General features: G+C 49.6%; 55 protein-coding genes (2 of these 55 only partly in view). 12 read left to right on the plus strand and 43 right to left on the minus strand.

Annotation, left to right across the window (positions count from 1 at the left end; translation table 11 throughout):
• The 3 genes in view from AC0YNX_RS07800 to nirB are tightly spaced (at most 15 nt apart) and all read right to left on the minus strand, a layout consistent with a single transcriptional unit that may run on beyond the window.
• On the minus strand, nt 1-107 hold the 5' end (the start) of the coding sequence (locus tag AC0YNX_RS07800) for a uroporphyrinogen-III synthase (protein WP_475815056.1). Its footprint begins 727 nt before the window's first position; only the first 107 of its 834 coding nucleotides appear in the window; it begins with the start codon at nt 105-107; its stop codon lies beyond the left edge, outside the window.
• A gap of 15 nt (nt 108-122) precedes the next feature.
• Complete coding sequence (gene nirD, locus AC0YNX_RS07805) at nt 123-455, minus strand: nitrite reductase small subunit NirD (RefSeq protein WP_475815057.1); 333 nt, start codon at nt 453-455, stop codon at nt 123-125.
• Nucleotides 452-2,944: a nitrite reductase large subunit NirB gene (gene nirB / locus AC0YNX_RS07810; RefSeq protein ID WP_475815058.1), complete on the minus strand. Its 2,493-nt coding sequence runs from the start codon at nt 2,942-2,944 to the stop codon at nt 452-454. The genes nirD and nirB overlap by 4 nt, the downstream gene beginning before the upstream one ends.
• Nucleotides 2,945-3,258: 314 nt before the next feature.
• Between nirB and AC0YNX_RS07815 the strand changes: the two genes are divergently transcribed.
• The 3 genes from AC0YNX_RS07815 (at nt 3,259) to AC0YNX_RS07825 (ending at nt 7,489) form a co-directional block, all read left to right on the plus strand.
• Entirely contained in the window at nt 3,259-3,828 is a 570-nt protein-coding gene (locus AC0YNX_RS07815) for an ANTAR domain-containing response regulator (protein ID WP_475815059.1), read from the plus strand.
• Nucleotides 3,829-4,041: 213 nt separating this feature from the next.
• Nucleotides 4,042-5,277, plus strand: a complete 1,236-nt coding sequence (locus tag AC0YNX_RS07820; protein WP_475815206.1) for a nitrate/nitrite transporter — start codon at nt 4,042-4,044, stop codon at nt 5,275-5,277.
• A gap of 43 nt (nt 5,278-5,320) precedes the next feature.
• Nucleotides 5,321-7,489 (plus strand): molybdopterin oxidoreductase family protein, encoded by a 2,169-nt coding sequence (locus AC0YNX_RS07825; RefSeq protein WP_475815060.1) that lies wholly within the window; start codon nt 5,321-5,323, stop codon nt 7,487-7,489.
• Nucleotides 7,490-7,590: 101 nt separating this feature from the next.
• Here AC0YNX_RS07825 and AC0YNX_RS07830 read toward each other — a convergent pair whose 3' ends face one another.
• From AC0YNX_RS07830 to AC0YNX_RS07845, 4 genes are all read right to left on the minus strand, one after another.
• Complete coding sequence (locus AC0YNX_RS07830; protein ID WP_475815061.1) at nt 7,591-9,684, minus strand: transglycosylase domain-containing protein; 2,094 nt, start codon at nt 9,682-9,684, stop codon at nt 7,591-7,593.
• A 140-nt stretch (nt 9,685-9,824) separates the two neighbouring features.
• A complete protein-coding gene (locus AC0YNX_RS07835) occupies nt 9,825-10,202 on the minus strand; it encodes a VOC family protein (protein WP_475815207.1) in 378 nt (125 codons plus the stop codon).
• A 96-nt stretch (nt 10,203-10,298) separates the two neighbouring features.
• Nucleotides 10,299-11,096 carry a class I SAM-dependent methyltransferase gene (locus tag AC0YNX_RS07840; RefSeq protein WP_475815062.1) on the minus strand — a complete coding sequence of 266 codons (798 nt, stop codon included), beginning with the start codon at nt 11,094-11,096 and terminating at the stop codon, nt 10,299-10,301.
• 24 nt (nt 11,097-11,120) lie between these two features.
• A complete protein-coding gene (locus AC0YNX_RS07845) occupies nt 11,121-11,441 on the minus strand; it encodes a hypothetical protein (protein ID WP_475815063.1) in 321 nt (106 codons plus the stop codon).
• Nucleotides 11,442-11,531: 90 nt separating this feature from the next.
• On the opposite strand from AC0YNX_RS07845, the gene AC0YNX_RS07850 reads away from it, so the two are divergent.
• A complete protein-coding gene (locus AC0YNX_RS07850; protein ID WP_475815064.1) occupies nt 11,532-11,831 on the plus strand; it encodes a hypothetical protein in 300 nt (99 codons plus the stop codon).
• A 35-nt stretch (nt 11,832-11,866) separates the two neighbouring features.
• Here the strand turns inward: AC0YNX_RS07850 and AC0YNX_RS07855 are convergent, their stop codons facing one another.
• From AC0YNX_RS07855 to AC0YNX_RS07905, 11 genes are all read right to left on the minus strand, one after another.
• Nucleotides 11,867-12,124: a hypothetical protein gene (locus AC0YNX_RS07855; protein ID WP_475815065.1), complete on the minus strand. Its 258-nt coding sequence runs from the start codon at nt 12,122-12,124 to the stop codon at nt 11,867-11,869.
• On the minus strand, nt 12,111-12,533 hold the full coding sequence (locus AC0YNX_RS07860) for a hypothetical protein (RefSeq protein WP_475815211.1): 423 nt from the start codon (nt 12,531-12,533) through the stop codon (nt 12,111-12,113). Before AC0YNX_RS07860 ends, AC0YNX_RS07855 begins: the two co-directional genes overlap by 14 nt.
• Nucleotides 12,451-12,924 (minus strand): nucleotidyltransferase domain-containing protein, encoded by a 474-nt coding sequence (locus AC0YNX_RS07865; protein ID WP_475815066.1) that lies wholly within the window; start codon nt 12,922-12,924, stop codon nt 12,451-12,453. Before AC0YNX_RS07865 ends, AC0YNX_RS07860 begins: the two co-directional genes overlap by 83 nt.
• 5 nt (nt 12,925-12,929) lie before the next feature.
• Entirely contained in the window at nt 12,930-14,675 is a 1,746-nt protein-coding gene (locus AC0YNX_RS07870; protein WP_475815067.1) for a metallophosphoesterase family protein, read from the minus strand.
• A 14-nt stretch (nt 14,676-14,689) separates the two neighbouring features.
• Nucleotides 14,690-15,493 (minus strand): histidinol-phosphatase HisJ family protein, encoded by an 804-nt coding sequence (locus AC0YNX_RS07875; RefSeq protein WP_475815068.1) that lies wholly within the window; start codon nt 15,491-15,493, stop codon nt 14,690-14,692.
• 34 nt (nt 15,494-15,527) lie between these two features.
• Nucleotides 15,528-16,286, minus strand: a complete 759-nt coding sequence (locus AC0YNX_RS07880; RefSeq protein WP_475815069.1) for a DeoR/GlpR family DNA-binding transcription regulator — start codon at nt 16,284-16,286, stop codon at nt 15,528-15,530.
• Between the two features lie 97 nt (nt 16,287-16,383).
• Complete coding sequence (locus AC0YNX_RS07885; protein WP_475815070.1) at nt 16,384-17,334, minus strand: CehA/McbA family metallohydrolase; 951 nt, start codon at nt 17,332-17,334, stop codon at nt 16,384-16,386.
• A gap of 24 nt (nt 17,335-17,358) precedes the next feature.
• Nucleotides 17,359-18,705, minus strand: coding sequence for an ABC transporter substrate-binding protein (locus tag AC0YNX_RS07890; RefSeq protein WP_475815071.1), 1,347 nt, complete (start codon nt 18,703-18,705; stop codon nt 17,359-17,361).
• 35 nt (nt 18,706-18,740) lie between these two features.
• Nucleotides 18,741-19,559 carry a carbohydrate ABC transporter permease gene (locus tag AC0YNX_RS07895; RefSeq protein ID WP_475815072.1) on the minus strand — a complete coding sequence of 273 codons (819 nt, stop codon included), beginning with the start codon at nt 19,557-19,559 and terminating at the stop codon, nt 18,741-18,743.
• A 15-nt stretch (nt 19,560-19,574) separates the two neighbouring features.
• A complete protein-coding gene (locus tag AC0YNX_RS07900; RefSeq protein WP_475815073.1) occupies nt 19,575-20,447 on the minus strand; it encodes a carbohydrate ABC transporter permease in 873 nt (290 codons plus the stop codon).
• Entirely contained in the window at nt 20,440-21,525 is a 1,086-nt protein-coding gene (locus AC0YNX_RS07905) for an ABC transporter ATP-binding protein (RefSeq protein ID WP_475815074.1), read from the minus strand. The genes AC0YNX_RS07900 and AC0YNX_RS07905 overlap by 8 nt, the downstream gene beginning before the upstream one ends.
• Nucleotides 21,526-21,823: 298 nt before the next feature.
• On the opposite strand from AC0YNX_RS07905, the gene AC0YNX_RS07910 reads away from it, so the two are divergent.
• The 3 genes from AC0YNX_RS07910 to AC0YNX_RS07920 are packed head-to-tail and all read left to right on the plus strand — an operon-like array spanning nt 21,824 to nt 25,246.
• Complete coding sequence (locus AC0YNX_RS07910; RefSeq protein ID WP_475815075.1) at nt 21,824-23,137, plus strand: spore germination protein; 1,314 nt, start codon at nt 21,824-21,826, stop codon at nt 23,135-23,137.
• Nucleotides 23,134-24,216 carry a GerAB/ArcD/ProY family transporter gene (locus AC0YNX_RS07915; protein ID WP_475815076.1) on the plus strand — a complete coding sequence of 361 codons (1,083 nt, stop codon included), beginning with the start codon at nt 23,134-23,136 and terminating at the stop codon, nt 24,214-24,216. The genes AC0YNX_RS07910 and AC0YNX_RS07915 overlap by 4 nt, the downstream gene beginning before the upstream one ends.
• Nucleotides 24,203-25,246, plus strand: a complete 1,044-nt coding sequence (locus AC0YNX_RS07920) for a Ger(x)C family spore germination protein (RefSeq protein WP_475815077.1) — start codon at nt 24,203-24,205, stop codon at nt 25,244-25,246. Before AC0YNX_RS07915 ends, AC0YNX_RS07920 begins: the two co-directional genes overlap by 14 nt.
• 72 nt (nt 25,247-25,318) lie before the next feature.
• Here AC0YNX_RS07920 and AC0YNX_RS07925 read toward each other — a convergent pair whose 3' ends face one another.
• From AC0YNX_RS07925 to AC0YNX_RS07935, 3 genes are all read right to left on the minus strand, one after another.
• The gene (locus AC0YNX_RS07925) at nt 25,319-25,903 is read right to left on the minus strand and encodes a YjgB family protein (protein WP_475815078.1); all 585 of its coding nucleotides are present in this window, start codon (nt 25,901-25,903) and stop codon (nt 25,319-25,321) included.
• A gap of 76 nt (nt 25,904-25,979) precedes the next feature.
• Entirely contained in the window at nt 25,980-27,149 is a 1,170-nt protein-coding gene (locus AC0YNX_RS07930; RefSeq protein ID WP_475815079.1) for an MFS transporter, read from the minus strand.
• A 157-nt stretch (nt 27,150-27,306) separates the two neighbouring features.
• Nucleotides 27,307-27,771, minus strand: a complete 465-nt coding sequence (locus AC0YNX_RS07935) for a MarR family winged helix-turn-helix transcriptional regulator (protein WP_475815080.1) — start codon at nt 27,769-27,771, stop codon at nt 27,307-27,309.
• 181 nt (nt 27,772-27,952) lie between these two features.
• Here AC0YNX_RS07935 and AC0YNX_RS07940 point away from each other — a divergent pair, with 181 nt between their 5' ends.
• Complete coding sequence (locus tag AC0YNX_RS07940) at nt 27,953-29,662, plus strand: NAD-dependent malic enzyme (protein ID WP_475815081.1); 1,710 nt, start codon at nt 27,953-27,955, stop codon at nt 29,660-29,662.
• A 118-nt stretch (nt 29,663-29,780) separates the two neighbouring features.
• Nucleotides 29,781-30,386: a nitroreductase family protein gene (locus AC0YNX_RS07945; RefSeq protein WP_475815082.1), complete on the plus strand. Its 606-nt coding sequence runs from the start codon at nt 29,781-29,783 to the stop codon at nt 30,384-30,386.
• A gap of 84 nt (nt 30,387-30,470) precedes the next feature.
• On the opposite strand, the gene AC0YNX_RS07950 is transcribed toward AC0YNX_RS07945, so the two are convergent.
• On the minus strand, nt 30,471-31,457 hold the full coding sequence (locus AC0YNX_RS07950) for a phosphotransferase enzyme family protein (protein WP_475815083.1): 987 nt from the start codon (nt 31,455-31,457) through the stop codon (nt 30,471-30,473).
• A 64-nt stretch (nt 31,458-31,521) separates the two neighbouring features.
• Nucleotides 31,522-32,379 (minus strand): GNAT family N-acetyltransferase, encoded by an 858-nt coding sequence (locus AC0YNX_RS07955; RefSeq protein ID WP_475815084.1) that lies wholly within the window; start codon nt 32,377-32,379, stop codon nt 31,522-31,524.
• Between the two features lie 278 nt (nt 32,380-32,657).
• On the opposite strand from AC0YNX_RS07955, the gene AC0YNX_RS07960 reads away from it, so the two are divergent.
• Both AC0YNX_RS07960 and AC0YNX_RS07965 read left to right on the plus strand, forming a co-directional pair.
• Nucleotides 32,658-32,810 carry a hypothetical protein gene (locus tag AC0YNX_RS07960; protein WP_475815085.1) on the plus strand — a complete coding sequence of 51 codons (153 nt, stop codon included), beginning with the start codon at nt 32,658-32,660 and terminating at the stop codon, nt 32,808-32,810.
• Between the two features lie 23 nt (nt 32,811-32,833).
• Entirely contained in the window at nt 32,834-33,007 is a 174-nt protein-coding gene (locus AC0YNX_RS07965) for a hypothetical protein (RefSeq protein WP_475815086.1), read from the plus strand.
• A 54-nt stretch (nt 33,008-33,061) separates the two neighbouring features.
• Here the strand turns inward: AC0YNX_RS07965 and AC0YNX_RS07970 are convergent, their stop codons facing one another.
• The 8 genes from AC0YNX_RS07970 to AC0YNX_RS08005 all read right to left on the minus strand — a co-directional run bounded on the left by AC0YNX_RS07970 (nt 33,062) and on the right by AC0YNX_RS08005 (nt 39,661).
• Nucleotides 33,062-33,772 carry a polysaccharide deacetylase family protein gene (locus AC0YNX_RS07970; RefSeq protein WP_475815087.1) on the minus strand — a complete coding sequence of 237 codons (711 nt, stop codon included), beginning with the start codon at nt 33,770-33,772 and terminating at the stop codon, nt 33,062-33,064.
• A 131-nt stretch (nt 33,773-33,903) separates the two neighbouring features.
• The gene (locus AC0YNX_RS07975) at nt 33,904-34,986 is read right to left on the minus strand and encodes a polysaccharide pyruvyl transferase family protein (RefSeq protein ID WP_475815088.1); all 1,083 of its coding nucleotides are present in this window, start codon (nt 34,984-34,986) and stop codon (nt 33,904-33,906) included.
• A gap of 9 nt (nt 34,987-34,995) precedes the next feature.
• Nucleotides 34,996-36,144: a glycosyltransferase gene (locus AC0YNX_RS07980; RefSeq protein ID WP_475815089.1), complete on the minus strand. Its 1,149-nt coding sequence runs from the start codon at nt 36,142-36,144 to the stop codon at nt 34,996-34,998.
• Nucleotides 36,134-36,862 carry a glycosyltransferase family 2 protein gene (locus tag AC0YNX_RS07985; RefSeq protein ID WP_475815090.1) on the minus strand — a complete coding sequence of 243 codons (729 nt, stop codon included), beginning with the start codon at nt 36,860-36,862 and terminating at the stop codon, nt 36,134-36,136. The genes AC0YNX_RS07980 and AC0YNX_RS07985 overlap by 11 nt, the downstream gene beginning before the upstream one ends.
• Nucleotides 36,863-36,892: 30 nt before the next feature.
• The gene (locus AC0YNX_RS07990) at nt 36,893-37,084 is read right to left on the minus strand and encodes a hypothetical protein (RefSeq protein ID WP_475815091.1); all 192 of its coding nucleotides are present in this window, start codon (nt 37,082-37,084) and stop codon (nt 36,893-36,895) included.
• The gene (locus AC0YNX_RS07995) at nt 37,081-37,485 is read right to left on the minus strand and encodes a hypothetical protein (RefSeq protein WP_475815092.1); all 405 of its coding nucleotides are present in this window, start codon (nt 37,483-37,485) and stop codon (nt 37,081-37,083) included. The genes AC0YNX_RS07990 and AC0YNX_RS07995 overlap by 4 nt, the downstream gene beginning before the upstream one ends.
• Before the next feature lie 224 nt (nt 37,486-37,709).
• Nucleotides 37,710-38,477 (minus strand): YheC/YheD family protein, encoded by a 768-nt coding sequence (locus AC0YNX_RS08000; protein WP_475815093.1) that lies wholly within the window; start codon nt 38,475-38,477, stop codon nt 37,710-37,712.
• Nucleotides 38,478-38,605: 128 nt separating this feature from the next.
• Nucleotides 38,606-39,661, minus strand: coding sequence for a stalk domain-containing protein (locus tag AC0YNX_RS08005; RefSeq protein ID WP_475815094.1), 1,056 nt, complete (start codon nt 39,659-39,661; stop codon nt 38,606-38,608).
• Between the two features lie 152 nt (nt 39,662-39,813).
• Between AC0YNX_RS08005 and AC0YNX_RS08010 the strand changes: the two genes are divergently transcribed.
• Nucleotides 39,814-41,415 (plus strand): putative glycoside hydrolase, encoded by a 1,602-nt coding sequence (locus tag AC0YNX_RS08010; RefSeq protein WP_475815095.1) that lies wholly within the window; start codon nt 39,814-39,816, stop codon nt 41,413-41,415.
• Nucleotides 41,416-41,961: 546 nt separating this feature from the next.
• On the opposite strand, the gene AC0YNX_RS08015 is transcribed toward AC0YNX_RS08010, so the two are convergent.
• The 12 genes from AC0YNX_RS08015 to hppD all read right to left on the minus strand — a co-directional run.
• Nucleotides 41,962-42,684 (minus strand): YebC/PmpR family DNA-binding transcriptional regulator, encoded by a 723-nt coding sequence (locus tag AC0YNX_RS08015; RefSeq protein WP_475815096.1) that lies wholly within the window; start codon nt 42,682-42,684, stop codon nt 41,962-41,964.
• 77 nt (nt 42,685-42,761) lie between these two features.
• Nucleotides 42,762-43,598 carry an aminoglycoside phosphotransferase family protein gene (locus AC0YNX_RS08020; RefSeq protein WP_475815097.1) on the minus strand — a complete coding sequence of 279 codons (837 nt, stop codon included), beginning with the start codon at nt 43,596-43,598 and terminating at the stop codon, nt 42,762-42,764.
• Between the two features lie 23 nt (nt 43,599-43,621).
• Entirely contained in the window at nt 43,622-45,886 is a 2,265-nt protein-coding gene (locus AC0YNX_RS08025) for a copper amine oxidase N-terminal domain-containing protein (protein ID WP_475815098.1), read from the minus strand.
• Nucleotides 45,887-45,983: 97 nt separating this feature from the next.
• Nucleotides 45,984-47,132: a Ger(x)C family spore germination protein gene (locus tag AC0YNX_RS08030; protein ID WP_475815099.1), complete on the minus strand. Its 1,149-nt coding sequence runs from the start codon at nt 47,130-47,132 to the stop codon at nt 45,984-45,986.
• Nucleotide 47,133: 1 nt separating this feature from the next.
• Complete coding sequence (locus AC0YNX_RS08035) at nt 47,134-48,576, minus strand: spore germination protein (RefSeq protein ID WP_475815100.1); 1,443 nt, start codon at nt 48,574-48,576, stop codon at nt 47,134-47,136.
• On the minus strand, nt 48,566-49,666 hold the full coding sequence (locus AC0YNX_RS08040; RefSeq protein ID WP_475815101.1) for a GerAB/ArcD/ProY family transporter: 1,101 nt from the start codon (nt 49,664-49,666) through the stop codon (nt 48,566-48,568). Before AC0YNX_RS08040 ends, AC0YNX_RS08035 begins: the two co-directional genes overlap by 11 nt.
• 149 nt (nt 49,667-49,815) lie before the next feature.
• Nucleotides 49,816-51,555, minus strand: a complete 1,740-nt coding sequence (locus tag AC0YNX_RS08045) for an aromatic amino acid hydroxylase (protein ID WP_475815102.1) — start codon at nt 51,553-51,555, stop codon at nt 49,816-49,818.
• Nucleotides 51,556-51,590: 35 nt separating this feature from the next.
• Nucleotides 51,591-52,748, minus strand: coding sequence for a homogentisate 1,2-dioxygenase (locus tag AC0YNX_RS08050; protein WP_475815103.1), 1,158 nt, complete (start codon nt 52,746-52,748; stop codon nt 51,591-51,593).
• Nucleotides 52,749-52,770: 22 nt separating this feature from the next.
• Nucleotides 52,771-54,036 (minus strand): fumarylacetoacetase, encoded by a 1,266-nt coding sequence (gene fahA / locus AC0YNX_RS08055; RefSeq protein ID WP_475815104.1) that lies wholly within the window; start codon nt 54,034-54,036, stop codon nt 52,771-52,773.
• 1 nt (nt 54,037) lies between these two features.
• On the minus strand, nt 54,038-54,994 hold the full coding sequence (locus tag AC0YNX_RS08060) for a hypothetical protein (RefSeq protein WP_475815105.1): 957 nt from the start codon (nt 54,992-54,994) through the stop codon (nt 54,038-54,040).
• A gap of 46 nt (nt 54,995-55,040) precedes the next feature.
• Nucleotides 55,041-57,020, minus strand: a complete 1,980-nt coding sequence (locus AC0YNX_RS08065) for an AMP-binding protein (protein ID WP_475815106.1) — start codon at nt 57,018-57,020, stop codon at nt 55,041-55,043.
• Nucleotides 57,021-57,051: 31 nt separating this feature from the next.
• Nucleotides 57,052-57,671: the 3' portion of a 4-hydroxyphenylpyruvate dioxygenase gene (gene hppD, locus AC0YNX_RS08070; RefSeq protein WP_475815107.1), read on the minus strand. Its footprint extends 493 nt past the window's final position; 620 of the gene's 1,113 nt are visible here — the last part of the coding sequence; the start codon falls outside the window, past its right edge; the stop codon is at nt 57,052-57,054.

The following is a 57,671-nucleotide window of genomic DNA, read 5'->3' on the forward strand; positions in this document are numbered from 1 at the left end:
GCCGGACGGATGACAGCTGTGCCCCCGAATTTGCCAATCATGCGACTTAACTCTTCGGCTTTGCGCGGGCCGGTCACCGCTATGATTTTGCCATCTAATCGCGCCATGTCCGCATTCCTCCTCTAGGATACTTTGGGCTCGCTAATGTCGATCCGAAGGACAACATTATCTCTCTCGTCAATATAGACAGGGAATGTCTGCACACATCCATCATCCGGCGCCTGTACAAGCCCGTCATTCAAGCTGATCTTCCAGTCATGAAGCGGGCAGTAGACATGGCTCCCGCACACGATGCCTTCCGACAATTTGCCACCCTTGTGCGGGCAACGGTTCTCGATCGCCGTGATCGTTCCATCGGATTGCTTGAACATCGCAAGCTCAAGATCGCCTAAACGCACAACTCTGCCTCTGCGCTCCGGAAATTCGGACAAATGTCCGATAATGACATCATTCATCCTTCGGTCCCTCCCATCATGTTCGATCCGCTGGGTTCAATGCTTGCGGCAGCTTCAGTAGATACAGGCGCCGTAAGGGCTTCGAATGCGCTGAGGAGATCATCGTTCTCCACGATTTGCTTCCACGGATCCTGCGTACGGCCCAGCGTCACATCAATTCGCTCATTAAGCGCATCGCGGTCCGCTTGATTCGCTAACGCTGCCTTAATTGTATCGAGTCCGACCCGAACCGACCATTCACTTGTCCGTTCGCCAAAGTTCGCCGTCTCGCGATAATACTGCAAGTAAGCGCCGGTCCACTCCAGCACCTCTTCCTCCGTCTTCACTTTCGTAAGCAGATCAGCCGCACGCACGCGCATCCCGCCGTTGCCGGCCACATATAATTCCCAGCCGCCATCAATCGCAACAACGCCGAGGTCCTTGATCGTTGCCTCCGCACAGTTGCGCGGACAGCCGGAGACAGCCAGCTTCACCTTGTGTGGCGTATTCAAACGCTCAAACTTCTTCTCCAGGTCGATGCCCATCTTGATCGCATCCTGCGTGCCGAACCGGCAAAATGTATTGCCGACGCATGTCTTCACCGTACGCAGCGCTTTCCCGTATGCATAGCCTGATGGCATAGCGAGATCCTTCCATACGTTCGGAAGATCTTCCTTCTTCACGCCAAGCAAGTCAATACGCTGACCGCCTGTGATCTTGACGAGAGGCACGTTATATTTCTCCGCAACGGATGCAATTTTCTTCAAGTCCCCTGGGGTCGTCACACCGCCGTAGATCCGCGGAACGACCGAGAACGTTCCGTCTTTCTGAATATTCGCGTGGTTACGCTCATTGACGAACCGGGATTCCAACTCATCCTCATGGTCTTCCGGGTAGATCATGCCAATGTAATAGTTAAGTGCAGGGCGGCACTTCGAGCAGCCTTCGGGATTATTCCATTCAAGCACATGCATCACTTCTTTGGTCGTTGTCAGCCTCATCCGGCGAATAGCCTCGACAACAGCATCGCGCGTGAGTGCCGTACACCCGCAGATTCCTTCCTTCACCGCAGCGACTTGATCCGATCCAATCGTCGCTGTTAGAATCGCTTCAACGAGTGGCTTACATGTTCCGCAGCTGCCTGATGCCTTCGTGCAAGCTTTAATCTCGCCGACGCTGACACAGCCTTTCTCCATAATAGCTTTAACGATGGTTTCCTTCGCCACGCCATTACAGCCGCAGACGATCTCGTCACCGCTCATCGCTGCTGCAAGGTCAGCCTCGCTCAAGCTGCGCCCACCGCCGCTGGATGACCCGCCCCCGCCGAACAGGATCTCTTTCTCTCGGCCCGAATAATCTTCGCCGCTCCGAATCGCAGCATACACTTTGGAGCTCTCAATCGTATCTCCGAACAGTACCGCGCCTACGACTCGGCCGTTCTCAAAGACGATTTTCTTGTATACGCCCTCCAGATCATCCTGTACGCGAAGCGCCTTCGTTCCCGGCTCATCCGCATAACGCCCTGCGGAGAAGACATGGACACCTGATACCTTCAGCTTCGCGGAAACGACCGATCCTTTATATCCATCAACGGCGATGCCAGCAAGCCTCTTGGCAAGAATCGCTCCTTGTTCGTAAAGCGGCGCAACGAGTCCATATAAGGTTTCTCTGTGCTCCGCGCACTCGCCGACCGCATGGATATTCGGAAGATTCGTCTGCATGTAATCGTCGACGACGATGCCACGATTCACTTGAATGCCGCTCTCTACCGCGAGCTGCACGTTCGGCCTGATGCCGACAGCCATCACGACGAGATCGGCGGCTTCTTCCGTACCATCCTTGAAGCGGAGTCCACTAACCCGCTCTTCGCCGAGAACCGCATCTGATTGCTTCTGCAGCAAGAATCGCATCCCTTGCCGCTCCAGCTCCTCCTGCAGCATGCGCGAGGCAGTCGCATCGAGCTGGCGCTCCATTATGTGAGCATGCTTATGAACGACACTCACTTCCATGTTCTGATGAATCAATCCGCTTGCGGCTTCGAGGCCCAGCAGCCCGCCGCCGATGACGATTGCTTTGCGATAATGCTTCGCCGTTTCCATCATCGTCTCACAATCCTTGATGTCTCGGAATGCGATGACGCCTTCCTTATCCGCGCCAGGCAGCGGAAGCATATACGGCAGCGATCCGGTCGACAGCACCAACTCGTCATAAGGAATGGTTGCGCCTTTATCGGTTACGACAGCTTTTGCAGCCGGATCAATAGAGGTCACCGTCTCCCCCGTGTGAAGGTTGATGTGATTCTCCTTATACCAATCCCAATCGTTCAAGATAATATCCTGCATCTTCGCGTCGCCTGCAAGTACGGACGAGAGCATAATCCGGTTATAGTTCGGATACGGCTCTGCGCCGATAATGGTAACGTCGAATCGCCTTGGATTCAGCTTCAAGAGCTGCTCCACGAACGAAACGCCGGCCATGCCGTTGCCGATCATTACTAATCGTTGTCTCATCGCTTCTCTCTCCTCGTATAAAAACATAAAAGCCTACCCCGTTTGTCGTCATGACAAAGCAGGATAGGCTCCATTGCCTGAAAGAAGAGGCACGCCATTGTGCCAACCAAGTTTCGTTTACTTGGGTTAAGTATATGTGAGAGAACGTCTTGTGTCAATAAACTTAACATGATAATTAGAAAACGGTCATTTACATGACAATCATACGGTAATCGTTCATTTGGTTATCGACGGAACCAGCTATTGGTGTTATATTAGATTACATATTTTCCAAGAACCATCTGAACGACTGGCGATTGCGCCATCATTGCGAGGTGATTGTTATTCCAAGAACCATTCTTCTTATTGAATCAGGATCACGCGCCATCCAATCTCCCCCTCTTCTTCAGCAAAGCTGCCATAAGCTGTACCGCGCAGCAACATCCAGCGAAGCCCAGCATCATATTCATATTGCGGATGCCGTCGTCCTTCACGTGCCGCATGCCAACCTGATCGATTGGCAGACGACGATCATTAGCATGCGGCGGCTGCCCACCTATTGGCTATGCTCCGAAGAAATTGCCCTCAAGCAAGGCGACTGGGGCTACGCGCCGGACGGACTCTTGTTCCCAACGATGACTGTTAGCGAGATGAAGCTTGCCCTGCAATGGGGCCTCCGTAACTTTCAGCAGCGCAAGCACTGGGCGGAAGAACGCGAGCAGCTCCTCATGCGCCTCGAAGAACGGAAGTGGATTGACCAAGCGAAAGCTGTTCTGTGCGAGGTAAAAGGCATATCTGAGGCGGAAGCGTATGACTTCTTGCGCAAGCAGGCGATGAATGAACGGAAACGAATCGGCGATATTGCCGCTTCGATCGTCAAGGTGTATCAATTGATCCATGGCTAGCAAAATATTATGTTAGCTATATTGACATGAACATTTCACGGCGCATATAATGCAACTAAGATCACAATGACGTGAATCGAAAGACGAAATAATTGGCATGCACACCGATGTGCAGCCACTGGCGATGAGGCCGTATTGCAGTTCTAATGACTGCAGTGCGGCCTTTTTATGTTCAATTAACCCGGGGACGGGAGAGGAGACCTGAGAACAATGATGAATAGAGAGAGCTTTTTGAAGAGTGGGCATACCCCAACGCTAGCGAGCGCCTTCTTATACTTTGACACGAGCTTTATGATATGGGTTCTGCTTGGACCGCTAGCCGTAATTATTATGAACGATTACCAGATGGATGCAGCGCAGAAAGCGAATTTAGTCGCGCTTCCCATACTCGGCGGCTCCATTCTACGGCTTGTGCTCGGTTATATGACAGACGTCATCGGACCTAAGCGCACTGGACAGATCGGTATGCTACTTACTGTCGTTCCGCTTGTATGGGGCTGGAAATTCGCCGACTCGCTTAACGAGCTGTACATCGTAGCTCTCCTGCTCGGCATTGCCGGCGCTTCATTCGCTGCAGCTTTACCGCTCGCCAGCCGCTGGTACCCTCCGCAATATCAAGGGCTCGCAATGGGTATTGCCGGAGCCGGCAACAGCGGCACCGTCTTCACAACGCTGTTCGCGAATCGGATTGCTGAGCATTACGGATCTTGGCATATTGTCTTCGGGCTTGCGCTGCTGCCTATTGCATTGGTGTTCATCATCTTCACCCTGTTTGCCAAAGACAGTCCGAATCAGCCATCTCCGCGCAAGCTAACCGATTATGGTTCAGTGCTTAAACAGCGCGATACTTGGATGTTCTGTCTCTTGTATGGAGTCACCTTCGGCGGATTCGTCGGCATGTCCAACTACCTGACCATCTTCTTTAACACGCAATACGGTTTGAGTCCGGTGCATGCGGCTGATTTCACAACGGTCTGCGTCATCGCAGGGAGCTTCTTCCGACCGGTCGGCGGCTGGCTGGCAGATAAATTCGGCGGCGTGCGCATGCTAATGGCACTCTACGGCGTATGCGCGCTCATGATGGCTTCCATCTCCTTCCTCCCACCGCTCTATCTCATCGTTCCGCTGCTGTTTATCGGCATGATGGCGCTCGGTATGGGCAATGGCTCCGTCTTCCAACTTGTGCCTCAACGCTTCACGAGCGAGCTCGGTATCGTAACCGGCATTGTCGGTGCAGCTGGAGGATTAGGCGGATATTTCCTGCCGAATCTGTTAGGCAGCCTGAAGCTATCAACCGGTTCTTACACGATAGGATTTCTCATTCTGAGTGGCGTCGCACTAACGTGCATCGTTCTTATCTTAGCTGCGCAAGGCTCTTGGAAGCGTACCTGGTTCACAACTGGCCGTGGCCCCGTTGTTGATTCAAACCATTCAACAATCGCTTCTTAGCAATAGTTTAAAGCCCAGCCGAGCTTTAAAAGGAGGAATTACGATGGCGTTATTGCCACTCACCGCCTCTGCATCTTCTGGTGCAGAGCGGCTCCACTCGCACTGTTGTTACTGCAGCATGCAATGCGGCATCGATCTCATCCGCGCCGATAACGATTTCGGCTGGGAAGTAAAGCCGAGTCAGCACTTCCCTGTCGCTACCGGCCGGTTATGCCAGAAAGGACTGAATGTGCTCGGTCATGCGGTCCACTCCGAGCGGCTTCTCGCGCCGATGCGCAGGAGTGTTGCAGGTGGCTCCGCATCTTCTTGGTCGGCGGCCAGCTGGGATGATGCGCTTGGCGATATTGCAAGCCGCATTCAAGCAATTCAATCGAAATACGGGAATGACGCGGTAGCCGTGTTCGGCGGCGGGTCGCTGACGAATGAAGTCTGCTACTTGCTCGGCAAATTCACCCGCGTTGCGCTGCGCTCCAAGTATATTGACTACAATGGACGGTATTGCATGTCTTCGGCAGCCGCAGCTCAAAATCGTGCTTTTGGCGCTGATCGCGGCTTGAATGTCACGCTGGAGGATATCCCGAAGGCGAAGTATATCATTCTGGCGGGCACCAACATTGCCGAATGCCAACCGACGATGATCCCCTACTTGCTCGAAGCGAAGAAGCAAGGCGCGATCATCGTTACGATAGACCCCCGCCGAACGATGACTTCGAAGATCGCAGATATTCATATCAATCTGCAGCCCGGATTCGACTCCGTCTTCGCGAGCGGATTGATGCACGTCATTCTGGAAGAAGGCTTATACGATGCAAGGTTTGTGGAACAGCATACGAATGGATTAGCAGAAGTACGTGAAGCGGTACGTCCCTTCTCTTCTGAGAACGTGTCACACTATACCGGCATTCCGAAGGAAGTCATTCGTACGGTAGCAAGAGGGTTTGCTCAAGCCGAGACAGGGATGATCTTCACGGCGCGCGGTATTGAGCAGCAAGTGAACGGCGTCGAACATACGCTCAGTTATATTAATCTGTGCCTGGTCACTGGCAAGATCGGCAAGCCTGGCTGCGGCTTCGGTCCGATCACCGGTCAAGCGAACGGACAAGGCGGCCGCGAGCATGGACAGAAGGCCGACCAGCTGCCCGGTTACCGTTTGATTGAAGATCCATCGGCCCGAAGCCATGTCGCATCCGTCTGGGGCATCGATCCCGAAGAGTTGCCCGGCAAAGGCGTCTCGGCGTATGAGCTATATGGCAAGATCCATGATGGCGAGATCAAGGCGATGATCGTGCTTGGCTCGAATCCACTTGTTTCAAGCCCCAACAGCGCGCGAGTCGTTGAAGCCCTTCAGAAGCTCGAGCTGCTCGTCATTATAGATATGTTCGCAACCGAGACAGCCGATCATGCCCACTGGCTTCTGCCGTCCTCATCCTTCCTAGAAGCGGAAGGCACATTAACCAACTTGGAAGGCCGTGTCTTCCATCGTCCCAAAGCGTTCGAAACACCGGGAGAAGCGCTCGAAGACTATGAAATCATTTGCAAACTAGCGGAAAAGCTAGGCCGAGGAGCGTACTTTGCGTTCGAATCGCCGGAGTCGATATTTGACGAGCTGCGCCTCGCTTCTGCTGGCGGTATTGCCGATTATAGCGGCATGTCTTACACGAGATTGAAGGAGCATAAAGGGTTATTCTGGCCTTGTCCATCGCCAGATCATCCCGGTACGCCTCGCATGTTCGAGAACGGCACCTTCTTACATGCAGATGGACGCGCCAAGCTGCATGCCATTACGCCGATGAAGCCAGCAGAGACGACTGACCGCGAATATCCGTTCATCCTGACAACGGGCAGGCTTGGCAATCACTATCTAAGCGGCGCCCAAACTCGGCGAACAGCGGCGCTGCTGAAGAAAGCGCCTGTTCCTGTAGCCGAGATCCACCCTCATGCCGCAGAGCAAATTCTGCTGCGACCCGGAGACCGCATTCGGCTGACGACGCGAAGAGGCTCACTCACCTTCGATGTGAAGGTGACGCCAGACATTCATCCTACAAGCGTGTTCGTCCCCTTCCACTGGGGCGGCGAGCATTCAATCAATCTGCTGACGAACGATGCGCTTCACCCGATCAGTCGAATGCCAGAGTTTAAAGTTTGCGCGGTGCGACTAGAGCGTGTTAGTCAAGACTCTGTAGCGAGAGCGAGCTCCTCTTCCACGTCATAACAGAAGAAACTGTTCCCGCACAACCGTGCGAGAACAGTTTCTTCATTCAACATTTAGCTAAGGAACGTCATCCGCCTATTCTAACGTTTATCACCTTCGCCTTAATCATCTTCGTGTTTGCCTGGTTTCTTGCCGGGCTTATGCTCCTTAGGTCCTTGCTTATCAGGCCCCTTGTGATCATCCTTCGGTTTCTTCGGCCCCTTAGGACCGGCTGGATGATCCCGCCCTGCCTCCGGTTTCCCCTTTGGTTCGTCTCTGCTTTCCTTGTCTCCTTGATTGCCGTGTTTCTTTCCCGGCAGCTGTGGAGCTTTAGGGAAATTCATCACAGGCTCGTCCTTCATCGCTTCACTCATCAGCGAGTGAAACACCGCAGCTGCAGCCTTGGACGTCGTCGTTAAGTAGTGCGACGCATCAGTATGATCATAGCCAAGCCATACAGCACCAACTAGCTGCGGCGTGTACCCGACGAACCAATTGTCCTTGATCCCTTCGCCGCCGGTACCCGGCATCTCCGTTGTACCCGTCTTGCCGGCAATCGGCCGACCTTCGATAGCCGCGACTTCGCCCGTGCCTTCTTCCACAACACCTTGCAGCATTGACGTCATCGTCCTTGCTACGGCTGGGTCCGTTACCTGAATCGCCTCTTCCGATGGCGCTTCTGCTAGCAACTCGCCGTCTGCCGATTCGATGCGAACGATCGCATGTGCCGTGAAACGCTTGCCATCATTGGCAAAAGCGCCGAACGCATCCGCCATCTCAAGCGGCGAAACGCCTTCTTGCAATCCGCCAAGCGCAAGTCCAAGTGTCCGATCAGCATCAGACAACTTAATCCCGAACCGCTCAGCAGCTTCCATTCCGGCATCAATGCCCATTTCGTTCAGCAGCTCAACCGCCGGAATGTTATAGGAATTGACGATCGCTTCGTAGATCGACACCTCGCCGTGGTATCCGCCACCGGCGTTCTTCGGTGCGTACCCGCCAAAGTCAACGGGCTCGTCCATAAGCGTATCGCTCGGCTGATAACCTCGCTCGAACGCCGGCGTATATACGGAGATCGGCTTCATCGTCGAACCCGGCTGGCGTTTTAATTGAACAGCCCGATTAAATCCGCGGAACGGCTGGTCTCCACGACCGCCAATAAGCGCCTTGATTCCGCCATTTCGTGGATCCAGCAGAACGGCGCCGCTCTGAATAAGCTGATCCGAAGCGCTCTTCGGGAACACGGACGCTTGCGCATATACATGCTCCGCTGCCTGCTGCATCTTCGTATTCAATGTCGTATAGATACGCAGTCCGCCATGGAGCACTTCATTTTCACTCAGTCCATATTGCTCCGAAGCTTCGCGGATAATCTGATCCACGAAATACGGATATTTCATCCCGTCTCCTCGGGTTGCCTTGGTACTGCTTAATTTGATCGACATCTTGCTTGCCGCCTCATATGTACTCGGGCTGATCTTGCCCTGATCTCGCATAAGCTGCAGCACAACATTGCGCCGCTCTTTCGCCTCTTCCATATGCTTGTATGGCGACAATGCCGACGGCGCTCTAATAATGCCCGCGAGGAGCGCAGCTTCCGACAACGTGAGCTTCTGGGCACTCTTCCCGAAATACGTGCTTGCTGCCCGCTTAATCCCCCAAGCCCCTTCGCCAAAATAGATCTGGTTGAGATACATCTCGATAATTTGCTGCTTCGTATAGGTCTGCTCAATCTTCTTCGCCAGCAGCGCTTCATTCCATTTGCGCGACCATGTCCGCTCTTGCGTCAGGAATACATTCTTCGCCAGCTGCTGCGTAATCGTGCTCGCGCCTTCGACCGTTTTGCCGCTTGTTACATTCGTGAACAGCGCGCGTCCAATCCCCCATACATCTGTACCATGATGCTCAAAAAATCGTTTATCCTCCACAGCTACCACGGCATCAATGAGCTGCTTCGGCAAGGCATCATAGCTCACCGGTTCAATCGTTGTGTTCAATTTGATCCGGCTTGCTTCCTTCTCATTATCGTCCATAATGACCGTTGCCGTGGGCAGCGGTTTTGCGAGCAGCGATATATCTTGCCTATCTACCAAAGCACGAAGCGTGAACAAACCAGCGATAATTACCAGCACCACGGCCACTGCGAGCGAAACGAATATTTTCGTCCATCCGATTCGCCGTTTCTTTGCGCCCCTTTTAGAACGATTACTGTCCATCAATAACCACCTGCTCTTCCAAACCTACTTAAACACTCAGATAGTAGTTCGCAGAGCATGCGGTTTTTCGGTAGGTAGGCTCCCAAACGCAAAAAAAATCCGCGGAAGCCGCGGATGCTTGAAGCGCTGTTATTCGATGATTACTTCTCAATGACAGCGAAGTAATTGGATTCATCATCTGAGAAGTTGAATACTCTGCCGAAAGGCATCGTCACCAGTTCGCCGACAGTAACGTTCTTATTCTTCAAATCGTTGTAGAACGCATCCAGCTTGTCCGAATAGAACATGAGCGACGGCGTGCCCAGATTCAGTTCAGGCGACATTTTCGCTACAAAATCTTTGTTATGCAGAACAATGCTTGTTTCAGCTTGCTGCGACGGCGCCACTTCAATGTATCTGAAGCCTTCACCGTTATCTACCTCCGAAATGATGGTAAAACCAAGCTTCTCCGTCCAGAACTCTTTTGCCGCATCTTGATTATTGACGTACACCATAATTTGGCCGACTTTGTTAACCAATGACATGAATGATTCTCTCCTTATTATTCGATTTGAGGCTTTGAATCCTGCGCTATATTCTTCCACATCGTCACCACGCTATCCTGCCGTTACCCGTCATCCAATTCTGCGAGCAACATGGAGAACAGCGCCCCAGTGGCGGCGGACCGACTTCTCAGGACGAGCATTAATGCGAGTTCGAATTTCATTGTAAAGTTTGTCGCGCTTCCAGTCTTCCATAAGGATGTGTCCTGAGAATGTATTGAGGAGCCCGATGTACGCTTCTGCGCTGTAGATCATTTCCCAATCAAAATGTTTAATATGAACAACCTCGAACAGACCGCTTCTCTCCATCTCATCTTGTTCCACAACAAGTTCGCCCGGCCTCGGCCAGTCGTTCTTATCTACCTCTTTACCCTCGCCTAGTTCATAGTAAACCTCTTGAATAGCACGGAAGAATGGGTCGCCATCCACTGGAAAGACATGATTAGCACTCCAAAAGGCCAGATGTCCGCCGGGACGCAGAGCCTGCCAAGCTTTCGTATACCGAACATCGGGGTCAATCCATTTCCATGCTGTTGCAGCAAATACCAGGTCATATTGATTCCCCGCTTCAGGTTGCCATTCTTCAAAGTTTCCATTGATAATCTTAGCATTCATTCCAGCAAGATTATGCCGGGCTTCTGCTGCAAGCTCAGCACCAAGTTCTATGCATGTGATGTTATATCCTCGCTTAGCTAATGGGATTGTAGCCTTACCTGTAGCACAGCCCACCTCCAACAAACGAGCACCCTGCGTCAGATTAGCCGCATGAATTAAGTCCTCAAACAATTGTTCAGGGTACTCCGGACGAGCCTGCTGATAAATATTCGCGGCTTGTTCAAATGTCTCACGTAATATTTTATTCTCATCCATCAATTCTATAATGCCTCCTCGTACTCATCTCTTTCTAGTCATCATAATCCCCGACAACAGATATCCAAGCGAAGCAACGATAAATAATTTGAAAATGCTAGGTGTCATTGCGAGGTAGAGGCTTATCGGAAGTGACCAAACAAAAGCAATAATCATTATGAGGCGACTTTTGATCAAAGTGCCAATAGCTGCAATAATCGCAGGAACTAATAGAAATAAACCCGTTCTGAATAGGACATCATTGCCTTGTGGAGCAGAGTTATACGGGTTAATGAAGCTCAGAATGATCCATAGCGCGATCGTCCCTAATGATGAAAGGATACCAAGATACCGCCAATATTTCATCTAACCCCTCCTCGCTGGGCTGCTCGCTTAACGGAGCTATTTATAGTAGAATGATATCTCAGTTATAACACATGATGATGAGGTGCATGAATGTCCATCAATTTCACGAAAGCAATCGTTAATAAGTTGCAGCGGGATATCGCTGACATAGAAAGCATGATCGCAAATGAGAAAAACAAGCTAAAGAAGGCTCAAGCTAAGATTAAACAGTTAGAGCGAGATATGAAATTAAGCCAATCACACAACGATTTAAGCAGCAAAATGTCGCGTACCAACAAATTAAACGAAGAGATAAAGCTGCTCACTCGCAGCCAGAATGATCTTGCCAAGCAATTAGCGTCGAAGAAAGCTTCGCTTAGCCAGCATCAAGTCAAAAACGACAGCCATTAAGCCGGCTGCCGTTTCTTGTTGTTATCGTAATTGAGCTACTGTTCCTCTTGGACACGAATATGATTGATCTTATATTCCCATAGATCAAGAACAGAACCTTCTCCCCATGTCCAACCGCTGGCAAGTGAAGTAATAGCCATGGATTCCAGTTCTTCAATGGTCTCCACTGTTGTTAGTTCGATACTGAATACGGTTCCCTTCTCATGTTTAAAGCTTGGGAATCGATAATAGTCGAGAATTCCTGTCCATTCCATCTCTTTATCCGTAAAATAATCGAAATTATCCTGAGTCATTTCGTACCTTTCGGGCTTCCCGTTCGAAGTTGTCGCTCGCCCACTTGCCTTCCGTCTTAAAGAGATCCAGAACAATGTCTCGGCCAGCCGGAGGCTGTTCAATCCACTCCAACATCGTTCGAACAATAGATTCCTTATCACGAAAATAATGAATGATAACCTCTGCTTGCTCCAGCATTCGTGTGGTCCAAATCTGAGATCGCTGCATCAGCATGGAATAGTATGTTCGTATTAGTTTGCGAGCAAAACTTTGTGTAATGGATTTAAAATCCTCGTTAGATGCTTGTTCCAGCCGAGCCATAGTCCGTGAGTAGACTTCAGGAATGTCACCATTGAAGCTGATCGCAATCTCCGAAGTGAGCTTGTAAGGACCGTACCGCTCGCGAATATCGTCTCCATGAACACACACAGAGCTCTCGTAGAAATGCCTGCTCGTAATAATTCACCGGATCAACCGCATACTCGCAGCTTCCAACCGCAATACCCACTTCACGAACAAGGGAGCTATATTTTTGAGACAACATGATGCTTAGGTTCTTTATTTCTGCTCCTTCATCCAAACTCACCGGTGAATGAAACATAGCCACAATATCCAGGTCAGATTTAAGCGGGACAGCCTCACCTCTGGCTACACTTCCATACACATAGACACTATGCAGTTGACTCGGAAATCGCAACACTAGATTCTCGACTGTATCTCGGATGCAAGGAAAGTAAGCATCTGCAATCTTATCTAACCCAACATCACTGACTATGAATCCATTGCAGTCCAAACCATAACCTGCTTGCAAATGGCTCATGTCAATCACCAGCTTTCGATACGATCAGCGTCATTCTCCGCTCCAAGCTCATCTTCAGGCCATTCCGGCATCGGCACGATCCGATAATTAAGCACGTGCTGGCAGATCGCAGCATTTGCTTCTTTGGAGATTACTATATGACTTTGCTTACTCAGATAATCTCGTGCATCTATCCGATTGCAGAAATTCATATAATCCGAGAATTCCCCAACAAATGGCTTCAATGTATCTTGTTCCTTCATAGGAACCCCTCTGATCATGCCTCTCTTCGCGTCTGCATACATGCAATTAAGCGAGTCTATCCCCGTATTCGTAATGAGGATACCGTTAGATCTACGAGATACCGTCACATCACGAATCCCGTCCATAAGGAAAGTGCCATGAATCCCCCATTGCACATAAGCATGAGGTCGGTCATGAGCCGTCCGGGCTTCTACTAGCGCTTGCGAAGAGCTTACAATATTCTCATGGAAGTAGGTCATGATCTCCGTCAATTGCTTCGTCTGCGGATGATAGCGGACCCAGATCAACTGGTGATCTGCCTCCCCTTGCTCTGTCTCACGATCCCAGAACAAATGATAAGCGATAAGAGGTTTCTCTGGATGAAAGACTGCTACACAATCCCGCAGTGAATACGGCTCGTTGTCCGCAACGTGAAGCTCGGGGGCAAGCAGTCTTGCCAGCTCGATCTTATCTAGTGAAACCGGCTCAAGCTCTACCCCTTCCTTCTCCGAACGGAACGGGTACCTGCTTCTAAGATCGGATAACCACCACTCGCAACCATCGTTGGATTGTGCGGCAACTGCCTGCTGCTCGGGTTGGTTCTTCTCCGGAGCATGAATCGGCTGTTCCCGCTCCACGGCATTTCCTTCGAGCCGAAGCCATGTCTCAAAGTCTCGTACTCCTTCACGGAGAAGAATAACTCTGGCCCCTCGTTTAAATCCAGCCATACCATAGGCATTGAACCCGGTTACCCTGCCGTAGCAGAGGCGGATGCCATGCCAGTCCCCGCAAAAGTCATTAATATGATCGTGACCGACGAATGTGCCCATCATATCCTGCTGCTCTAGCATTGCTGCGCCGAACCCGGAGTTGATTATCGGAGGATCTAAATCTTCATGCTTGACTCCATAGCAAATCTCTTCGTCCCAAACCTGCTTGTATTCGGGAATTTGAATATGAAAGAAAGCTAGAGAGGGTACCGGCGCACCGTTCTCGGCGGCGAGTTTCCTGGAGTTCTGGATATACCAATGAATCTGGCTAGGTCGAATCCAATCATAGCCGCCTACCGAAGCAGGCGCATTGCTGCCCGAATCGAGGAAGTACAAGGCGAAGCTTGCCCGATCTTCAGAGTCGCTTATGGGAAGGACAAAATTGCCGACGCCGAAGATTTCCTCCGGTCCCGGTTCGGAGAGGCAATAGGCACTGCTCAATTGAAGCTCCATCAGCTCCTCGCGAGTGACGCCTTTCTCCGCATCGTGATTGCCATACACTGCTGCCCACGGAATTCCAGCCGCTTCGACGCAAGCTACCGCTTCAAGAAAAGAACGCTTAGGATCATCGCTGTAGTTACCATATATAATATCGCCTGTAAAAACGACGAGATCAGGGGTTTCTTCCATCAAAACTTCCTGCATCAACGATTGAGTGCGCATATCCAGTAATCCGCCGCTCGACCAATGAAGATCGGTGAACTGAACGATTTTGAACGTGCCGTCACTTCTGAAGGTCAGAGACTTCTTCTGAGGCATTATCGAATCCCTCCCTATATCGTGACGAGCTGTGGCATTCGGTTGCGAAATTGAACGACTTCATGGATATTGTAGGACTTCAGCAATTCAAGCGCTTGACCGAAGCCTTGTTCGTAGTTGCCGATTCGATGAGCGTCGGAGCCCAGAGAGAACCATTTGCCGCCCAAGTCCAAGTACATCTCAATCAAATAAACATGCGGATGTATCCACCCTTGCCGGTAAAGTCCGGTTGTATTGAGCTCTAGCACTTTCTCCTTGCGTATCATCGTGGTTAATAGATCATAGAGAATGGTGCTGCAACGGGCGTAATCCTCGGCGCTGACAATGGTTTTGGTATATCTAGCAACGTAATCGAGATGGGCTACCACATCGTAGTTATCCATCTTATCGACGGCATCGCGAACATGCGTGAAATAATCGGTTAGTATCACATCCATCGGCTGTGCGTGGAAGGCTTCTTCTGCAAAATCGAGCACGCCGTTATTATGAGCAGAGAGCAGCACCAAATCAAACATATAACCATCCAGATACCGGTTGATTGCATCATGATAGTCGCTTCGGTATCCAACCTCGATTCCTTTGCGGATTTCGATATCGTACATCTGGCGTAATTCGGAAACTTCGCGTTCATAGCCGTCCATATCGATCAGTACGTCTTTCTTGAAATACTTGCAGTCATAGTCAAAATGATCCGTCGTCACGACCGCCTGCTTGCCGAGTTTCACAGCGTGAGCGACAATATCGTTCAAGCGTTCTTCCGAATCCGGTGAATAATTAGAATGTACATGCTGATCAATAATGGTTTTGGGAACTTGCATGATAGTAAACCTTCCTTCGCATTAATAGCTCCACTTATGCTTTAACCCAGTCAATTGATGAAGCGGCTAGTTTGGCTTTCCATTCAACTGGCGGATCGTCATTACAGATCACGCAATCAATGTCACTATAATCCGCATATTTGTACATGGATTTCACGCCGATCTTGGAATGATCGATTACAACATGCACTTTGTTCGAGCGCTGGAGCATCTTTTTCAGAAAATTGCCTTCATCAATGTCATAAGTGGTAATCCCGTCCTCAATCGAATAACCGTTCGCCCCGATAAAGGCCTTGTCGATATAGAATCTCTCTAGCATTTCGATCGTCATCGAGCCCGATGCGAACATTTGATCCGTATCGATTTCTCCGCCAAGAAAAATGAGCTTACCCGTAAAAAAGCCCGATTTCTTCTGTTCAATGAGACTGTTTAAGACTTGAATACAACCGCTGATAATCGTCAGATTCTTCTTATTGAATAAGTGGTTGGCGATTTGGAGCGTAGTCGTTCCTACGCCGAGGCCAATCACATCGTAATCGTTGATCATTTCAACAGCTTTCATGCCGACACGCTGCTTCTCTTCGATATATATAGAATTGCGTTGACTTAACGGCGCTTCATACAGGGTAAAGTTCGGCTTGATCCCCCCGCCGTGAACGATCAGCACCTTGTTCTCCCGGCTTAACGCATCCAGATCCCGCCGAATTGTCACCTTAGAAACGTTTAATTGGTCGGCGAGTTCATTGACCGTGACTCTGCCCTTGGCATTCAACTCTGCCATGATCATACTCATTCTCTCTACTTGCAGCACACAGCTTCACCTACTTCATTGATGTAATCAACCCGAAATACTTTTGATTTGCATTTCGGGTTGATCTACAGACCGAGCCTTAGTCTAGATAAATCGGGTTTGTGAATGCAAACTTACCATATTTATCATAACATTCGATTCGGATGAATGTTTCATCTCCGCGCAATTTTTTGCGCAGCGACGTCACGTTTTCACCTAATTCAATTTGATACTGACGCAGATTTCCGTTCATATAGATACGTTCCACCGGCGAGCATTCGAAGATGACCTCATCGTTCTCGATCCGGAATTCATAGATTTCCGGGCCTGTCGAGGAGTAGAAGCTGCCGTCAATCAAGGCTTGGACGACGGCGCTGCGTGTTAGCTCAGGCGCTTTGACAACGACCCAGCCGCCAAAGGAATCGCAGTATATGGAGTCGAGCGGATAACTGTTGTGATTATCGTCCGTCGCGGTTCCCCACAGCTTCTTTCCTTTACGCAACAGCGTCTCCCACATCACGCGGGAATTACCCATGTTCTCCATCTGTTCTGAGCAATGATTGTAAACTTCCAGCGCGAACAGATTATCCAGTGCATAGACATCTTCCCATTCGACGGTGGACCAATGCGGATGGTTAAACATAACGATGTTGCCACGTTCCCTCATATCGTCGATAAATGCCTGGGCCGTATCGTAGTTTACAAATTCCGTCCACTCGATAGGCTCCAAATGCTTCAGCGGTTCCTTCGTTGCAGCAGCCAATTGCGTATCTGTCCCCATAATGACATGAAGATGAAAGATGCGGCAATCGCCAGCCGGCATGCGAATACCAACTTCACTAGCTGGCAGCATAATAAAGTTCGGCTCATTCTCTTGCTCGAAATTAGAGAAGAAATCATGCTCGGAATGCGCGATGAAATGATAGCCTTTGCTCTTATATGCCTCGCGCACCTGCTCAGGAGTCAAATTGCCATCGGATAGAGTCGAATGTCCGTGCAAGTTGCCTTTGAACCAGCTGCCGCCATCCATGAAACTGTTTTTAGTTACCATGATGTTGCTCCTTTCCATTGCTTCTTATGGGTTTTCGTCGATAATTTGTTGCGCAGCGACAGCGGCATCGTGTACGACCTGCTTCGGATCTTTGGAAGTATCGATCAGAGCGCTTTTCAATTGCTCGACGATCACCGTGTACATGGCTTTCCAGTTCTTCTGCCAAGGGCGGCTGTGCGCATATTGAAGTTGATCGATTGCCACTTGATATTGCGGTTTTTCCTGCAGCCACTGCTTCATGTCAGGCGTCTCCAGCGCAGATTTGGTCGTTGGCAGGTAACCCGTATTTTTGAAGAAGTTCGTCACGTTCTCATCGCCGGCCAAGAAGTCGAGGAATTTACCAGCTGCTTTCTTCTGCTCTTCGGTCGCTTTGTCGATAACGATCAAGTTCGCGCCGCCGGTGACGATCTTATTCTGACCGCCTTCTTGAGGCTGGAAGGCTACTGCAACATTGAACTTGGCATTCTTGACGAGATCGCCCATAGAACCGATCGAATCAAAGTCCATCGCGGCTTTGCCATCAAGGAAATTTTGTTTAATGAGATCGGATTGATTATCTTGGGCGCTATATGCGTTTAGCATCGTTTTGTCTTTCGTCATATCTTGGAACAGCTTAACAATGCTGCTTCCTTTTTCGTTATCGAAATCGACCTTCGATCCGTCCTTGCTGACCATTTCGCCGCCGTAAGAGTAAACAGCAGACTCCCAATACCAGGCATCCGTATCCCAATATCCGGAGAACCCGTAGATGCCTTTTGCAGGATCAGTCAGTTTTTTCGCATATTCCTGAAGCTCCGTCCATGTCTTCGGCCCTTTCGGATCCAAGCCGGCTGCTTTAACCATATCCGCATTCATGTACAGAATAGGCGTACTCCGGTTCATCGGCGCGGCTTTGAATACACCGTCCACATAGCTGGAACGAGTCAAGCCTTCGTTATAGTTATCAATCGTCGATTGGGACATATATTTGCTCAGATCTGCTGCAATCGGATTGTAGCGGGCCAAGAAGGACTCCTCGATCTGTGCGATGACTGGCGTATTTTTGGCGACAAGTGCAGCTTCCAGTTTCTCTGCTACGCCGTCATAGCCGCCTTGACCGGACATGACCACTTCGATATCCGGATTCTGTGCGTTAAAGGCTTGAACGGCATCCGCTACTAGCTTCCCAGTACCTTTGGAAGGGTCCCAGATCGACCAGAAGTCAACCTTTACTTTACCCTCGCTTGCCGCAGGTTCTGTGGAATTTGCGCCTGCATTCGTACTTGCTTGTGCATTGTCCGTATTGGTTGCCTTGCCGCTTGCACATCCCGTTACTGCAATAGAAGTAGCTAAGAAACCGATGACTGCCGCTTGCTTCACATTCATTTTCATTAGTAGGTAGCCTCCACTTTTTTTTATATTAAGGATTACTTAATACCATAGACAAATGCACTCTTAATAAAGCGGTTTGCTGCAAGATAAAGAATTAGAATCGGAATAATGAGCATCATGTTGCCTGCCATTACTTCATTCCAATGGGTGACGCCGCGGGCATCGGCTACTAAGCCTTTGACCGTCATCGGCAGCGTTCGTACCGACTCCGAATTCGTTAAGATGAGCGGCCAGAAGTAGTCATTCCATTTGGAAATACAGGTGAACAGCATGGTCGTTAACACGAAAGGCTTCGCGATCGGCAGTAATAATTGAAGCATAATCTGCAGCTCCGTCGCCTTATCCATCTTGGCGGCATCCAGCAATTCGTCGGGAATTTGCTTGAACGCTTGCGTCAGAAAGAAGATGGCAAAAGACGAATACGCGAATGGGATGATCATCCCCCAGTACGTGTCGAGTCCGCCTAAATCACTGACTAACACGTACATCGGAACGAAGCTGACCTGGGAAGGCAGCACCAGATCGATGAGAACGAGCGAGAAGAATACCCCTGCGAATTTGAATTTCTTCTTGGCGAAGGCATATGCGGCTGGCACGCAAACAAGCATTTGGCCGAGTACGACGGAGACCGTGACAATAACCGAATTCTTCGCGTAATGGAAGAAGTGAATATTGACCCACGCCGTCTTGTAATTGACGAATTGCGGGACGCTCGGCAGCAGGTCCGGCGGGAATTTGATCGCTTCCACATACGTCTTCAGGGAAGTGCTAACCACCCATAAGAACGGAAAAGCAAACATGAGGACTAGCGCAATGAGCAGAAGGAATCGCGTAACTTTGACCGTAATTGTCATTGTGGTTCATCCCCCCTATTGATAATGAATTTTCTTAGCGAAGAATAGATAGTTGGCGACTGCGATCAAGCCGACCAAGAGCATGAACAAGACCGAGCCCGCGCTCGCTTTGCCGATATTAAACTGCAAGAAACCGATTTGATAGATCCAATACACGATTAAGTTCGATGAGTTCTCCGGCCCGCCTTTGGTCATTAAGCTCACCATATCGAATGCACTAAAGGATGCGATGGTCGATGTAATGAGAAGGAAGAACAGAGTTGGCGACAGCAGCGGCAGCGTGATGCGGAACAGCGTCGTCCATCTGCCTGCATTGTCCAGCTTGGCAGCTTCATAGATATAACGCGGTATCGACTGCAGTCCAGCGATGACGATCATCGCATTGTAGCCTAGCCCCTTCCAGATGGAGACGATAATCAATGACATTAATGACGTATCGGGACTCATCATCCATTTCAGTGCGGGCAGACCGACGCCTTCCAGCGCATAATTGAGAAAGCCCCTGCTCGGATCCATTAACCACATCCACATGACAGTCACGGATACACTCGAGAGAATATGCGGCGTAAAGATGACGCTCTGCACCAGATTGTCCACTCTCTTATTCTCCTGAAAGAATATCCCTAACACGAAAGCCAATACGAGCCCGATGACGACGGTGAACAAACTGTATACAAGCGTGTTTTTCAATACCTTCCGGAACACCGGATCATGAAAGATGTTTATGTAATTTTTCAGTCCGACATAGTTTTTCGTCCCAAGAACAGTGTCCCAATGGGTGAAGCTGACTTTCACCGCAAAGAAAATGGGATATAAAGAAAACACACAAACAAGGATGACGGCTGGAGCGATAAGCACATAGGGGTTGCGAACGATCCGGTTAACCATATGCGCTACCAACCATCTGATTCAGATTTACTGTGACGCCTTCCGCGTTAGAGATGCTGTTCAACGCGGATTCAATCAAGCTCTCCTCTTTCGTTCGCTGTTCATTCCTATCGAAATAGTACAGATCATGTTGGGAGATATGGAGCTGCACCTTTTCGTCGATATTGAGGTCAGACTCCGTTTTCACGATAATCGTGCCTAGTCCACAGGCAATGTGGTACAAGTGATCCAACCCCAGCATTTCCTTCGTCATGACCATTCCAGTGGCATCTATGCCAACAGATCCCGCCTGCTTATTCAGCTTCACTTTCTGAGGGCGGAATCCGATCGTGCCGACTTCCGGCAATCGAATCGTATTCATTCCCGGATCACCGATAAAGGTCGCCACGAACAGGTTGGCCGGATTTTCATATACTTCTTTCGGAGTGCCCTGCTGCATGATACGGCCATGATTGAAGATTACGATATCCGTAGCCATCGTCATTGCCTCGATTTGATCATGCGTGACGAAGACGAACGTGGATTTCAAATTTCGATGCAGCTCGATAAGCTCGCTTCGCATTTGGTTGCGTAATTTGGCATCCAAATTGGATAATGGCTCGTCCATCAGAAACACTTCCGGCTTTTTGGAGATCGCCCTGGCTAGCGCGATACGCTGCCGTTGCCCACCAGATAGCGTGGAGGGGCTGGCATTCAAGTAGTCTCGCAATCCGACCATGTTCACCACTTGAGTGAGGCGCTTCCCTATCTCTTCTTTGAGAAGCTTGATATTTTTCAAGCCGAATTCGATATTTTTGCGCACGGTCATATGAGGATAGATCGCGTAGTTTTGGAAGACCATTGCAATGCCGCGATCTCCGGGTTCCGCCTTCGTGACATTGCGTTCGCCGATATTAATCTGTCCGCTGCTAACCTCCTCCAGCCCCGCAATCATTCGCAAAGCAGTCGTTTTGCCGCAGCCCGACGGCCCTAACAGCACGGTAAAGGAACGATCCTTCACTTCAAGCTCCAGATTCTCGATGACCGTTTTCCCTTGTGGAAAGGTTTTCGTTACTCCTTTTAGTTGAATTCCTGCCATTCTTCACACTCCTTCCTCATCCCTAACCTAGTTGGGGAACTTATTGGGTACATATGAATCTTAACGTTCCTGTGTAAAATCCAGATCAAATCTGATTTAATTTATTATTAATTTTACTTTGTTTAATTTTTTTGTTCTTTTTGTTTCTTTTTCAGGTGTCAATATAGAAGTCACCTTTACCTATGAGAATTAAAAAAAATCCGCGGAAACCGCGGATCATCAGCTCGACGTAACGAGTATAGTCGTTCCATTTTATGCCGAAAATAAGAAGACGTTTAAGAGGGAGGACAAGAAGCAAGTGGAGGATTTAGTACGAGAATTGAAATCGACGTTCGCCGAACAGGATGATTTTCTTATTAAAGAAGCGCAATTTGACGGCATGGCCTTTTTTCTTATCGGTTTTAACACACTTATTAATTTTACCAAATCCACTTTCTATGTGATGGAAATGGCTGAACGCTCTGCTACTCTACAGGATCTTTTCCTCAACCTTAGCGATCAGAATGATCTGAGCGAGGCACAACTGAAGAAAGCCGTGCTTAATGGCAAGCTCGTGCTTATTTCAGAAAGCGGTCACAACGCGATTATGGAGCCAGTTCCCCAAAGCCTAAGAAGAAGCATTGAAGAGCCGCGTAATGAAAGTCCCATTCAAGGTCCATTGGACGCCTTTGGAGAAGATATTGACCTTAATATCGGGCTGATTCGCAAGAGACTGGTCACCGAGCGGCTATGCCATTGCTCTTACCAAGTTGGAGAAATGGCCGAGCAAAGAATTTCTATGCTTTATATCAAGGGCAAAGCGCAAGCAGACCTCGTAGAAAAAGTTGAACGGCGCATAAAGGAAATTCGATCCGATCTGGAAACGATTGATGATCTGAACAAGCATTTCGGTTCACGCAAATTTAGTCCTGTCAGTCATCTGTTTGCGACTGAACTACCCGTACAAGCTATTCACTCGCTCAAGAAGAATAGAATCGTGTTATTTCTGGAGAATCAGCCCTTCGCGCTTGTTTTCCCACATCTCTTCTCTGATATGATCAGTACCGCTAATGATCACAATCTCCCTTTTGGACTGTCTATTATGATTAGAGCATTAAGGGGAATGGCAGCCTTTGCGACGCTCGTGCTACCTGCTTTATACGTGGCCTTAACCTCGGTTAACCCAGACGTATTGAAAGTTGATCTCGCCTTGTTCACTGCTGAGAGTAGAGAGGGTATCCCCTTAACGCCAGTCATTGAAACGCTAATCATGACTATATTAGTTGATTTAATTACGGAAGCAATCATTAGACTACCGAAGAGTGTGGGACCTACGATATCGATGGTTGGAGGCGTCGTACTTGGCACGGCGATGGTTGAAGCGAAATTAGTCAGTAACTTGTTAGTCATCGTGATCACGTTTATGTTGATTGCAAGTTCTGCAGTCGTAGGCGTGCAGAATGCCTTGTACATTCGCTCGTTGAAATATCCGGTTTTTATTCTGGCATCTGTCTACGGCATTGTTGGACTCATGGTCGGATTATCTTTTATATGTATCTATCTCGCGAGTTTGACGTCTTGCGATATCCCCTATCTGACGATGCGAATTAAAGGAAAGGAAGGCATGAAGTGACGCAGAGGCTACAGATTGGTTTCGTCTTTATTATGATCCATATGGGTTTCGGTTACTTAATGTATCCGAGACTCACCTATTCGCTAACGAATTCCGGTCATTGGGTGATCGTGCTTGCTTATGGTTTATTGCAATGGATATTAATGATCATCTATAAGAAAGGATTGAATTTTTTCCCGAAAAAGGATATAGTCGATATTTTTTTGAAAATGGGAAAATTGGCGGCGATCTTTATTCTCATTCCATTCGCGATCAATTTGACCTTTATTACTGCAGTGGATCTTCGCACTCATACGGAAGACATTACATCCATTTTCTTAATACGAACCCCTGATTGGGCGGTATTAATTCTTTTCTTCTTTCTCCCCACGTATACAGCGATAAAAGGTTTAGGCACGATACTACGTGCTTCGGTTATTTTCTTCTTCGTTATCAATGTATTGATTATTTTCGTAATTGCTTCTTCGACCATCAATTTTGATTTTCAGAACGTTCTGCCTGTATGGCCACATTCCCTTTCTTTCATATGGAATGAAAAGTTTGTCTATCTAATGGGGTTCTCTTCATTTTTATTTATAGGATTCGTCCCTTCCGTAACGAATATGAATGTCCGCCAGCTGAGCGCGGTATGGGCATTTATATTGTTCTTTCTGTTAGCTGGTGTGTATCTTCCTCTTTTCATATTTGGACAAGAAACGGTCATTACTTTTCTATTTCCTCTGAAAGAAGCTGCGGATACGATCGACATTAGTTGGTTTGTGTTTAACCGCCAAACGATTTTCTTCGGTTTATCAATCATGGGGTTCAATCTCATCTTAATCGCCGTTCAGCTATGGATGATAGGAAGCATCATGAAGAAGGTGATACATTGGCATAGAAATAAGGCTTCCTACTGGATTTGTGCCTCTTCCCTGATCGCTTTTATACTCGCGGTATGTATCCCAAACCGTGCCGAGATAGAGAAACTCATCTTTATAGGTATAACGACAAACCTATGTTTCATCGTTATTCTCCCACTGGCCGTTTATCTCTATGGTGTTGTTGCTGCAAGGGGGACGCCGCGTTATGACGAAAAGTAGACTTCTCAAAATAGGTGTTGTTCTTGTTGCATTAACCTTGCTCTGTGGATGTTGGGATATTAAAGAAATCAATCAACGCAGCCTTCCTTTGGCTATCGGGATATCGAAGGATAACGTTGAAGGATACCGAGTAACAGTCGCTTTTCCAAAAAAACAGGAAAGAGGAAAAACAAGAGTTGTAACGGAAAAAGGCCATTCCGTATCCGGAATCCTGGGGCATATGCGGACGAACTCGGAAGATGCCGTGGACTACTCCCATGTGCGATTAATTGTGATCCACACCCAACTAGCAACAAGTGATGATGAATGGAGTAAAATCATCACGTATTTCATGAAATCCAAGCATATCCCTTCGGGGGCGTTTATTGCTTTTACAGATGACAATATCGAGAAGATGTTTACTCATATTATGGGATTGGGTTTCACGGGTACCGCTATGTTTGACTTTTTTTATAAAGGAGCTGAATGGGCACCGGAGGTATCGAACTCCCGTTTATGGGAAGTGTATCAGAGCTTGTATTCCTACACGGATGATATTGCTGTGCCTATCATTAATTCCGCCAAAGATACGCTGCTAAACTTTAAAGGCACTGCTGCGTTGAAGAATGGAATAATAACGAGAATCGATCCAAGTGAAAATCAACTCATACATTTGTTCCACAATCGTAATTCGGTAAGAGATATTGAGGAGCTCGGCATTGCCACCATCCTTGTCACAGATAGCTTATTAAGAATCAGATCGACCATGAACCATGATGAACCGTTGGTACAAAGTGAGTTATCTTTAAAAATTGAAATATTAGAGAAAGATCATCATGTGACAAACGCTCAAATCGGAGAAATGCTGGAGAAGCGGATTGTGCAGCGTTTTTATGATTTGCTGAAACTAGCGCAAAAGAACAAAACGGATATTTTTGGTTTCGGACAGCATTTCCGCACCAAAATACCTTATGATGAATTGAGCAATTGGAGGGAACAATATTACCCGAAGTTAACCGCAAAGTTTCAGGTTCATATAAGAATGGAATGACGACAAGAAGGCAATTCACACTAGTCGGTGAATTGCCTTTTGCTTAATTGCTGCTAGTTGCAGCCTCCAACCTCAACGTTTCAGCAAGTTGATATGATCAAGATTCGTACTGGAGTTGAAAATAAACGCTAGTTTGAATTTCCCACGGTTGTAGCTGATCTTTTGCTGTACCAAAGATCCGTTCCGTATGATAACAGAACTGGATGGCTTGCCCCAGCGCCCTAGGAGGACTTTCTTCGTAATCCCACCAATATTCGTCTCCCGCTCAATGTTCGTCCCGAAGTAGCGGATTTCCCGAACCTTGTTAAGCTTATATCTGATGGCATATCCGGGGTGCCCCATCTCAGCTCCATACAGATCAAATCCATCTGAGTTCGATCTCACTTTGTCAGGTGGGCCGATCTTGGCTAATACATCCTTCCGCGTGCTGATTCCAATCTTCAGCCCACTTACGGAACCCGGGAATTGGCCAACCAAGGCAGGTTTATAGAAGCTGTTTAATGTCTTCAAAGCTTGCGCCGCGTCCTCTGCGCTCAACTTACTTATGCGGCTCAATTGCCCTGTCGCTTTATAGGTTTCGGCATGAACGGGAAGCCCTGGTGAAAGGATTAGTCCGGCGAGTGTAGCGATCAAGGCGATCTTAGAAGCAGGTTTCATCAATATGGTCCCTCCTGAATATGAGATGCTGTTTGATATCGTTCATCTTAGATACCTTTCCCCTATACCCAATTGATCATGCTGATGTCAGCGTTGCATAAAATTGTTTGAAACGAACGGAATAAATAAGCACATAGATGACGATAAGAGCTGCAAACAAATTGATGATTACTAATGAAGTGTTCAAACTAAAGAACACAGTCAGAACACCGACGGCAACGGGTGGAGCAATAAATCCGGCGTACGCGCTCATATAGAATGCAGATATAACACGGGGCCGTTCTTCTGGCTTCGGCAGCTGGCCGGCAAAGCGCAAAGCAACCTGAAACGTCCATCCAGCACCGATGCCTTGAATGAATATACCTGACCAAAGCAATGGCAAGCTCGACGTTTGCCCCGAGAAGAGAATCAGCCATGACCCAATTGTAAGAGACAACACGCTCATGCGCATCCTTGTTACCGGATGAAGCGGCCATGGGAAAAACTGCATCAGCGCCCCTCCGCCTAGAAGTAATAATATTAGCAAACCAGATATCGATAAATTGCTGCTGTGAAGCACGTGTTTAACAAACGATGGTATAAGTGATAACACAACGCCGCCTAACGTAAATACCGTAAAGATCGGCATCCCGATAAATGACCAGAATGGACTGCGAATATTGTGTGGAATTCCGAGCGATATCTTATGTTTCTGAGCACTCGGATCTTCGTGTTTAGGCAGCAATTCCAAGACCACCAATGAAATCACGAGCAAGCCAAGCAGAATCCAAAAGGGCATTCGAAGTGGTTGCAGATGCAGGTATTGAATAATGAGACCGGAAACTGCTGGTCCCAAGCCGAAGCCGATGTTGACCGTTGCTCCGGAGAGCTTGAGTGCTGTACCCGCTTTACCCGCAGCAGTCTGTTTCAACAGGAAGCCGCTTGCCACACCTGTGAAGGCGCCATATGCGATTCCTTCCAACATTCTTGCAGCGTAGAGCATCCAAACATGTGTACTGGCTATGAACAGAAGCGTCGAGGCGATGGAGAGCCAGATACTTACCCTCATTACCTTCTTTAATCCCCAGTAGCTTCCTCTGGCTCCCACAACCAGCAAAGTGGGGAGAAGAATGGCTGCATATACAGCGAATAAGATTGTTATTTCCAGACTGCTGAGCTTATAGTGCTCACCGTAGATTGGAAACAGGGATGAAATATAAGTCGCCCCGCAGGACATTAACAGCACAATTAGCAGCGTTCTTCTCATCTAGGTTCTCCTTTGTCGCTCGAACTTTGTATTAGTATGTCCTTCATCAGATCGTGATTCACGAATAATAGTCTCATATGCCCCTATTTATCAGAGATCGACGATTGTCCAATCATTTAATTGGACTTATGCTCATCGTCGGTACGTTATCAGTTGTTTATTCGTTAGAGAAAGCAAGACCTGCTACCTCGTCCATCATATCCCTCATTGACTTTGCTTTTTCAGTGCCGAACTGCCTTTCGAACTCTGCTTGCGCTTTCTCCCACCCGCTTCTTCCGATCTCGATTCGTCTAATGCCTTCTTCGGTCACAGATACAATGCGAGCCCGTCGATCAGACTTACTCACCTCAATACGAACAAGCCCATCACGCTCTAGCGGCCTGAGATTATGACCAATTGTAGCTCTATCCATGGTCATCAGTTCAGCTAGCTCTAACATCGTCCTCGGTCCCTCGTGCTTAAGAAAACCTAGGATAGCGAATTGTGTCGCCCGGACACCTGCTCCCGATTCTGCCAAATAAGTATCATATAAGCGTGTGATATGACGCTGAGCTCGTCTTATTTTGGTACAATTACAGACTGCAGGGACATTTATGTCAAAAGACATCTCATTCACCTCCATAGTAGCGTTATTGTTTACTGTGAGTCAGCTTGCTAAACTGATTTTAGTCTCATATGCCCGTAAAATCAATAGGGGAAATTATTACTCCTTTTCCCTCGCCTCCGACCATGCATGTTCCCCTTTGTATTTACAAATACTGTTTACGCTAAACTCACTTTACTTTAGGAGTGAATAATCATCCATGCGTAATTACAGAGTACGACCGGGAGGAATTATCGAAACTACCTTGAGAGGCGATGAAGTATTGAGAACGCCTCAACTGAATCAAGGCGTAGCATTCGCTACCGAGGTGCGGCGCGAGCTGGGACTTCAAGGCTTACTCCCTCCAACCGTTCTTACTATTGATCAACAACTTGAACGGGCCTATCAACAGTACTCTAGCCAGTCCACCAATGTGCTCAAGAATGTTTATTTATTAGCTCTTCGCGATAGGAATGAGGTGCTATACTATCGACTGATTTCCGAACATTTAAGTGAGATGCTCCCAATTATCTATACCCCGACCATTGGTGAAGCTATTGCGAATTATAGCCGACTTTATCGCCGTCCCGTTGGCGTTTATCTATCTATCGATGATCCAGATGGGATTGAAGAAGCCTTCGTCAACTTCGGCGTTCAACAAGGCGACATTGATCTCATAGTTGCCACTGACGGTGAACGCATTCTGGGTATCGGTGACTGGGGGGTAGGCGGCATTGATATTGCGTTAGGAAAACTAACGGTGTATACGGTCGCAAGCGGTATCCATCCGTTCCGAGTGATCCCCGTCATCTTAGATGTTGGCACGAACCGTGAAGAATTGCTACAAGACCCGCTTTATATCGGCAATCGTCATCCAAGGATTACTGGTGAACCGTATGATGCATTCATCGATCATTATGTCCGTACCGCGAAGAAGTTGTTCCCTAATGCTCTGCTGCATTGGGAAGACTTTGCCCAGCCCAATGCCAGACCTATTCTAGAACGATATAAGAATCAGCTCTGCACATTTAATGACGATATACAAGGTACTGGCGCGGTAACACTGGCAGTTGTGTTGTCATCTGTACGCGCTTCGGGTATTCCTTTATTGGAGCATCGCATCGTGATATTCGGAGGCGGGACTGCAGGAATCGGCGTTGCAGAACAAATTCGTGATGAATTCGTACGAGAAGGACTATCACCAGAGCAGGCAAACAGCCGATTCTGGGTGATTGACCGACCAGGGCTGTTGCTTCAGACGATGGAAGGCCTTCGGGATTTTCAAAAGCCATTCGCCCGTCTATCTCATGAATTGGAGAAATGGAATCAAGATAGAGAGGGAGGAATAAGCCTTCTAGAAGTAATTAAGCAAGTTCACCCCACCATTCTTATCGGAACCTCTACGGTCGGAGGTGCATTTACGGAGGAAATGGTCAAAGCTATGGCTGCTCATGTAGACCACCCCATTATTATGCCACTCTCAAATCCAACAGCAAAGTCCGAAGCGAAGCCATCCGATCTCATCCATTGGACGGACGGGAAAGCCTTGGTTGCGACAGGCAGTCCATTTGAACCTGTGAATTATAAAGGGGTAACGTACTACATTGGACAAGCAAATAACGCCTATGTTTTTCCAGGAATCGGGCTCGGTACGATTGTTTCGCGGGCAGAACGAGTAACTGATGGTATGCTGGTTGCTGCTGCAAAAGCTGTGGCTGGAATGGTAGATATCACTGAGCCCGGTGCATCGTTGCTTCCTCGTGTTAATGAACTGCGTAACATATCTGCAACCGTTGCGATTGAAGTTGCGAAGGCAGCTATTCTAGAAGGAGTCGCTACAGGACAACTCGAGAATATTGAACAAGCTGTCTATGAATCCATGTGGCAACCCACATACAACCGAATTATTGGGGTAACGTCATTGGAGTAAGGGTAACATCAAGTCTCTAAGTGCATCGCATCTGCGTCATTCGCATGTACATATTTATTCGTTTTTTACCAAATAATAAGATGCTTATAAACCAACTATGGAGGTTCCAATTGCTTCTATGACTACAAGTAATGAGTTTCTATCCGGGGTCCGCGAGAGACGAACCAACTATGCCATTAGTAAAGAATCTACAATTTCCGATCAGCGTATCGAAGAAATCATTAGTGATGCGGTTAAGCACACGCCATCGGCTTTTAATTCGCAGAGCACGAGAATTGTTCTACTCTTGGGGGAGCAGCACGATAAACTTTGGGACATTACAACGCAGGTGTTGAAGGTGATCGTACCCGCAGAGCATTTTGAATCCACTCAGCAGAAAATGGACAGCTTCAAAGCCGGCTATGGCTCCATTCTTTTCTTCGAGGATGAGAGCATTATCCAAGGGCTGCAAGCGCAATTCCCTACTTATCAGGATAAATTCCCTGATTGGTCCCAGCATACGAATGCCATGCATCAATTCGTCATCTGGACCTCGTTGGCGAACGAAGGGCTGGGCGCAAGCCTTCAACATTACAATCCCCTGATCGATGAGCAGGTGAAGACGGAATGGAGCATTCCGGAGAACTGGAAGCTAATCGCTCATATGCCATTCGGCAAACCAACCGCGCCTCCGGGGGAGAAGCAATTCAAGCCGATCGAGGAACGCTTCAAAGTTTTCAAATAAAGAAAGAAGCAGCGATTCGCATCGCTGCTTCTTTTGAGAGTTCGATTTTTGTACTCTCAGCTTCGCATTCTCCTCCCATCTCCGCTAGAAAGAGTAATAAACCTCTTGCCCCTCCAGAAACGGTTTCCATATTTTGTTACACGCTTTCTCGGCATGCTCTCTGATCCACCCATTACGGTCCGAATCGCCTATAAAGAATGCGTAGCACAATAAGACATCCATAATAATTAAGCCTTCAACGATCCTTAAGCTCTCAGATGTGAACGTTCCCTTCGAAGCATAACCAGCTAAGAACGAATTTCTTACGCCACTCTTCAGAACAGTCGTAGCGCTGCCAATATCGAATAAATAGTAGCCGAATCCGGATAAGCAATAGTCAATGAAACAAGGAGTATCGCCACTGAGCACGACATTATTTAACTGAATATCCGAGTGAATGATCCCCCATGTATTCTCTTGCGCATCTAACTGTTTGATTTGGTCCTTTACTACTGCGCATACTTCAACGATAACCGAATACAGGTCAGGGCTGAGAATTTCCGCGTCTACGCCGTATTTGAGTTCATTAATGGTGAAATCTACTTTCTCTGCATCATAGACCGGTCTCTCAAAATCTTCAGAGGGTGTGAACGCTCGCGTAAATTGATGAAGTAGTGCCAGCTGCTCACCCAGCTTATATGCTATCTCTGAGCTCTCGCTATCATCCTTGGTCAGTATGGGACCTTCAATCCAAGTAAGAAGGGTTGCATAACAAGTCGTATCGTCCATCTCTGTTGCAGATACATATTCGTTCCAACGATTAGCAACAGGAATTTGTACTTGCAGCTCACTATTCCGATGGAGTTCCTGAAGCAAGCTCACTTCAGAACGCAATCCCGTGAGCGTATGCTGGATGCCAGACAATCCCACTGTAGCAGGGCGATGTATTCTGAGCAGATAGCTCGTGCCATCTGCTCGATCCGTTACTTTATAAGTTAAGTTCTCATTATGTCTGATAAACTCGATTTCCGGATCTGATAACTGATACTGTGAGATGACTTCCTTAGCGATAGCAAATTGATCTTGGTTCATCGTCTATTGCCCTCCAAATATGAAAACCGACTCCGAATAGGCGTCGGTTCATCATGTATACTGTTTACTCGATATCTGCCTTGAATAGATCCAGCTTTACAGGAAAGCCGTATCCCATTGACTCTAGTAGACGCATTTTCCACTCGTCTGCTTCATGGACTAACGTTTCTACTTCGGTCCGTCCATGTGCAAGATGATACTCGAACCCCTTAGTCAGCAAATACTCACTGAGGCCAGAATCACGCCAACGCGGATGGACGAATAACCTTTCAACCGCACCTGTTTGCCAACACATCACACTGCCTACAAGCTCATCGCCCTCAAATGCAGCAATGGTATGCAGCTCGGGACCGGCCATCATCCACTCAAGCATATTGACACTTCTATATACGACGCCTTTGTAGTAGATATTTTCTGCCTCAGTGTACTTGATTCTCTCTTCTGCAGATGCCATTGGATGATGCCTTACTTCAACGCCGTGAGGTTGCCGGAATTCGGGAAGACCTGGTTCGAGCGATATCTTTGCAAAATAATACGTTTGATAAGGAGTAAACTGCGCCCCTTCGATATACGCGCCGTTACCATGATAATCATTCCATGCTACCAGCCTTGTCTGCTTGCCCGGATTTCGAATAGCCTGACAAGTCTCAAGCAAGGCAGGATATAGAGCAGATCGCACTTCAGCAATTCGCTCTGCACCCCTTCCATTCACATCCATCACAATTTCCATCACATCGTGATTGTCATCAATTCCGTGGCGCAAATAACCTAGTGCAATGAGTTCATTCTGCTCGTCGAATACACAGCTCATCTTCTGATGTTCATAATCTCTGTTGAATTTAAAAAGCACCCATGCCTTGTGACTCAAGCTGTCAACAAGATCCTCTAAGTCAGCATGATATGCGCGGACCACTAATGCCATATGTATCATCCCCTGTCTAATCGCTAAGCAAAGAATAGCAATTCAAGCAGGACTGCGATATATAAGAAACGTTTAGAGTTATTCTTTGCACACAAGTTGCTACTCCGCTTCATTCTGGCTGATTCTTCCATCCACTCCTAATTCTGCAACCATTGCCGAATTTCCTGCCCGCATAAATTTAATTTGGACTCCTGCCTTTCCCCCCTGTCATTCGCCTACGCGTTAAGGGCACTTGCCGCATAGGCTGTTATCATTGAACGATACAAGGGGCAATTCGGATGGCAAAGAGAATAACCGAAATTCCAGCATTGACGGACTCTAATGATATTTCCGCGGATGACCTCGCATTGCTCTCTGCGGTCATTCTCGTCATCGGTGATTTGTTTGGTTTATTTGCCGTGCTGAAAGCACGTTCGGAGAAAGAAGATTAATACAACTGGAGGGCGAATGGCAGATGGATAAAACCAATCAGGTCACAGCCGATGACCTTGCGAGAATATCATCATCATTGATGATTCTCGGTTCCAGTCTTGCGCTGCTCGCGTTAGATAGAGCCGAACAAGATAGGCGCAATAAGGAATCCATGTCGACGGCGATCAACTATTTGCTCAAACGATTTCATCGATAGCCATTATATGAGCGAAGGCTGCCATCATCAGTTGGCAGCCTTCTTTCATTTTGCTTATTTATCCGATCCCAATTGGATCAGCTCGTTCACTGTAACGAAGCGATACCCTTGCTTGCTAAGTGCATCCAGAATGCCCGTGGCAACCTTCAACTCGTCGCCTGTCTTATCGTACATGGGATGCAGCAATATAATAGAACCAGGCTTCACGCCATTCAACACGTTGGTTACTTTATCTGCTACGGTGGTGTAATTCGTGTCGGGTTCAAGGCTCCACATAATCGTCTTCATGTCCTTATCGTGCAAGTAATGCGGCAAGCTGAACAGCTTCTTCCCATATGGAGGGCGAAAATGAATCTCTCCCGTGTAGCCCGCTTGCCGAATCAAGTCGTTCGTCTGCTCAACTTCCTGCTCCACATAGGCACGACTCTTGATCAATATCCGTTGATGCGAGTAGGAGTGATTTCCCAGCTGATGTCCCGCCTCGACGATCTTCTTCGCGTCTTCCATATGCGTCTTCAACTCATTGCCGATGACGAAGAACGTACCCTTCGCGTTGTACTTGGCAAGGATGGGCAGCAGTTGATCCACATTGTCTGTCGGACCGTCATCGAAGGTGAGCGCGACGACTTTCTCATCTGTTTGAACATGATTGATAATGCCGCCATAGAATTGGAAGCTTCGAGAGTTCATCCATTTCTGCGTGCCGATCAGCAGCAGGACGAGGACAAGCAGCGTCACGGCGAGTATCCAAAGTCGTCTTTTCAAAGGCTGAAACTTCCTTTCTATTCTTTCAAATCATAGCTGTATAAGTTCAAACATATTTTAACTCGACTTCGCGTCTAAAAAAAGAAAAAGATTGCCCCCTTTCAAATGAGGACAATCAACTCTGTATCACGTTAAAATAACTTCTCCCGAAACGGTGTAAGCAGCGAATGATAAGCAGCCTCCCGCCCCGCTTCCAGCTTGCTGATGAATGCTTCGCGGCTAGCCGCAGCTGCAAATGCTTGAACTTTCTCCGTCAGCTTCTCGGCCAATTGCAGGTCATCCGATGCGATGATCCAGTCGGCTAAGTCTAATCCATGCATGAGATCGAAGCTTTTGAACCGGTAACCGATGCAGACGAATGGTACGTTTGCCGCTGCGGACAACAGATTGGCATGCAGCTTGAAGTTAATGGTCGCTTCGAATCCAGCAAGCAGCTTCACATATTCCGATGCCGAATATACTTTGGGATCGAAGGTTATTCGCTCATCGTTGCCAAGCTTGTTATAGAACCGCGTTAGCGCGTCCTTGTCAGCTCCCCATACCGAATAGAGATGGAGCTTGTAGCCAAGCGCAAGCAGCGCACGTCCTGCTTCTGCTAGTCGGTCCTCCACCTGCTCCTCGCTACCGCCGTATAGCCGATTGTAGGTGGTGCCCCAATTGATGCCAATTGTTCTGGATCGTCCCTCGATGTCCTTTAAAGCAGATTGTGCCGCAGATACCGGCCTCAGCGCATTCATCAACATTGCGGAATCTCCGCTGATCGTGAGATGCTTCGGCAATGCGCCGAGCGATTCTACATATTCCCGCGTCCAAGGTCCACGAACACCGCAATAGACACTGTGCTCCATAATAGCCTGCAGCTTCTGAACATAGGACGGAGTTTCAATGGCTTGCTCCGCGACAAGCTGCCCCTCCGGCGAAGTCAACAGCTTGTGAAGCCGGTCATGGCCGCTCCCCCAGATGATGATGGTCTTCCCAAGCTCCAGAGCATCATGCACCAGATCGACATAACCCGGAACGATCAGCGAGCCTCCGCCAAGGACAATCGTATCGTACTGACTGACTTTCTTCCATTCCACATTAGGAAAAGACGGGATGACTTCATACTCTTCCTTATTCAGATGAGCCTCCGCCATAGACTTGAACATCTCCCACATCCACTCATCTCCAAGGTTGTTGAAGCCTATCCAACCGAGATACAGCACTTTCCGCATTCGTCACCATCACTCCATTCCAATCAAGTTCTCTCCCAGCAAAGAATGATACAATCGTTTCATCTCGAGCGCTTTGTCACGGATATGAAAGTTCGCTCGCGCCCATGCTTGTCCTTGCCGGCCCATCTCCTCAAGCCTATGACCGGAACCAAACGCTTCGCTGATCGCCTCTCCGATCCGCTGCTCGGAAGGGCGCTCCTTGGAGTCATGATCGCCAAAATAATACTGCCATGCTTCGTCATATACTGACTGATCCACAAAGCCGAAGTAACCATGATTGCCAATCGCCAATACGGGCTTGCCGCATGCCATGGCCTCCAGCGCTACTCTTCCTGTCCCGACAACGAGATCGCCCAGGTTATAGTAATCTCGCATCTGCATTTGACTGCCTACCAGATGGACGAAATGCGCATTGCACTCGAGGTTAACCGACTCAGCAAGCTCGGTAATAGCAGCAGCCTGGTTGCCTGAACCCGCGATAACCACGTGAAGGGGCAGCGTTCCGCTCAATTGAAGCGTACGAGCCGCCCGAACGAGCATTGCGCACACGACCGCTTTATCCCAAGCTAGACGGGACGCATAGACGACCACCTTCTCGCCAGCCGGGATGCGAAGATCGTCGCGAAGCGAGCGAGCGGATTCAGGACGATACTGTTCAAAATCGATTCCGTTCGCAATTACATGCGACGCAATGCCTTGCCTCGCAAGATAAGCCTGAACCGGAAGACTTACGCTTATGAAGGTGCAGCCTGCGGCCTGCATCTGCTGCAGCTGATCGGAAGGGTAGTAAGCGCCGTGAATCGTAAACACAACGGGAATGCCAAGCTTCCTTGCCGCTTCCGCTGCATACAAACCGGATGGCGTCTGGTGAATATGCACCAGATCGATCTTCCGGCTGCGCATGATCTGTCCAAGCGCAGTTTCTGCATGCTTCTGGCGCGCAGGGTCGCGCAGCTGCTCCGCAGTCAGATCGACCCGATGAATCGGACAGCCTGCACGGGCAAAGGATTCATACATCACACCGGTTCCGCCTGCATAGACAGGCATGACGCCGAGCGATGGGAAAGCTTTCACCAGGCTGAGCACATACGTTTCCGTACCGCCGACAGCCAAGCTATCCATCACCATCAACAGCCGCATCCGACGATTATGCCTCATGGTCCTGCTCCTTCTGCGACTTGCCAAAATAGGCTCGTGAACGCTGCGTCTGATGCTTGCGGTAGTAATACAGCACCTCCCGCATGTTGTCCACGTTCCTTGCGCCTGGCTTAATCACTTTTGCTATAAACTCGTAATCCTCCGCCCCTTCTATGCGTCTTGTATGTCCGCCGATATGGTCAAACACCGACCCTCGGAACATCAAGGTTCCATGACAGATGCAATGTCCTCCTTCTGCATAGATCTTCGCAATCTGATTGCCGTATTTGAGCCAATAAACCGGCATCCGGCGATCCGGATACCCATCTTCGAACACTTCGTAGTTCGTGCCAAGCAAGTCGATCTGCGGATTCTGCTTCAAATACCGAGCCTGTTTCGCAATCCGTTCCGGATGAGATAGATCATCTGCATCCTGAATCGCGATAAACTCGCCCTTTGCCAAATACATCCCCGCTGTAATAGCGCCAGCATAACCTGTATTGCGTGGCAGCCTCAGCGTATAAATCCCCTTGCCCTCCCTCAATAAGGGCTCGTTCATGTTCAACCAATTCAGCACAAACTCGTAAGAACCATCAGTGGAAGCATCGTCGACAATAATGAGCTCCCAGTCCGGATAGGTCTGATTCAGCAGGCTTGTCAAGCAATCCGACAGATAGGGCAGCTTGTTGTAGACAGTGATGACAATGCTGACCAGCCCCGGTACACGTTGAAACGTCAATTCTCTCTCCTCCCTTACTCTCCATCCTTGTTACAACAGCCGAATATACGAGATGAACCGCAGCTGAATGATGGCATAGCTCCCGCTCTCGTAGCCGAACACCTCCGAGGTACGAAGCGTTACCGCTGTGGCATCGACCGACACGAGCGTGCCTTGAATGGTCTCCAGCGCACTCGCGATCTGTACCTCCTTGTTCACAAGCGATTGCAGCTCTTCAATCATCGTTCCACCTGCTTCCCTGTTAGCTGAAAGGCGACCAGCTGTTCCAGCGGCACGATGACGCTCATGCCGCCAAGTTCTCGAACGACTAGATAATCGTCCCCTACCTTCGCGATGGTTCCTTCGACTGTACCGGCTGGAGTTGACAGCTCAGCAGGTTTGCCTGTGTACTGCTCAAAGACTTGACCTAGCTTGTTCAAATTGTGCGCGCCGCCTTCGCGCTGCTCAGTATTCACAATTGTCGCTGCCAATTCTTCTCGGATCGCTTTGCGCAGCTCTGCGATTAGCAAAGGCTCGGCTTGCGGCTCCGGTTCCGGCGGCTGCGCAGCCTTCGGACGCATCAACATACGGGCAAGCCCGTCAAAATACTCCTTCAGCTCTTTCTCATTGACGATAATCTTCATCGCTCCTCTATCCTCCAATTCCTATGAAAACGGCTATTTTTCATACTTACTAGCTTATACAGTTAAGAGGATGAGCGTATGGGACAATCAACCAGCAACTTTGAAATGTTTGTATGGCAGTCCAAGACAAAAAGACACCTTCCCCAAATGGAAGGTGTCTCAAGTAGCACGTATATTAGCCCTTACAACTAGCCTCATCGATCAAACTCCGCAGCTTGATCGTTCTATCTCGTTCGACCATAATTTCTTCCATACTTCACAATCGTGCGGTACAGACTCTTGTCGCTCAGCGACTTGAGCGCGCTGTAGCTCGGACGCGTGTTCACTTCGAGGATCCAGAGTCTTCCCTCACGGTCAAGCGCTACATCCAGCCCCAGCTCATTGAACTTCTTGCTGCGCTTGTCGAAGCAAAGCGCGGTGTCCATACCAAGCTTCTTAAGCTGCCTCGTATAGCTCGTTACCTGCGCTTTGTTGAAGCCCGTACGCCGAAGCGTCGGCTCCACGAGCGCCAGTTTGCCGCCTTGATGATAGTTCGTTACGACCTTGCCCGGCTTGCCGAGCTTGACGAACATCACCGTCGGTACCCATTTGCGTCGTTTCGACCGCTGCATCGTCATGCGAAGATCAAATGGACGGCCGCGGCATGTTTTCAGCTTGATGCCCTTCTGGAGTAAGTAATTTTTGCCTTTGGCGATCGACTTCAGCTTGAGGTATAGCGCTCGCGTTGAAGATACGTCAGCCGACCGCATATCCTTCTTCACGTTGAAATGTCGGCCTCTGCTTCGAATAATACGAGCAATTCCTCCTCCGCCTGTGCCTCCAGTCGGCTTGAAGTAAATCATCTTATATTTGCCAGTCATTCGTATGAGCGATTTGCGCGTGAATGGCTTGGTCTCCGGAACGAAGCCTCTTACATTCCGGTCTGACAGCAACCATTTGGTCTTCGTCCATTTGCTCTTGATCGAGAAGCCTCGGCCGCCTTTTCTAGGCATTCCATCATCTCCTTCGCATCTACCAAGGATAGATTACTCTCCCAAACGCGAAACGGCACGGCATATAGCTGGATTCGATGGAAATAGGCTTTACACGACTTCATTCGGAAGCAATCACAGCGGCTCCTCTATTCAATCACTCTACGCGCTGTAACGAACCGCTCTTTCCACTGTCCATCGAAGCTTTCAAAATGAACGCCTAGCTTGTCCGAGTAGGTATGCAGAATTTGGCCATCCCCCGCATAGATGCCGACATGTCCGATATCGAGTCCGCGCGCGCTGAAGAACAGCAGATCGCCTTTGCGCAATTGATCAAGCTTCACTTCCTTACCTGCCTTCGCCTGATCATAGGATACCCGCGGAAGCTCAATGCCCAGCACCTCGCCGAAGACATGATTGACGAATGAGGAGCAATCAAATGTATTGGTCTGATTCGGATCTGCTCCAAACTCATAATGTGTGCCCAGGTAAGTTGCACCGAACGAGATAATGGCATCTGCTTGCATAGCCGACAAGCTTGGACTCGAATAATCCGAATACTTCGGTTTCGCGGAAATAAATCCAATTCCATTGTCCTCCGTCTGCACCTCGAGCCAATTCGCGTCTACCTCCCGGATGACATGGATGCGCTCCGCCTTCGGCAGCATACGAACAACTGTCGCTGTATTCTCGCCGCTCGGGCTCGTTCTCAGATTAACGCCATATGTAATCGTTGTATCAAAAGTATGTGCGGATGAGATAGTGATGGTATGTAGAGTAGCATGCCATTTGACCGCATTCCCTAGCAGTTCGCTTACGAATCGCAGCGGCACCATCGTTAATCCGTTCATGATCCGCCCAGGAGCGGGAAGATCCAACTTCTCCTGATTCTTGTAAGCAGACGTGTCTCCTAATTGATAGGTGATGATCGAATTGTCTTTGTTCGCAGTTATCGTATGCGTGGCTTCATCCCAGACGACCTTTGCCCCTTCCGCCTCGAAGATCGGACGCATCGGAACGAAGCTGATGCCGTTCTCAATATTGACGGGTACGGGTAGTGACTTACCATCCAGAAATACCGTAGGTGCTTGCTGGGAATTCACATCTGCATCTGCAGCTGCGTATAGACTTGTCCCTTGGCCTAGCGTAATAGCCGCAATCAGCAGCGTTCCTGAGACCATTTTAAATTTTCCATTCATTAACATGTCAAGGGTACTCCTTCCACGTGATGTACTTATTTAAACGCAACTCAGCCGAATAAGTTCTGCTGCTTCTTGAAGTTTTACCTGGCAACGCATTCGAGGCGGGCTCGTGCCATATAGTTTAGTAAACGTCGAACTAAAGGAGCGCACACGCTGTGAAAAAACAATTAGCCGCTTGGTTGCTGAGCGTACTGCTGCTGTCGTTAACGGCCTGTTCGAATGATTCGCCGACTACAAACACGAACAAAGTGCCAAGTAATGCCACGAGCCAAACGGACAATACAGGGACCAAAGGTGATCCTCCCGCTTCCAGTTCGAATACGAATAAGGATCCCGGCACCTCGACTAACAATTCTGTAGACACACCTTCGAATGATTCAACTAAAGACCCATCAACGACGCCGACCGATGAGCCTTCAACAACACCAACGGATGATCCATCCACTACCCCTACCGATGATCCATCTACGACTCCAACGGATGATCCGTCAACCACGCCTACTACGCCAGAGTTCGTTCCGCCTTACACCTTTACCTATCCAGACGCCGTTCGGGGCATCTATGTAACCGGCTGGTCTGCAGGCGGCGAACGGATGAAGACGTTGCTGAAGCTTGTTGACGATTCCGATCTCAATGCGATGGTCATCGACATTAAGGACGACGACGGCTACATTACGTTCAAGCCTGAGGGGGACATGGCCGAATTTGGCCAGCCGTATATGCGTGATCCGCAAGCGATCGTCAAGACACTGCACGAGCACAACATCTATCCGATTGCCCGCATTGTAGCGTTTAAGGATACGGTGCTTGCTAAGAAGCATCCTGAGCTTTCCTACGTCCTCGATGGCAAAGTATGGCGTAACGGCAACGGTGACGGGTTCATCAATCCGTTCCTGAAGGCGAATTGGCAGCACAATGTCGACGCCGCCATTCTAGCCGCGAAGCTCGGCTTCCAGGAAATTCAGTTCGACTACGTTCGCTTCCCGGAAGGCTTCGAGCGCAAAGACAAGGTGCTTCAATACTCGCTCGGCGATTACAAGGATAAGAAACCGACTAAGTTCATCGAAGAAGAGAAAGCCTATTCGGAAGCGATGGCTGGTTATGATACGGGGCTTGCACCATTGCAGGCAGCGTACGATACAGCGACTACGACGTATAACGGCAGCAAGACGGACGAGAACAAGAAAGCAATGGACGATGCGCAGAAAGCGCTCAGCGATTATAAGAAGACGAAGCCGGAGACCCCGGATTTAAGCGAGAAAGAACGCTTCACGCAGCTGCGCGTCGATGCGGTTACGGATTTCGTGCATTTTGCGAGGGAACAGCTGAAGCCTTATGGGGTGAAAGTGTCCGTTGATATTTTCGGATACTCCGCAACTCTTCCGGAAGCGCCGGGCATCGGGCAGAACTTCAGCCGCATCTCGGAGAATGTCGACGTCATCTCATCCATGATCTACCCAAGCCACTGGAGTGACGGCTACTTCGGCATCAAACACCCGGATATCGAGCCGTACCGCCTTGTGGCCGAGTATGCGAAGCGAGAGAAAGAGAAGCTCAGCGCGCTTGCCACGCCTCCGATCTCCCGTCCGTGGATACAAGACTTTACCGCTTCCTGGCTAGCGAAGGGCAGCTATATCCATTACGGCAAAGACCAAGTCGATGCTCAAATTCAAGCGCTCAAGGATTCAGGCATCCATGAGTTCTTGATCTGGAACGCCAATAACAGGTATTCGGCGGGCGTGAACTATACGCCGTAGGCAATGGAGCAGTAAAAAAACGCAAAGATCCAAGATGGGCAGGCTAGCTTTGGGCTCTGCATCTTCTTGGATCTTTTTGCATCGACGGCTGTCTTCTTTAGCAGATTGTGAGCGATTGTAAGCCGCCTGACCTGCGCTTCTTATCTCAGCTTCCCGACCAGCTTGTGTTCTAGCTGCTAAACCACTACTTAGAAGTGATAATCGGGCAAAATGCTGAAAGTGTGATCCCTAGGGATACACATTAGTTGAAAAGCGAGCGGAATGCCATAAGTGTGACCCCTAGGGATACACTTTAGTGGAAAATCGAGCGAAATGCCGTAAGTGTGACCCCTAGGGATACACTTCAGCGTAATCTCCGTATGATTGGACAAATGAAGGGGCTGTCCCTCAAGTCATGATGACTTTTGGGACAGCCCCTCTCACATATCATCTTCAGTTATTCGCTATCTCCGTGCTTCTGCCGCTTGTTGTAGACGACGATAAACCCGATGAACAGAATCACAGGAATCATAATCGCGACCGGAATGAATAAGATTGGTGTCATCCTTATTCTTCTGGGAATTCTACGTTGTGATAAACTTGTTGAACGTCTTCCAAATCCTCAAGAGCATCAATCAGCCTCTCGAACTGAACGAGATCATCTCCCGACAACTCAACGAAATTCTGCGCGAGCATCGTTTGCTCTGCTACTGTGAAATCCGTGACGCCGACTTGCTTGAATGCAGATTGAACCGCGTAGAATTGATCCGGCTCTGCATAGACGATCGCTGATTCTTCTTCGTCCTGAATATCGCGAACGTCTACATCCGCTTCCATCATGAGCTCAAGCACATCGTCGGAGGATTTGCCTTCTACGCCGATAACCGCCGTTGGGCTGAACATGTAAGCAACCGAGCCGCTCACGCCCATGTTGCCGCCGCGCTTATTGAACACCGAACGAACGTCCGCAGCTGTGCGGTTTACGTTATTCGTCAGCGTATCGACAATGATCATCGAACCGCTTGGACCGAAGCCTTCATAGCGCAGCTCCGAGTAGTTCTCATCCCCGCTGCCCTTCGCCTTCTCAATCGCGCGATCGATAATGGATTTCGGTACATTGTATGTTTTGGCGCGTTCAAGTACGAATTTAAGTGCTTGGTTGGATTCCGGATCCGGCTCACCCTTCTTGGCTGCCACATAAATTTCAATACCGAACTTGGCGTTAACACGGCTTGTGCTTGCGTCTTTCGAAGCTTTCTTCTCTTTAATATTATTCCACTTGCGTCCCATGCTGTACCCACTTTCTTAAACGAAGATATAATGATCCTTGAACCATTATATTGAATAAAGCATGAGGAAGACAAGTGCTAACCCCTGATCCGCTCACGAATCATCGTTGCGAGCATTTCGACTTGTTCCGCAAGCAATGCGCCTGACGCCATCGATCGCGCGGCAACCGGCGGATACCATGCCCTTATCTCCGCTTCAGTCACGCCGGATATGCTGCAATATTCATCAACGAAAATTTGATAAGCCGTCTGCCGAACAGACTGGAAGAACTGATCAACCTCGGAAGGCGTCTCTGGCGGGAGGACCGCATATTCAATGGCGACACACACTTCTGCAACATCCGCTTCCGGATTGCCGATAGCAGCATGCATCCAATCGATCATGACATATCGATCACCGTCGATGATAAGATTGCTAAGGTTCGTATCCCCATGGCACAATTGCTGCTTCATTGGCAGCTGGTCCAGATAGGCATGCAAATCCGCGACTTCTTCGGCAGCAAGAGCCGCAGGATGACCGATGATCGCTTTCAAATTATCGCGCTGGCTCGTCACAATACCTTCAGTCTGAGCCTGATGGATCGCATTCAGCACTCTTGCATAACGGCGGAGCTCATGGTTCGTTTCATCCGAATGGATGGGCTCGAATGCGTACAAGCTCTGAAAGATGCGACTCAAGAGTGTTTCTCCCTTAACCCCATCATATACGATGCCATGCCGCCCTTCCCATGTCACCATCTCATAGGGTCTCGGCACCGGCAGACCGCTATTCCAAGCGGCCGAGCTGTTACGGAACTCGCGCTCTACATCCTCTTGTCCCCAGCTCGAATGATACAGCTTTACAACTTTGTCTGCGCTTCCGCCCCATTCATAGACTTCGCAGCTTGAGCCGACTCCGACACATTCCCCTAACATCTCGTCTCCCCTATCCCATGACTTTAGTTGGTTATTGCCTTAACTTTAACGGTCAGGTTCACGCTGCGACTCGCACTGTCCCAACCAACAGGCAAGCCGAATGCAGCCGTAACAGCACGAATCGGCACGTATGCAGTCCCGCCTCGAACGATAGGCGCGAGCTCTGCTATTGCGATCTTGCCATCTATCCACAATGAAGATCCGCCTGAATAAGAGGCTACTGCCGAAGCGTTAGTGCGAACAAGAACGCTGCTCGTCCTCGCATCCCAAGTGACGGACTGACCGCTCAGCTTCGCCACCGCTCGAACCGGAATATACAATCGTCCGTTCTCCGTTAGCGGCTTCGACGCGGCATCAACGACTGGAACTCCATTGACTGATAGGAATATGCTTGTCGCCGGTTTCAGCTCAATATCCGCGCGAAGATTGGAGGCATTGCCATAGTTCGTACCGGAAATTCGGATATAGCCTTTGCCAGTCGGAATGGGTTTCAACGTGCCATCAACAGCAGTCCCATATGCTGGCATCGTGAAATCAACCGAATAATGTCCGAACTTCGCTGTACTCTTATAGATAATCAACGAAGGATCGGGATCAGCGCTGTTATAGGTGGTCTGAATCGGCGCCCAGGTCACGATGACAGACGACTCCTTCTGCGAATCGCCATTGACCCCTGCAACATGAAGTTTTTCTCCAAAATGAGTTGGATTCGGATTCACAACAAGCGGCGGCGGCATCTTCTTCAATTCGTTATAGAGGTGGTAAGATTCAGCGTCTTGCAGAACAAGCGCCTTGCCATTGCCCTGTGCAATGGTAAGGCCAGCCCCTTCTTCCACTTCGATATAGCTCACCTTATCGGTGAATTCGATGCTCATGCCATGGAAGAACGTTTCTGTCACGACAGGCTTCACCGATTTCAAAACAGCTTTCGCAACGAATCTTTGCAGCAAGCTGCATGCTTTGCCTATTAAGGCATGATCGTCAGGATTGGCACTAATAATCGGCAAGTAAGCAAGATCCCCCTGTTGGAGATAGACGGATCCCACCGTCTGCGGGCTGCAGCTCGCTGCTAGTTCCTTCAGCGGCTTGCTCTTAGGCAGCTGCTCGCGTTCCTGCTCATATGACGGCCGCCAATAAGTAAGGCGCAGCGTCTGCTTGTTTCCTTCAAGCGGATTCGTATAGAAGAAGTCCATTTGCCCATGACCCATATCCGCCGCAAAACTTAGTGTATCGCCGGGATACGGGGTTTTGTTCGTATGCGCATACTTCAACTCATCGCCGGTGAGCAGCTTATCTGCCAAAGTGACTATCGTATTGTCTTTCTTGTCGAACAGCATTAAGAGACCTGTTTGATTAGGCCTTGCAACCATATAATCCTCGCCAATGCCTTGAAGCGTATATACATCATCTTTGCCGAACAGCGCTGGCAGGTTATAGCTATCGACTAGCTTCGCATTCTGATCGTATGCCGTTACGATCCGTCCATCGGTCAATAAGTAGCGTGGTTGCCACGCGCCTGCGATAAGAACCTGCGTGTAGGAGGCATTGTAATCATAATGTCGTTGATAGATGGCTTTCTGCTGAGCAACAATCTTCTTTCCGTGTACGAGAAGCTGGTAAGCCGTATATTGCACGCCTACTTTATTGACGATAGAGAGAACGAAGTCGCTTTGCGTCGCCCCGTTATAGTTGATGGTGATCGTTCCTTGAAGGCTTCCATCCAGCTTGCCGAGCAAGGTAACAGGCGTCTGTTCGTCCTTCGTCACGTAGATCTCGCCTGTTTTACGGTTCAGCCATGTCATGCTCCATGGATACTCTTTAAAGAAATCATCGCTGCGCGTAATGCGCACCGTACCAGCTGCTGCATCCCATTCAACCTTGGCGCCGGTCGCCTCGGACAAGAAACGAAGCGGTACATAAATGCGGCCTTGCACGAGCTGAAGCGGCGCACTTAGCGTCATATCTTGTCCATTCACGGTAGCTGTCAATGCGCCATAGGTCAGCTTAATAGACAGATTCGGATAATACATCGTTGCCGATTGGGTTGCCGCCGCCCACGAAACCGTCGTGCCGAGCAGCTCGCCCATGTCCCGCAGAGGCAAGTAGATATTGCTCCCATCCATATAAGGAGCTGACTTCGGCGTAAAGCTTTTGCCATTCATCGTTACTTTAATAGGGGTCGATCCAGTATCTGTTTGGGCAAATGCAGCCACGGGGAGCTGTAGTACAATCGATGCGATAAGCAATAATGCAGTCAGTGCATAGCGAGTTCTTCTTATGCGTAACAAAGACTCATCCTCCTGTCCAATTGTAGGTCTGAATACTCCCTTAGACGCATGCGGATGAGAAATGTTGCGACATTTTCCTGATATTGGACAGATTAAACTAAGGCATCATATCATACATGCCGGAATGAAGGAACTTGACTTTGACGTTCACCGACTTTAAGGAATCCTCGGTCAAAATCAATCCGTCCGCAGCTTTCGATTGCGCCTTCCATTCCCGGTTATGATAGCGATACAAGTGCTGTTGCAGATTTAATAAATCGACCTTCTTCTTGATTCCAATTTGGTACGAAGCCATCACTTGTTCTCGAATCTCTTGTTCGGCGATCTTCTGAAACTCGCTTATGGACGATCGTTCTACCATCTCCTCCACGATGCCATTGAGTGTTAAATCCAACGTGATTACCGGCTTGCCATTCTCTATATGGGCGTTTATGCGTTTATTAAGATCGGACAGGGAAATCATGCCGATCTTCTTCTGATTCCGAACAATAGCGAGAACCCCCCGGTACATATTCCTCTGGGTCCACTTCACCCCATCAAGCTGTTTCTCAGCAAATCGATGCGGCGCTTTTCCTTCATAGAGTGCATAAGCACCTGACGTATACAGAACCTTTTGCACTTTCTTCTCGTCTTCCCATGCCTTTGCATTGATGCTCAGCTCCGGGATTAAATCCGTCTCTCCCTGCTCATTTCGATTAGCAAGCACTTCATAGAGCCGCAATGGAGGCACGATCGTCAACTGATGATGAAGAAGCTTCGGATTGTGCAGCAGGTTGGAAAGCGGTGATAAATTGATAAACGTCGAGTTCTGGAACAACTTATCAATCGGCTCTTTCGTTCCGAATACCCAAGAGGTATACCGGATTTGCGGATATCTTGGAATCGCATCCATATACACGTTAAAATCTTTTTTGAGCGCATTGTCACTGATGACGATGGCGAGGAGATGATCCCAATACAAGCTTTGCTGATTCGTTCTGTATAGTTCATTCATGGCTTCGTACACGGTCTCGCCCTCGCTCCTGCCAACCCAAATCTCCTGCGTCGCACTGGCTTTACCCTGATCCTGCTTGCCAATCACGCTGAAATCCATTAGCTCCGCGTATAACTTGTATTTGCCTTCCGCATAATCGATGCCGAGCGCAGTTACAAAATTATAATCCGATATCGTTTTGACGTCCCAGCAGCCGGTAATTATCAGGCTAGCACTTATCAGTATGAGAATTACTCCGGCTATCCTTCTCATTTCATTCCCCTTTCCTCTTGCTGTCTTTGGGGTTGTACATGACTGGCCGCGTCCGAACCAGCGTTCTCGGCTTGGATAGAACGGCCATCAGCATGTCTTTGAAGATTGGCGGCGACATCGGAGCGAGATACGGCACGCCAAACGATTCAAGCTTCGATAGATAGATAAGGATCGAGAATAATCCCAGAAAAAAGCCGTACATGCCGAGGATTGAAGAGCATCCTAATATAAACAGACGAAGTATGGTTACAAGCCCGCTAAGCGATTGATTCACGAGCGTATATGAAGCAACCATCGAGATAGCGGTCACGACGAGCATCGCTGATGAAGTCAGCCCTGCATCAATAGCCTCTTGCCCGATGAATAACCCGCCGACTACGGTTACCGTTTGCCCGACTCCTTTGGGAAGCCTGATACCAGCCTCCCGGAACATCTCGAAGGCGAGCTGCATCAGAAATGATTCCAGCGGCGCGGGGATTGGAAGACCTTTGCGAACATTGATGACGGTCGCTAAAGTCGTGAATGGGATTTGGTCCAGTTGAAACGTGGTAAGCGCAATATAAAAGCCTGGTATGAAAATGCCAACGAATATTCCCAGATACCTCAGCAGCGTCTCAGATGCTACGGATAAATAGGAAGCATGAATATCTTCAGGCGTCTTCAGTAGCGCCGATAGTGTAGCTGGCGCAATCAACGCCATTGGAGTACCGTCCATGATGAGAACGAATCGGCCGCGCAGCAGCGACTCAACGGCAAAATCCGGCCGGCCAATATAATCGATCAGCGGAAACAACCCCTGTGGAGAATCGGATATCATCTCCGCCAGCTCTTCGCTGCTGACAATCGCATCGACATCTATGCTTTGCAGCCGCTTGCGGGCAGTGTCAAGAATTTGCGGATCCATAATATCTCGTTCGAATAGCAGCGCGACCTTAGTTCGGCTTCTCCTGCCGATAATAAAGTGTTCACAGCTGAGCGTTTCGGTTAAGAACCTCTTGCGAATCAGCGCAATATTGGTTGACAGCTGCTCTGTAAAACCGTCACGTGGACCTCTGACGGACACCTCGGTATTCGATTCTTGTGTCGTTCTCTGAGGCGGATTGGATATATCGATGGCATATAGGGTATCTAGATGATCGAACAACAGCAGAAGCCGACCGGAGAATACGGCATCGGTAATACTTTGCTTATCCGTCTCCAGCTGCACGAATGACAAGTTGCCAAGTGTTCCCGCCTCAACTTGTGCAGGCGGCAGCTTCTCTAATTGCGGAATAATGACTTGATCGATCAGTTTGTCATTGGACATGCCTTCGCAGTGTATCAAGAGAACGCTCCAAACCGCTTCTTCATGGAGAATCCGCACACGCTTTATGATGACGTCCGAGCAGTGTTCAAATAGCTTGCGGAGTTCGGATTCGACGGGTTGAATAGACTTAGCTGGCATCGACTTGACCTCTCCTCTCTTTTAAACGAATGATGACAGATAACACGAATAGCAGCAGCACGACGAAGATAATCATCACGAGCGTTATCGGATAGAAGATATCCTGCATAATCCAGATAAACAGAGCATCACTGATGTGATAGAACGGGACGAGAAGCAGAATGGCACCAATGATGAAGAAGATCGTTTTCCGCAATGCGGCCTTTTTCACTTGAAACAGCTCGACCAGCAGATACATGCTTAAGGACAGCCGGACAAACGAGCCGCTCAGCCATTCGAAAATGGCCAAAAAATCAAGATGGTTAATATTTTTGCCGAGCGTGACAAGTCCCCATTGTTCGAATATCGGGAATCGAAGCTTGGCTGCTTCACTTGCACTGAAGCTCGCGATCGTGTCCAGCAGCGGAATGATAACCAAGTAAACCGTTGCGGCTAGCAAAATCATCCATGTAGATAACCGTAATTTGCCCTTGATACGATGTTGAAACAGTAAGACGATGACCACCTCTAGAATCCCATCCGTCGTGTAGATAAGACCGTGCAGCACCGGTCCCATGCCATGCTCGAGCACAGGCAAGATGTAGTGATAGTTTTTAAAGGGGATATTGGAGATGGTCAGAAACATTTCGCATACGAGCACGAAAGGAAACAGCAGGCCGGCGCAAACCGTGATGGACCAGAGCCCTGCATAAGCCGCGTAAAAAGCAATGATGAGAAAGGTGATGGCGATGGCATAACCGGGCGTATCAGGGAGAAAGGTGACATCGACCCAATTGGTGGTATCTTTTAGAGTGATAATGCTGTTCGAGAACATGTACAGGAAAAAAACAAGTCCCACTAATCCAACCGGCAAGCGACCAAAATGCTGCTTGATCCAGGGGATGAGAGAAGCTTGAGCAGTCGTATTCATAATAAAGGCAATAATCGAGAACAAGCAGATGCCAGGCACTACGGTCAACAGGACGCTTAGCCAGGCATCTCTGCCGGTTGAACCGAGCAGCATGGGAATGACGAGAACTTGATTCGACATCGCTGTGGTCAGAACGAGAAGCAAACACGTCTGTAAGATTGAAATCTTTCTCTGATTCATCCTAGCTCACCCTAATATCGAAATAGTTGCGAGTAGTATCTCCTGAACATTGATTATTATCCAATTACTGGTGTTGGCGATAAAATCATGCAGTTGAGCGGAAACGATAAAAAACCTTCTCGGAGGAGAAGGTTTGCTTGGGAAATCGACTATTCCTCAATTACAGCAAGCCCATTCGTAATCAAATTCGTTAACGCAGACACTTCATTGAGCAGTTGAAGTTCCTCTCGAAGCGGCTTTTCCAAGCCGTTAAGCTCGGAGTAGGTGACCGCCAGCTCCAGAAGCTCCATTCGCAGAAGCCAATCCAGAGGGTACATGTGAATTAATTGCTGATGGATACCTGAGAGCTCTTTCGCGTCCGATTCGCTTAAGATTTGCTTTGCTCGGATTGTGGCTGTCTGCTGATACAGCATCTCCAGCTCAGTCAGCTGTAGCCCCGCCCCCACTTGTTCCTGTTCCCGCTCTTGCTCTTCTTCAGATTCCACATCTACTTGATAATACGCAATCGGATCAGCCGCACCGGGATACGCACAGACAATTCGTGAGCCGACCGCCATATCGTACGTGCCCCACTCTTTCTTGAACAACTCTTCTCCCGCCAGCGTCACCGTACAATCTTCGAACGAAATAAGGAGCAAGGCTCCATTATGCCGAAGAATCTGCTTTACTCGGCCCTGGACCACAACGCCGCTTGCAAAGTCAAGCTGAGCTTCATTGCCGATCACAATCCCTAGCCCCGCCAGCGCTGCATCGTCACAGCTTTCCAGTGCGCTCCCACCTGCCAGCAGTCCGATTGGAGTACCGAACCCTCTTGCGTGATAGTCAATTCCATGGCCATGGAGCTGTTGTTTATTCGCCGACAGCGCTGTTTCTCGAGCCGTCTTCACATACACGGCTTCGCCGCTCTGATCGGTCACAATCTCGCTCACGATGCCCGTCACGCAGAGACCCGAGTTGAGCTCGAATGTCGCGACCTGCCGTGAACGCTTCGCCTTCTCCAAGCTCTCTGTGCCGCCGACCCGGTAGGCCATCTTGCTCGCTAACGCTTCCGCGCCAGCCTTCAATTCATCGAAGCTCTTGCAGACGAACAGCTTGGACTGCATCTCCGTTACAATCTTGGGACTTGCAGCGCAAGCTTCGACCGAGTAAGGCAGCTTCGCTACCGCATCCGTGAAGCAATGCTTACTCTCTCCAACCGAGGACAGCAGCCCTGCGCCATATATTCGCGGCTCATCCAGCTCTCCCATAAGCCCGTACTCCACTGTCGCCCAGAATAGTCGCGACACTTGCTCGGCTTCGGATAGGCCTACAATAGCCTGCTGTTTCTCGGAAGCGAGCTGCTGAGCGGCTGCTTTCTCTTCATCCGAGGAATTCGGATCCTCCATCACGATGGTTAGCTGCCTAAGCGCTTCGAACGCTTCGCCTCGCTCCTTCATGGAGAAAGCCTTCGTCCCAATCTCGCCCATCTGCTGCACATAGGCGCGGTATTCCGGATCGAAAAGAATCGGCGCGTGCCCTGCCGCTTCATGGATGATATCCGGCGCTGGCGTGTATTCGATATTCGTCAATTTACGAATTTCGGCGGCTATCGGCAGAATCCCGCTTGCTAGCAGCTCGTAAAACACTGCGCCGGGGATAAGCCCGTTCACAATGACAGCACCCCAGCCGATCTTCGCGAGACAATCATTCATCTCGGACACGCGAGGGATATGCTCGGTCACAATGCCTGAGCTTCGCAAGCCTTCCACGTATGCGGGATGCGCCCGCTCCTTGAGCACATGATGGTTTTGCCGCATCACATATCGCCAGACCGCATGATTAATCGGCGTATACTGATCGTATTGCTGCCTGGAGACGTATTTCTTCAGATGAGGCGGAATCTGTTTCATTCAATCGACTCCCTCACGATTTTGCGCGCGTACAATTATTTCGGTATCCAGCTCGTCGGGTAATTCAAATCTTCCAGTGCCAGCGCCCCTCTTGCCACACGAAGCGGCCGGAACGTATCGATCATAACCGCCAGTTCCAGCGTTTCCTTCTTCCCAAGTCCCGCTTCAATCTTACCCGGGTGAGGCCCGTGCGGCATCCCGCTTGGATGGAGCGTAATCGAGCCTTCCATGACGCCTTTTCGGCTCATGAAATTGCCTTTCACATAATACAGCACCTCATCACTATCGACATTGCTGTGAAAATACGGCGTAGGTATCGCATCCGGATGATAATCGAACAATCGCGGCACGAAGGAGCAGACAACGAAGTTATGCCCCTCGAACGTCTGATGAATAGGCGGCGGCATATGAATACGGCCGGTGATCGGCTCGAAATCTCCAATGTTGAAAATATACGGGTACAAATAGCCGTCCCAGCCCACGACATTGAGCGGATGCTGCTTGTAGATATGCTTGTGCAAGTACCCGCCTCGACGCGTCAGCACTTCGAACTCCCCTTCATCCGTATGGGTCACCAGCTTCTCAGGAAGTCGTATGTCGCGCTCGCAATATGGGCTGTGCTCAAGCAGCTGACCTTGCTCATTCCGGTATCGCTTCGGCGTTGTAATCCAGCTGGTTGTCTCGATGACCAGCAGCTTTCCTTCTCCAGCATCTGGAATGACACGGTAGATTGTACCTGTTGGAATGACGATATAATCTCCCGGATCATAGCTGAGCGTACCGAACATCGACTCGATCTCGCCGGTCCCATAGTGGACGAAGAGCAGTTCATCGCCGTCCGCATTGCGATAATAGTAGTCCATCGGCTGCACGGCATTCACAATCGAGATGGTAACGTCATCATTCCCGAGTATATAGCGCCTCCCCGCTACCGCATCGCCGCTATCTTGTAGTTGTGCGGCTAGCATATGCCGATGACGAAGCGGGCTTTGATCTTCATAGTCAATTAGGCATGGCTTGTGCAGTTCAGCTCTCAGCATCTCTGTTGGAGCGCAATGATGATACAGAATGGACTGTATGCCGGAGAAGCCTTTCGTCCCCATCACCTGCTCCCGATACAGCGTGCCGTCTTGACGTCTGAACTGCGTATGCCGCTTCCGCGGTATGTCCCCCATTCGATGGTAGAAAGGCATGCGAACCCAACTCCCCCTTTCCTCATATTGCCGACAGCACTTGCCCCGTCACTTCGCCGAAGCCCACACGGTAGCCATCGCCTTGACAGTAGCCCGTCAGCGTCAGACGGTCATTATCCTCGAGCCATACACGCTCTTCGCCGCCCGGCAGTCGGATCGGCTCCGTCCCTCGCCAAGTAAGCTCAAGCATGCAGCCGCGAGACTCTTTTGCTTCCCCGCTAATTGTCCCGGATGCGAGGAGATCCCCAGTCTGCAGATTGCAGCCGGATACCGTGTGATGGGCGATCTGCTGGGCGATCGTCCAGTAGAGATGGCTATAATTGCTTGATGTGATTTGCAGAGGCTGCTCGCTTGCACTTGTTTGCAAGTAAGCTTCGAGCTGAATATCGAAAGAAGACGCATTGTTTTGACAGAGATATGGCAAAGGATCAGGTGTTTGCTCCGGAGCAGGGATACGGAACGGAGCGAGCGCTTCTAGCGGCACGACCCAAGGGGAGATAGAAGTGGCAAAGTTCTTGCCGAGGAACGGACCGAGCGGCTGGTATTCCCATGCCTGTATATCGCGAGCGCTCCAGTCGTTAACGAGGACAAGGCCGAATATGTGGTCTTCTGCTTCTGCGATTGGAATTGGATCGCCGAGCGAGTTGCCTCTCCCAATAAGCCATCCAACCTCCAGCTCGTAATCCAGTTGACGGCTCGGACTGAAGATCGGACCTTCCGCATTCGGCAGCTTGATCTGTCCGCTCGGACGCCGTACATCGGTTCCGCTGATCACAATCGAGCTTGCTCGCCCATGATAACCTACAGGCAGATGCAGCCAATTCGGCATCAAGGCGTTCTCTTTGCCGCGAAACAACGTGCCGACATTGGTTGCATGCGACTTAGACGCATAGAAATCCGTATAATCGCCGATCTGCACCGGCAGCAGCAGCTGGACCTCGCTTTGCAGGTGGAATGCTGTTGCTCGCAGTTGTTCATCATCGCGAAGCGTCGGTTCCTCCGCATCCAGCAGCTTCGCAATCGCAGCACGCGTTGCCCGCCAAGCCTCCTGACCGAGTGCCATGAACGCGTTTAACGAAGGCTGATCGAAGACGCTCTTCCCATGAATTGCAGGGATATTGCCCAAGCAACCCGCCTCATCGAGCGCGACCAGATCCAGCACATAACTTCCAATCGCGACGCCTATCCGTGGGTATCCAGCTAACGGGCGAAACACGCCATAAGGCAGATTTTGAATGGGAAAATGCGACTCCGGCTCCACCTCGATAAACGATTGCTTCGGTGCCACGTCATCCCCTCCTCTGTTCCAATAGCTTCAGCTCGCGCAGCTCATCCCGCGGATCGTCGAAGCTGCAGCTGCCATAGGAGAGCATCGCTAGCCCCCGGAATCGTGTCACCGCATCCGAAGACATCGCGAGTTGCTGCCATCTGATGCCTTCTGCTTCAACCACAAATTCTTTCGGTTCCTCGTCGTCTAGGATGGAGCGGATCGCATCATGCGAAAGACCATGCTCCCAAGCGAGCAGACCTGCGAAGAATACATTGAGGAACCCGTGCATCTTCGTATTCACTTCGCTTCGGAACATGCGAACAGGGTGATGCAGACCTGCCGTAAATTTCATCGGCACTTGCCCATCTCTGCAAGCTGCAAGCACAGCAGCAACTTGGCTTGGGGATGGAAATGCCGCTGCGAGCAAACCGCCTGTTCTTAGCTTAATGCCAAGCTTCGTGTCAGAGCCTACGTTGAATGCAGCAAACTGTTGAATCGCGTCCAGCATTGCAGACTCCCATTGCTCATCCAACGGGTAAGTCAACTCACAGAAGGTTTGGAGCCGTGCCGCTGACGTTTCTTGTGCGATTGCCTGAAGCAGTTCATGCTCAATTGACGTCGCTGGCAGCGGCAGTTCCAGCGAGTGAACAACTGCCGCTAGCTGGTACTGGTTGCGGAATTCTTCAATCCACTCCAGACTGCCTGTCAAGAGTGTCTCACAATCCGCTGGTGTGCGGCTGCGATTCCCAATGACCGACAACGATAAGGGATGGTTCGCCGAGAACATCCGTTTGTAAGGGGCGAGCTCGTTCAGCCGCGCAACCGGGATGACGAACTTGCCTAGCATCCAATGGTCTTGATCATGCATGTAGCTGTGATACTGCAAGATAGCTTCTTGCATCGGAAGCTCTGCCGGAGGGAACAAACCAGCGTAATCAATGAGTTTCTCCATGAACGGACGAATGCCAGTTATCATGATCTCACAGCCTCCTTCTTGCGAAATGATTGCATAGATTCAAGCGCTAACTATCGCTCGCTAACCGCCGAATCGCCTCAACCGCCTCCGGATTCTCAAGCGTCGTCAGATCGCCGGGAGGAGTGCCCAGATAAGCGGCTCTGATCGCTCTTCGCATCACTTTCGCGTTCCGCGTCTTCGGCAGTGCCTCTACTTCATAGATCGCCTTCGGCTTAAACCCTTTGCCAAGCTGATCGGCGACCAGCTCAAGCAGCTCATCGCTCAGCTCTGCGAAAGCTCTAGCGGCTTGCCGATGGACCACAACGAAACAGACAGGAGCTTCCCCCTTCGTCTCATCGGGGACGCCAATAGCCGCTGCTTCCACGACATGCGGGTGAGCGGTCAGAACAGATTCCAGCTCGGCAGGACCGAGCCGCTTGCCTGCAATGTTAAGCGTATCGTCCGATCGGCCGGTAATGTACCAATTGCTTGAGGCAGCGCCATCATCGTCGATATAGACCCAATCGCCGTGAACCCACGTACCCGGCCATCGCGACCAATACGTCTGCTCGTAGCGTGCGGGGTCCTGCCAGAAGCCGCTCGCCATGCCGACCCATGGGCTCTTCAACACAAGCTCGCCTACTTCGCCTCTCACAGACTTCCCATCATGAGAATAGACATCTGCATCCATCCCGGGAATCGGAGAATTGAACCCCGCCGGCGCAATCGGCTTCAGAAGCACATTGCCGAGAATGCCGCCGGATATTTCGGTGCCGCCCGAGTAATTGACGATGGGCACGCGTGACTTGCCGACCTGTTCATACAGCCACAGCCAAGGCTCATCATTCCACGGCTCGCCTGTTGAGCCGAAGACTCGCAGCGACGATAACGAACAATCGCGATAGCAGGCGTCGCCATATTTCATGATGCTGCGGATTAGAGTCGGCGAGATTCCTAAATGGGTGATGTGATGCTTATCAACAAGCGAGAACACCCGCTCCGGTCCTGGATAATCCGGCGCACCTTCATAGAGCACCATTGCTGCTCCATTCAATAACGTGCCATAGACCAGAAATGGTCCCATCATCCAGCCCATATCGGTCACCCACAGCATGACATCCCCAGGCTTCACATCCATTGCGTAGCCTGCATCGAATGCAGCTTTGATCGGGAAGCCCGTGTGCGTATGAACGATTCCTTTCGGTACCCCTGTAGTCCCGGAAGTGTACAGCAGCATTAGAGGTTCATCGCTGTTCATTGGCTCTGCCTCTGCTCCGAGCGCTGATCCAGCATCTTGTTCCCGAGTCAGTTCACTCCACTCTACATCGCGATCCTGTTGCGACGACGAAGAACTAGCCCCCAGTCTTCGTACAACGACAACATGCCGAACCGTTGACGCAGCACCCGCCGCCTTATCGGCTTCCTCTTTGAGCAAGACCACCTTGCCTTTGCGATAGAAGCCATCCGCAGTAATGACCATCGTACAGCCTGCCACTGCCAACCGTTTCGCCGCCGCATCTGCGCGGTAGCCCGAATAGATTGGAATGCTGATTGCACCGATCTTGGCAATAGCAAGCAGTGAAATGACGGTCTCCGGTATCATCGGCATATAGATCGCGATTCGATCGGCCTTCTGCACGCCGAGCCGCCGCAAACCTTCTGCCGCCGCGTTCACCTCAGCTGCAAGCTCGCTGTACGTGAAGCTTAGTGAAGCACCGTCTTCGCCTTCCCATATTAGCGCTTGCCTCTCCGCGGTAACAGGATCAGAGAGCCAGCGATCGAGCACGTTGGTCGCCGCATTCGTTCGTCCGCCAATAAACCAGCTGGGCCACTGAATCCCTTGCGTCAGATCGAGTGTCTGATCGTAACCTCGCTCCCAGACGATGCCCATCTCCTGCACAACCGTATCCCAGAACCAACTGATGTCGGCAATGGATCTCGCATAGAACGTATCATAATCGTCATAGCCCAGCTTCTGCATGAACTGAAATAACCGGGTTTGCTCGATGGATTCTTTGGTCGGGTGCCATACCGGATTTTGCCGCATGTTCAGCATCTCCTTATAGCAGCTGCCTCAACTACAGATTGCCTCTGCGGGCTTGTTCACGTTCAATCGACTCGAACAACGCTTTGAAATTGCCTTCCCCGAATCCAACCGCGCCTTTGCGCTGGATAATCTCGATGAACAGAGTCGGCCGGTCGACAATCGGCTTCGTGAAGATCTGGAGCAAGTAGCCTTCATCATCGCGGTCCACGAGAATATCAAGCTCTCGGAGCTTCGTCAGCTCTTCGTCAATAGCGCCTACTCGATCTGGCAGCATTTCGTAATAACTGTCAGGTGTGCTTAGGAATTCAATGCCATTGCTACGGAGTGTCGATACCGTTGAAATAATATCATTCGTGAGAATTGCTATGTGCTGTACGCCTGCGCCATTGTAGTAATCGAGGAATTCCTGGATTTGCGACTTGCGTTTGCCAGTCGCCGGTTCGTTAATCGGGAACTTGATCCGTCCTCCGCCGAACATCACCTTCGACATCAGCGCCGAGTATTCGGTGGAGATATCCTTGTCGTCGAAATGAATCATCTGCTTAAAGCCCATCACCTTCTCGTAATACTCCACCCATTCCTCCATCCGCTCTACATTGCCAACGACATGGTCGATGCCGATTAGCCCAGTCGGCTGATTAGGAATGATCA

The organism is Paenibacillus sp. J31R98, from assembly GCF_056269245.1.

Bases quoted from the DNA above. Each gene is read 5' to 3' on its own strand.
- nirD (WP_475815057.1), bottom strand. From the start codon at position 455: ATGAATGATGTCATTATCGGACATTTGTCCGAATTTCCGGAGCGCAGA.
- nirB (WP_475815058.1), bottom strand. From the start codon at position 2,944: ATGAGACAACGATTAGTAATGATCGGCAACGGCATGGCCGGCGTTTCG.
- AC0YNX_RS07820 (WP_475815206.1), top strand. From the start codon at position 4,042: ATGAATAGAGAGAGCTTTTTGAAGAGTGGGCATACCCCAACGCTAGCG.
- AC0YNX_RS07825 (WP_475815060.1), top strand. From the start codon at position 5,321: ATGGCGTTATTGCCACTCACCGCCTCTGCATCTTCTGGTGCAGAGCGG.
- AC0YNX_RS07830 (WP_475815061.1), bottom strand. From the start codon at position 9,684: ATGGACAGTAATCGTTCTAAAAGGGGCGCAAAGAAACGGCGAATCGGA.
- AC0YNX_RS07840 (WP_475815062.1), bottom strand. From the start codon at position 11,096: ATGGATGAGAATAAAATATTACGTGAGACATTTGAACAAGCCGCGAAT.
- AC0YNX_RS07845 (WP_475815063.1), bottom strand. From the start codon at position 11,441: ATGAAATATTGGCGGTATCTTGGTATCCTTTCATCATTAGGGACGATC.
- AC0YNX_RS07850 (WP_475815064.1), top strand. From the start codon at position 11,532: ATGTCCATCAATTTCACGAAAGCAATCGTTAATAAGTTGCAGCGGGAT.
- AC0YNX_RS07855 (WP_475815065.1), bottom strand. From the start codon at position 12,124: ATGACTCAGGATAATTTCGATTATTTTACGGATAAAGAGATGGAATGG.
- AC0YNX_RS07865 (WP_475815066.1), bottom strand. From the start codon at position 12,924: ATGAGCCATTTGCAAGCAGGTTATGGTTTGGACTGCAATGGATTCATA.
- AC0YNX_RS07870 (WP_475815067.1), bottom strand. From the start codon at position 14,675: ATGCCTCAGAAGAAGTCTCTGACCTTCAGAAGTGACGGCACGTTCAAA.
- AC0YNX_RS07875 (WP_475815068.1), bottom strand. From the start codon at position 15,493: ATGCAAGTTCCCAAAACCATTATTGATCAGCATGTACATTCTAATTAT.
- AC0YNX_RS07880 (WP_475815069.1), bottom strand. From the start codon at position 16,286: ATGAGTATGATCATGGCAGAGTTGAATGCCAAGGGCAGAGTCACGGTC.
- AC0YNX_RS07885 (WP_475815070.1), bottom strand. From the start codon at position 17,334: ATGGTAACTAAAAACAGTTTCATGGATGGCGGCAGCTGGTTCAAAGGC.
- AC0YNX_RS07890 (WP_475815071.1), bottom strand. From the start codon at position 18,705: ATGAAAATGAATGTGAAGCAAGCGGCAGTCATCGGTTTCTTAGCTACT.
- AC0YNX_RS07895 (WP_475815072.1), bottom strand. From the start codon at position 19,559: ATGACAATTACGGTCAAAGTTACGCGATTCCTTCTGCTCATTGCGCTA.
- AC0YNX_RS07900 (WP_475815073.1), bottom strand. From the start codon at position 20,447: ATGGTTAACCGGATCGTTCGCAACCCCTATGTGCTTATCGCTCCAGCC.
- AC0YNX_RS07905 (WP_475815074.1), bottom strand. From the start codon at position 21,525: ATGGCAGGAATTCAACTAAAAGGAGTAACGAAAACCTTTCCACAAGGG.
- AC0YNX_RS07920 (WP_475815077.1), top strand. From the start codon at position 24,203: ATGACGAAAAGTAGACTTCTCAAAATAGGTGTTGTTCTTGTTGCATTA.
- AC0YNX_RS07925 (WP_475815078.1), bottom strand. From the start codon at position 25,903: ATGAAACCTGCTTCTAAGATCGCCTTGATCGCTACACTCGCCGGACTA.
- AC0YNX_RS07930 (WP_475815079.1), bottom strand. From the start codon at position 27,149: ATGAGAAGAACGCTGCTAATTGTGCTGTTAATGTCCTGCGGGGCGACT.
- AC0YNX_RS07935 (WP_475815080.1), bottom strand. From the start codon at position 27,771: ATGGAGGTGAATGAGATGTCTTTTGACATAAATGTCCCTGCAGTCTGT.
- AC0YNX_RS07940 (WP_475815081.1), top strand. From the start codon at position 27,953: ATGCGTAATTACAGAGTACGACCGGGAGGAATTATCGAAACTACCTTG.
- AC0YNX_RS07945 (WP_475815082.1), top strand. From the start codon at position 29,781: ATGACTACAAGTAATGAGTTTCTATCCGGGGTCCGCGAGAGACGAACC.
- AC0YNX_RS07950 (WP_475815083.1), bottom strand. From the start codon at position 31,457: ATGAACCAAGATCAATTTGCTATCGCTAAGGAAGTCATCTCACAGTAT.
- AC0YNX_RS07955 (WP_475815084.1), bottom strand. From the start codon at position 32,379: ATGGCATTAGTGGTCCGCGCATATCATGCTGACTTAGAGGATCTTGTT.
- AC0YNX_RS07960 (WP_475815085.1), top strand. From the start codon at position 32,658: ATGGCAAAGAGAATAACCGAAATTCCAGCATTGACGGACTCTAATGAT.
- AC0YNX_RS07965 (WP_475815086.1), top strand. From the start codon at position 32,834: ATGGATAAAACCAATCAGGTCACAGCCGATGACCTTGCGAGAATATCA.
- AC0YNX_RS07975 (WP_475815088.1), bottom strand. From the start codon at position 34,986: ATGCGGAAAGTGCTGTATCTCGGTTGGATAGGCTTCAACAACCTTGGA.
- AC0YNX_RS07980 (WP_475815089.1), bottom strand. From the start codon at position 36,144: ATGAGGCATAATCGTCGGATGCGGCTGTTGATGGTGATGGATAGCTTG.
- AC0YNX_RS07990 (WP_475815091.1), bottom strand. From the start codon at position 37,084: ATGATTGAAGAGCTGCAATCGCTTGTGAACAAGGAGGTACAGATCGCG.
- AC0YNX_RS07995 (WP_475815092.1), bottom strand. From the start codon at position 37,485: ATGAAGATTATCGTCAATGAGAAAGAGCTGAAGGAGTATTTTGACGGG.
- AC0YNX_RS08000 (WP_475815093.1), bottom strand. From the start codon at position 38,477: ATGCCTAGAAAAGGCGGCCGAGGCTTCTCGATCAAGAGCAAATGGACG.
- AC0YNX_RS08005 (WP_475815094.1), bottom strand. From the start codon at position 39,661: ATGTTAATGAATGGAAAATTTAAAATGGTCTCAGGAACGCTGCTGATT.
- AC0YNX_RS08015 (WP_475815096.1), bottom strand. From the start codon at position 42,684: ATGGGACGCAAGTGGAATAATATTAAAGAGAAGAAAGCTTCGAAAGAC.
- AC0YNX_RS08020 (WP_475815097.1), bottom strand. From the start codon at position 43,598: ATGTTAGGGGAATGTGTCGGAGTCGGCTCAAGCTGCGAAGTCTATGAA.
- AC0YNX_RS08030 (WP_475815099.1), bottom strand. From the start codon at position 47,132: ATGAGAAGGATAGCCGGAGTAATTCTCATACTGATAAGTGCTAGCCTG.
- AC0YNX_RS08035 (WP_475815100.1), bottom strand. From the start codon at position 48,576: ATGCCAGCTAAGTCTATTCAACCCGTCGAATCCGAACTCCGCAAGCTA.
- AC0YNX_RS08040 (WP_475815101.1), bottom strand. From the start codon at position 49,666: ATGAATCAGAGAAAGATTTCAATCTTACAGACGTGTTTGCTTCTCGTT.
- AC0YNX_RS08045 (WP_475815102.1), bottom strand. From the start codon at position 51,555: ATGAAACAGATTCCGCCTCATCTGAAGAAATACGTCTCCAGGCAGCAA.
- AC0YNX_RS08050 (WP_475815103.1), bottom strand. From the start codon at position 52,748: ATGCCTTTCTACCATCGAATGGGGGACATACCGCGGAAGCGGCATACG.
- AC0YNX_RS08060 (WP_475815105.1), bottom strand. From the start codon at position 54,994: ATGATAACTGGCATTCGTCCGTTCATGGAGAAACTCATTGATTACGCT.
- AC0YNX_RS08065 (WP_475815106.1), bottom strand. From the start codon at position 57,020: ATGCGGCAAAATCCGGTATGGCACCCGACCAAAGAATCCATCGAGCAA.